Raw genomic sequence first — 55,058 nt, 5'->3', positions numbered from 1 at the left:
TGTTCTACCAGGGCAATCCCGAGCCGATCGCGCCCAACATGACGCTGTTCGCCCACATGATCATCATGGACTCCGAAACCGAGACGGCAATGACGCTTGGCCGCACTTACCTGACCACCGAATCCCAACCGAAGCCGCTTTCACGCCATGATCTCGACTTGATCGTACAGTGAATCCATAATGGCTGGTTCACGCGGGGGCGTTCACTACTAAGGAGTTTTCGGGCAGATGAGACGATCGCATGTGACGACCGTGTCATTGCTCGCAGCGCTTGTGCTCACCGCCTGCACCAACGCCAAGGACGTCCTCGAACCCTCCGCCATTACGCCGCCAGCAGCCTCGGCCCAGCCCGCTCAGCCCCTATCGGCAGACCCGGGCGGCGCCCCTGCCACACCGGCGCCATCGTCGCCGGCTGCACCTGCACCACCCGCCAGTCCAGCGCAAAGCGCCGCCGCCCTGTCGAAGACGCGGCTGCAGATCGCGCCGATCGTCGGCGCCTCGGTGGAAGCGGCGACACCGCTGACGGCCGAATTGCAGACGCGCGCCAGGCAGCGCGGCATCACCCTTGCCGGCAGCGCCGATCAGGCCGCCACGCATGTGCTGAAGGGCTATTTCTCGACCATGACGGAGGGTAAGGACACCACCGTCATCTATGTCTGGGACATCTATGATCCCGCCGGCAACCGGCTGCATCGCATCAACGGCCAGCAGAAGGCACCCTCGGTCGGCGCCACCGAAGGCTGGCCCGCAGTCGCGCCGGCTACAATGCAGGCGATCGCCGACCAGACGATCGACCAGTTCGCGGCCTGGCTCGGCGGCAGTGCCGGCTGATCTGCCTGTTGCAGACTTTCGTCACTGTTGACGTTTTTGAGATTAGCCGGCGGATTCCCGTCAACGGGCTTGCAATACCGGCACGGCTCGCTAAAAGCCCGGGTTAAGAGGACCCCTCCCATCCTTCGCCAGGAACGGTGCATGAAGCTTTTCGCGGGCAATTCCAACCGGGTGCTGGCCGAAGCGGTCGCCCGCTATCTCAACATCCCGCTGGGCAAAGCCAGCGTCAGGCGCTTCGCCGATCAGGAAATCTTCGTCGAAATCCAGGAAAACGTGCGCGGCGAGGATGTCTTCATCCTGCAGTCGACCTCGTTCCCGACCAACGATCATCTGATGGAACTGCTCATCATGATCGACGCCTTCATGCGCTCCTCGGCCAAGCGCATCACCGCGGTCATCCCTTATTTCGGCTATGCCAGGCAGGATCGCCGCGCATCGGGCCGTACGCCCATTTCGGCCAAGCTGGTCGCCAACATGATCACCCGTGCCGGCGTCGACCGCGTTTTGACGCTCGATCTGCATGCCGGACAGATCCAGGGCTTTTTCGACATTCCGACCGACAATCTGTTCTCGGTTCCGGTGATGGCTCGCGACGTGAAGGCGAAATACAAGCAGCTCGGTAACGTGGTTGTCGTATCACCCGACATCGGCGGCGTGGTCCGCGCCCGTGCGCTCGCCAAGCGCTTCGACGCGCAACTGGCCATCGTCGACAAGCGCCGCGAACGCCCCGGTGAATCCGAGGTGATGAACATCATCGGCGCGGTTGCCGGCAAGGATTGCTTGCTGATTGACGACATCGTCGATTCCGGTGGCACGCTGTGCAACGCCGCCGACGCGCTGCTTGCCAACGGCGCCACCAGCGTCACCGCCTACATCACCCATGGCGTGCTGTCGGGCGGCGCGGTTGCCCGCATCAGCGGCTCGAAGCTGCAGGAACTGGTGATCACCGATTCGATCCAGCCGACGCAGGGCGTGCTCGACGCGCCGAACATCCGCGTCATCTCCATCGCCGATCTGATGGGCGAGGCGATTTCGCGCACGGCGACCGAAGAGTCGGTGTCGAGCCTGTTCGACTAGAGCAATTCCAGGACGTGTGAAGCGGCTTCCCGGCAAAGCGCGTAGCGTTTTCCCTCGGGCACTGCGTCAAACAAAGATAGAGCGGACGCTAACATTAGCGGCGCGTAATCTGCATTGTTGCCCGAAGCAGACGTTTCTTCTGACGCGCCTACCATGGCATACTGCCTCTCCAAACAATGGAGGAGTAACAGATGCCAATGCGGCGAAGGACTTTGCTCGGGCTTGCGGTTTTTATCGCGGCCGCCTTTTCGGCGCCGGTGGCCTCGGCCGCCGATTTTCCGGACCGGACCATCACAATGGTCGTCCCCTTTTCCGCCGGCGGCTCGACGGATCTGGTCGCCCGCCTTGTCGCCAACAAGATGTCCGAGAAGCTGGGCCAGCAGATTGTCGTCGAAAATGTCGGCGGCGCCGGCGGCAGCATTGGTGCTGCACAGGTCGCCCGGGCCGAACCGGACGGCTACACAATCCTCATGGGCACGGTTGCCACTCACGCGCTCAACCCTCTGATCTTGAAGACAAAGCCCTATGATGCGGAGAAGGATTTTGCACCGATATCGCTGCTTGTCCTGGTGCCGAACGTCCTGGTCGTGAACCCTGAATTCCCCGCCAAGGACGTCAAGGAACTGATCGAGATGCTGAAGAAGGATCCGGACAAATACGCCTACGCCTCGTCGGGCAATGGCACCCCGCTGCATCTCTCCGGCGAACTTTTCAAGACGATGGCCGGCGTCAGCATGCAGCACATTCCCTACAAGGGCGCCGGCCCGGCTTTAAACGACGTCATCGGCAACCAGGTGCCGATGATGTTCGACAACCTTCCGTCTTCGTCGGGCCATATCAAGAGCGGGACGCTGAGAGCGCTCGGCGTTACCACCAAGGAGCGCGTTCCCTCCTTCCCCGATGTGCCGGCCATTGCCGAAACCATTCCCGGCTATGAAACCTACAGCTGGAACGCTCTGTTCGCGCCGGCGGGCACTCCGCCCGAGGCGATCGCCGTTCTTCAGAAGGCGGCAGTTGAATCCCTTAGGGATCCCGACGTGATTGCCCGCATGGCGCAGTTCAGCGCCTCGATCGTGGCCTCCACCCCGGAAGAGCTTGGCGCGCATGTGAAGGCCGAGCTCGCCAAATGGGAGCCGATCGTCAAGGCCAGCGGCGTCCAGATGGACTAAGCACGTCGATGCGGGCTCCGGCGCTACTTATGGCGCCGGGCCCTCCAGGCGAGGCAGAGCCCGCCGCATGCCCTCATCGCGGGCGCCCCGCATATAACCGCGCGGCGAAGCGCCCAGCATGCGCTTGAACATGGTGATGAAGGCCGGCACGCTGTCATAGCCGAGATCGAGCGCCACCCTGGTGATCGGTTCGCCGTCGGCCAGGCGCGGCAGGGCCGCGAACAGACAGGCCTGCTGGCGCCATGTCGACAGTGACAGCCCGGTCTGGCGATGGAAGGCGCGGGTGAACGAACGGCGGCTCATGCCTGCGGCATCGGCCCATTCGTCGATCGTGGCATGCGGCGACGGTGCCGCGACGAAGCGCCGGCATAGCGCTGCGAGCTTCGAATCGGTCGGGAACGGCAGCCCGAGCGGCCGTTCCGGCAAGATCGGGATTTCGTGCAACAGCAGGTTCATGATCAGCCCGCCGCGCCCTTCCAGTTCACCGCCTTGCGGCAGCTTTTCCGATTCCACGATCAGGCTGTGCATCAGCTCGGTGACGCCGACGACGCGCAAGCCTTCCGGCAGCCCGGGGATCGCGCCCGGCATGACATAGACCGAGCGCATCGAGACATCGCCCAGCATTTCGACCGAATGCTCGGTGCCGGCCGGTATCCACATGGCGTGGTCGGGCGGCACCATCCAGCGCCCGTACCTGGTGGTCACCAGCACGACGCCGACCAGCGCATGCAAGAGCTGGCTGCGGCTGTGGCGGTGTTGCGGCACATGGTAGCCATCGGGATATTCGGTCGGCAAAGCCACCGCCGGCCCGGAAACCTCCTCCAGCCACTGCCAGCGGCTTTCGTGCAATTGCCCGAGGTCGGCATTGCCGGTGCGGAAGACGTCCTTGCCATGTGGCATCGGCTATGGCCCACTTGCGAAACTATTGGACCAAACCACGAAAGAAGTCGCCTCGCAAGCAGCTTATAAGGCGACCATCCCCCAAGGCGCTTCAGACGAGCGTCCTCAAGGCGGTCCGCAGGAGCGGCCGCCAAGCCTGCCCGCGGGCAAACACCCGCCAAAAAGACCTCGGAGCCTGTCTTGACCGATACCACAGTCACCAGCATTGCACCGCCGGCGTCCGCCAGCCTCCCATCAGCCCAGGCAACCGCCTTCACCGTCATTCTGGCGGTGAGCTTTTGCCACGGCATCAACGACATCATGCAGTCGCTATTGCCGGCGATCTATCCGCTGCTGAAAGAGAATTACGGTCTCGATTTCTGGCAGATCGGTCTTTTGACCTTCACCTTCCAGGTCACGGCTTCGCTGCTGCAGCCGATCATCGGCATGATCACCGACAAGCGGCCAATGCCCTATTCCCTGCCCTACGGCATGGCCTCCTCGCTGATCGGCCTGATTGTGCTGGCCTATGCCGGCCACTACGCGCTGCTTCTGGTCGGCGCCTCGCTGATCGGCATCGGCTCGGCGATCTTCCATCCGGAATCCTCGCGCATTGCCCGCTTCGCCTCGGGCGGCCGCTTTGGTCTGGCGCAATCGCTGTTCCAGGTCGGCGGCAATTTCGGCCAGTCGATGGGGCCGCTGCTTGCCGCCTTCATCGTCGTGCCCTTCGGCCAGACCAGCATTTCCTGGTTCGCCGTCGGCTCGCTGATCGGCATTATCGTTCTGTCGCGGGTCGGCGGCTGGTACAGCCGCATGCGCACAGCGCAAGGCAATCGCAAGGCGACTAGCTTCGTCTCGCCCTTCCCGCGCCGCAAGGTGATGGGAGCGCTGGCGGTGCTGACGCTGCTGGTGCTGACCAAGAACGCCTACATCGCCTCGCTCTCCAGCTACTACACCTTCTACTCCATCCATAAGTTCGGCGTGTCGGTGCAGATGAGCCAGGTGATGCTGTTCCTGTTCCTCGGCGCCTCGGCGCTGGGCATCCTGCTCGGCGGCCCGTTCGGCGACCGCTATGGCCAGAAGGCGATGATCTGGTTCTCGATCGTCGGCGTGCTGCCCTTCACGCTGGCCCTGCCCTACGCCAATTTCGAATGGACGATGGTGCTCACCGTGCTGATCGGCCTGATCCTGTCCTCGGCCTTCTCCAACATCGTCGTCTTCGCGCAGGAACTGGTGCCGGGGCGTGTCGGCACGATCGCCGGCATCTTCTTCGGCTTCGCCTTCGGCATGGGTGGCATCGCCGCTGCCGTACTCGGCGTCATCGCCGACATGAAGGGCATCGATTTCGTCTTCCAGATCTGCTCGTATCTGCCGCTGCTTGGCCTGCTGACGGTCTTCCTGCCCAACATGAAGGAAGCCAGGAAGGCGCAGGCGGCGACCAGTTAAAAACCCTCGATCTTCAGCACTCGAATAAGGGCGTGGCAGCTGCCACGCCCTTATTGATTCTTTCCCCAGGTGAAAAGCCTGTTAGTGTCCGAAACGTGTGCGCGGGGCAACGCTGCCACAGATCCTCAACGTCTCTGGAGAATGATATGCGCAAGATCGTGTTGGCCGTGTTGGGTGTGCTTTTTGTTATCGTGCCGGCTATGGCACGCATCGTTCCTTTTCCGCCGGGTTTCAAGACGCAGTCCGTCGAAACCAACGGCACCAAACTCTATGTGCGCGTCGGCGGGAAGGGTCCCGCCGTCGTGCTGCTGCACGGCTTTGCCGATACAGGAGACATGTGGGGCGCCGCGGCGGTGGCACTTGCGAAGGATCACACCGTCATCGTGCCGGATCTGCGCGGTATGGGTCTGTCCGCTCACCCGGACGCGGGCTACACCAAGAAGAACCAGGCCGTCGACATCGCCGGCGTGATGGACGCGCTGAAGATCGACAAGGCCGACCTGGTCACGCACGACATCGGCAACATGGTCGGCTATGCGCTTGCCGCGCAATATCCCAAGCGCATCACTAAATGGGTCATCATCGATGCGCCGCTGCCCGGCATCGGCGACTGGGAAAAGATCAAGCAAAGCCCGCTGCTTTGGCACTTCAACTTCCGCGGCCCGGATATGGAGCGGCTGGTCGCGGGGCGCGAGCGCATCTATCTCGACCGCTTCTACAATGAGCTGTCGGCCGAACCCAAGAAGATCGACGAGGCAACGCGCAGGCACTACGCCAAACTCTATGCCCGCCCGCATGCGATGCATGACGCTTTCGAGCAGTTCAAGGCCTTCGACCAGGACGCGATCGACAACCAGGCGATGCTCGCCGCCGGCGGCAAACTGACCATGCCGGTGCTGGCAGTTGGTGGGGAAAAATCCGCCGGCACCACGCAGGCCGATACACTGCGGCTTGTTGCGACCGATGTCACGGGCGGCATCGTGCCCGCCTCCGGTCACTGGATCATGGAGGAAAATCCCGACGCCACCGTCAAGCTGATCGCGGGTTTTCTCGCCAAATAGACCCCGCGGACATTTCGATGAAAGCACAAGGCACCCGCCTCACGGCGGGTGCCTTGTTTGTTCCAGCTGGACGGTATCAGGCCTTGATGAAGGCCAAGAGGTCGGCATTGATGACATCGGCGTGGGTCGTCGCCATGCCATGCGGGAAGCCCTTGTAGACCTTGAGCTCGCCCTTCTTGAGCAGCTTGACCGACAGCAGCGCCGAGTCGGCGATCGGAACGATCTGGTCGTCGTCGCCATGCATGACCAGCACCGGCACGTCGATGGCCTTCAGGTCTTCGGTGAAGTCGGTTTCCGAGAAGGCCTTGATGCAATCATAATGCGCCTTGGTGCCGCCCATCATGCCCTGGCGCCACCAATTCTCGACGACCGCCTGCGACACCTGGGCGCCGGGACGGTTGAAACCGTAGAACGGACCGGCTGCAACGTCGTGGAAGAACTGGGCGCGGTTGGCGGCCTGGGCGGCGCGGAAGCCGTCGAACACCTCGATCGGCAGGCCGCCGGGATTTGCCGCCGTCTTCAGCATGATCGGCGGCACGGCGCCGAGCAGCGCCGCCTTGGCGACGCGACCGCCTGAACCATACTTCGCGACATAGCGGGCCACTTCACCGCCGCCTGTGGAATGGCCGACATGGATGGCGCCCTTGAGGTCGAGATGCGCCACAAGCTCCGCGACATCGGCGGCATAAGTGTCCATCTCGTTGCCGGTATCGGTCTGGGTCGAGCGGCCATGGCCGCGCCGGTCATGGGCAATGACGCGGTAGCCCTTCGACAGGAAGAACAGCATCTGTGCGTCCCAGTCGTCGCTGCTCAGCGGCCAGCCATGATGGAAAACGATGGGCTGGCCGGTTCCCCAATCCTTGTAGAAAATCTCGGTGCCGTCCTTGGTAGTGATCGTGCTGCTGCCGGGCTTGGTCATCTCAATCTCCATTGATTGTCTTTCGCGATAATCAATATCGCGATAACGATATGACTAGCGCAGATCGAAATCCTTGTCTACAGAAAATATGTATCGCGATATTATTTTTCGTGGTACACATCAAACGCTCAGTCGGCAAAGGAATGTGTCGTGCCTCTCCCGTTGGACAACCAGATCTGTTTCACGCTTTACGCCACCAGCATGGCGATCAACCGCACGTACAAACCGATGCTGGACGAGATGGGGATCACCTATCCGCAGTACCTCGTGCTGAACGCGCTTGCAGAGGCCGACGGCATGTCGGTCGGTGCGGTCGCGCACAGGCTCGCTCTGGAATCGAGCACGATCACGCCATTGGTGAAGCGCATGGAACAGGCGGGCCTGGTCACCCGTCAGCGCAGCCAGACCGACGAGCGCCAGGTGCAGGTCGACCTGACCCCAGCCGGCCGCGCCCTGCTCGTCCAGTGCAACTGCCTCAACGAAACCCTGATCGAGCGCTCGGGCATGACGCTGTCTCAGCTCGATGCCCTGAACCGGCAGATCCAGACGCTGCGCGATGCGCTAAGCGGCGACCGGTAGGTCGGCAGCGAAATCACTACAGCCCCAGAGCGGCCTTGAAAGTGGACAGTTCCGTGTCGGTGATAGGGACCACGTGCTGCGGTTCGGGATACGCGCCCGTCTGCACGTCGGAGATGAACTCGCGATAGGCGGCGACGCGCTCGCGCTGCAGCCGTTCATACTCGGCGGCGAAGTTGCGGTAGGTCTTGGCGTGGCGCGGTCTGTGGCCAGCCGTGTGGCCGAGAACGTCCTCGCTGAACAGGTACTGCGCGTCGGCATGCGGCCCGGCGCCCATGCCAAGCATGATCATCGGCGTATTCCTGGTGATCAGTTCGCCGATCCGGTCGGGCACCACCTCCAGCTCCGCGCCGAAGCAGCCAATGGCCTCCAGGCGCTTGACGTGATCCCACACCGCACGCGCGCTCTCGGCTGTCCTGCCGACGGCCTTGAAGCCGCCGGTCCAGGTGCATTGCGACGGGATCAGGCCGACATGGGCGACTACAGGCACGGCATTGTCACAAAGCGTCTTCTGGATATCGAGCGAGGCGGCGCAATAGAAACAGTCGCCGCCGATGCGCATGAAGTGGTAGGCGGTTTTGAGATAATCCTCTGCGGTGACCAGATTGCCGGCGGGGCCGTAGGGTAGTCCGACCTGCACGAAACACCGGCCGGCTGCCTCGCGCATTTCGGGTGAGAAGAAGCGGCCCTCGATCGAAAGCATGTCGACGCCGGCCGCATCCGCTGCCGCAGCCTCTTCGAGCGTGGTGACGTAAAGCATGGAGATCTTCTGCCCGCGGCCCTTCATGGCGCGGATGTCGGCGACGGTGGGGCGGCTGTTCCTGGTGACCATTGGTGTTCCCTCAGATAGTGAAAGCGTCGCGGAAGGCCAGTAGCGCCGCCTCGGGATCGCCGGAGGCAAACGCCTCCATGCCGACCGGCCCGCGATAACCCATGGCCTTCAGCGCACGGGCAATGCCTCGATAATTGATCTCGCCGCTGCCTGGCTCCATGCGTCCTGGCACGTCGGCGACCTGCACCTCGCCGATCCACGGCAGGCAGGCGCGGCAGAGCTCGATCAGATTCCCCTCGCCGATCTGCGCATGGTAGAGGTCCAGATTGAGGCGCAGCCCCGACCGGTTCACGCTCGACACCAGCGCCAGCGTATCCTCGGCCCGCCCGAACGGCACGCCGGGATGGTCGACCGGCAGGTTCAAATTCTCCAGCGTGAAGGTCACGCCCTCGGCGTCTGCGAGGTCGACGATGCGGTTGAGCGTGTCGCGCGCCTTGAGCCACATCGCGCCGGTAACGGTCTCGCAAGGCGTGACCGGCAGGCCGCCCTCGCCCAATCCGGTGCCGTGCAGATTGAGCCGTGCGACGCCGAGGCGCTTGCCGACCGCCGCCGTCTCCTTTGCCGTCTTCAACAGTTCGGCGGCGCCCTCGTCATCGGCCAGCCGGCCGCGCAGATAGCCGTTCATGATCGAGAAGGTGGCGCCGGATTTCTCCAGCATTGCGAGGTCGTGCTCGGGCCAGTTCCACAGCCCGACCTGGAAGCCCATTTCGGTGAGGCGCTTGACGCGGAATTCCATCGGCCGGTCGCGCCAAAGCATTTCGGCGCAAGCCGCAAGCGTAAAACTATTGGACATGTCAGACCTCGACGTACACGCGGCCGTCCTCGACCTTCGTGATGTAGGTTTTAAGGTTCACGCAGACCGGCGCGCGCACGGCTTCGCCGGTCCGGTAATCGAACACGCCGTTATGCTTCGGGCATTCGATCCTGTATTCCATAACCAGCCCGTCGCAGAGATGCACCTTCTCATGCGTGCACAGCCCGTCGGTACAAAAGAAGGTATCGTCCGGACTGCGGAAGATGGCGAAGGTCCGGCCTTCGTGATCGAAGCGGATGACATCCTCTTCCTCGATATCGTCCGTCGCACACGCATCAATCCACTTTGCCATTGCCGGTTCCTGCAAGCTTATCTCTGGTTGGTTGAAAAGGCGGCCGGCGGAATTCCGCCGGCCGCACAGGAAGATGCCCGGGAGGAGGAGATGGGCGTCTTCACTGTGTCGCGCTGAAGCTCTCGATCTCGGCTTCGAGCTCAGCCATCTGCTCGCCGCCGGCCATCAGATCGGTGATCGCTTCGCGGCTTTTCTCGCCCTTGCGGAAATCGGCGGCCTTGGAGCCTCTGATCAGCACGGCGAAATGGTCGCCGACGGTCAGCGCATGGACGACATTGTGGGTGATGAAGATGACCGCGATGCCCTTGCGGCGCGCCTGCAGCACGATGCGCAGCACATGCGCCGCCTCCTTGACGCCAAGGGCCGCGGTCGGCTCGTCGAGGATCAGCACGCTGGCGCCGAAATGTACGGCGCGCGCGATGGCCAGCACCTGGCGTTCGCCGCCTGACAGTCCGCCGACGAGGCGGTCGCCATCGTCGATACGGGTGATGCCGAGCTGGCGCATCTCGGTGACGGCGATCTCGTTGGCCCGCTTGCGATCGTAGATGGTGAGCGGCCCCCAGCGCCTTGTCGGCTCGGCACCGACGAAGAAGGAGCGGCCGATGCTCATCAGCGCGAACGTCCCGCCAAACTGGTGGACGGTGGCGATGCCATGGTCGCTGGCGTCGCGCGGGCTGGCGAATTCGACTGCCTTGCCGTCCATTTCCATTGTCCCCGATGTCGGCTTGTGGACGCCGGAAAGGATCTTGATCAGCGTCGATTTGCCGGCACCATTGTCGCCGAGCAGGCACAGCACCTCGCCTGCGTTAACCTCCAGCGAAATGTCATGGAGGACGTCGATCGGACCGAACGACTTGTTGATTGCGGTCAGCCTGAGCAGGGGCGTGGTCATCAGCGGACCCTCGACTTGGCACGCGGCGCGTAGGTCAGCGCCATGGTGCGAAAAGTGTTGTTCATCAGCACGGCGGCGAGCAGCAGGACGCCGATGATCAGGCTCGCCCAGTTGGCGTCGAAACCGGTGTAAAAGATGCCCTGGTTGACGATCGAGAAGGTCAGCGTGCCCAAGACGATGCCGACCACCGAGCCGTAGCCGCCAGTCAGCAGCACGCCGCCGATGACCACCGCGATGATCGAGTTGAAGATGAACGACTGTCCCGCCGCCACCTGGGCGCTGTTGTAGAGGATCGCCTGCGACATGCCGACGAATGCAGCGCACAGGCCACTGCTCATGAACAGCGCGATGGTGACCCGGTCGGTCGGAATACCGGCATTGCGGGCGCTGACCGCATCGCCGCCCATGGCCAGGATCCAGTTGCCGAAGCGCGAGAAATTCAGGATGAAGCCGACGATCAGGATGATGGCGATCCACCAGAACAGGGTGACCTGGAACTTGCCGCCAAGATAGTCGCCGAACAAAAGCTTGGCGGTCGGCCCGCTCTTCAGCGCCACACTCGTGCTGCCGGACAGGATGACCGAGAGGCCGAGCGTCAGGCCGGCCAGCGCGAACAGCGTTGCGAGCGTGACGACGAAGGACGGCACCTTGGTGCGGATCACCAGGACGCCGTTGATGAAGCCTACGGCCAGCCCGAGGCCGAGCGCCGCGAGGATGCCGACGATGATCGGCAACCCGAAGTGGCCCGAGAGAATGGCAATGGTCATTGAGCTGGCCGGGATCATCGACCCGATGGACAGATCGAGGTGCCCGGCGATCATCAGCAACCCCACCGGCAGCGCAATGATGCCAAGTTCCGAAGCGACGTTGAGCCAGCTGGCGGACCCGCCGGCCGACAGGAAATTGGCGCCGCCGAAGATCGAGAAGAAGACGAGAACAGCGATCATGCCGATCAGCGAGCCCACCTCCGGGCGCCGCACGAGGCTGCCGATCGAGGGCATCGAAGAGTGCGGGGGCGCTGTCACCGCCACCGCGGGTTGGTGATGGGCTTGGGATGTCATCGATGTGCTCCCTGGCTTGAACGATGGATGGGGGCTGGGCGGAGTGAGGCGTTGGCGTTTCCTCCAACACCCCTCATCCGTCTCGGCGCTGCGCGCCGATCCACCTTCTCCCACAAGGGGAGAAGGCAACTGCGCAGCGCTACCGGGCGCCGGCCGCCGCGCCACCCATCGTCGCCTCGACATTGGCCGCGTCGACGATCCCCGGCCCGGTCAGCACCGGTTTCGTCGGCAGGTCCAGCCCATAGTTGACGAAGCCGTTGAGCAGCGACACCGCGAGGTAGCCCTGCAAATAGGGCTGCTGGTCGACAGCGAACAATTGTGTGCCGTCCTTGATGCGCTGCAGGCCGGTTTCATCCATGTCGAACGACGCAAGCTTGACCTTGTCGCCGACACTGGCCTGGCTGATGGCGTTGGCCGCGCTGTTGGCGTCGCCGGCGCTGATGGTGATGACACCGTCGAGCGTATTGTCTTTCAACACGGCGGCCTTGATCGCCTCGGCGACCGCGGTCGGGTTGCCGAAGCTGGATGAAGGCAGCGGCAGCTGGCTCGATTTGCCGCCGGTCTTGGCGATGGCGTCGGCAATGCCCTTGCAGCGGTCTTCGGTGTTGGTGGAGCCCGGCAAGGTGTTGACGCACAGCACGTTCTTGGCGCCGTGGTTGCCGAAATAGGCGCCGCCGCCCAGACCGGCCGTGTATTCTTCGTTACCGACATAGTTCATGGCGCCGAGCCGCTTGGCTGCATCCATGCCGCCGGAATTGTAGATGATGAGCGGCACGCCCGCGGCAACGACTTCCTTGAAGGCGTCATCCATGGCCTCCGGCACCCAGTCGGGGCCGACGATGGCGCTGGGCTTCTGGCTGAGCGCGGTGCGGATCAGCTTGGCCGCGTCAGGGCCGAGATTGTCGTAGTTCTGCGGACCGAGCCAGGTGACCGAGCCGCCGGTCAGTTCGGCAACCTTGCCGGCGTCGTCGGCGCCCTTCTTGACCTTCGACCAGAACGGGTCGTCCGCCTTGCCGCCGATGACGAAGATCTTCGCCCCGTCGGCCATCGCGGCTGTAGCTGATGTCGCCAGCACGGCCGCCGTCATCATCGCCGTCAAGAGTTTCGTGGTGCGTTTCATTTCATTTCCTCCCGGTTGCCGTCCTTGGACGGATTTAGAAAAACGTTGAATTCATCTGCGCGCGCACCTCTCCCGTTGCGCGTGGGGTCAATTGATCAATGGTTCGCCGCAGCCTTGGCGTTCATGCGTTCCTTCTTTTTCTGGAACCGGGCGTCCATCATGGCGTCGCCCTCCCTGGTGCCGTCGTGCCAGGTGCCGAACCAGCGATCGAGCGGGATCAGCCCGTCGCCGCCGTAGTTCACCTCGAAATATTTGTGGTGCAGGTAATGCGCGTAGGCATGGCTATCGACGGCCGTGTCGTCGGTCACTTCCAGCTTGTCGAAACCGAGATGACCGTTGACGGCGCCGAAGCCCGCGACATGCAGCTGGAACAGCGCGACGATCGGATTGGACGGGATGACAAGGTGCCAGAAGGCAACCGCGTGATAGAGGAACCCTTCCACCGGATGCATCGACAGCGACGACCACGGCGAGGGGTTGATCGAATTGTGGTGGACCGAGTGGATCCAGCGATACAGCGGTCCCCAGTGGATCAGGCGGTGGATAAAGAAGAAATGCACCTCGTGGATGGCCGGCGCGATCAGCACCAGTGCGGCGAGGTAGACTGGATGATCCGACCAGCTGACCCACGGTGCGTAGCCATTGGCAAAGCACCACAGGAAAATGACTTCGACCACGGTCCACAACGGGATGGTGATGAAGAACGAGCGCAGGAAGTTGTCGAGGTTCTGGCTCTGGAACCAGAACACATCCGAGGGCGCATCGCCTGGAAATTTGTGGTTGTATTTGAACCGCGTCGCCTGGGCGCGCCTGATGTAATAGCGCAGCTCGAAGATGCCGTAGAACACCAGGATCGCCGCGGCGTTGACGGCGTAGAGCCACAACGCCCAGCCCCAGCTGAGGGTTTTCATCGTCTCGACACCGGGGACGACATAGAACCAGTAGATCAGCGCCGTGGCCATGTGGAACGCATTCCACGGCCAGATATAGCCGGGCAGCCATGCCAGGATCTTCGGCAGCCTGGGCGGCCAGTTCAACAACGGCGCGCCCTCGATGCGCCCGTTCGGCTTCCAGTCACCGCGCTTGTCGCGCGCGCCGTATTTGAGATCGTCCACGCCAATCCTCCACCCGCAATGCCGCACCGCAACGCCTTGGGATGGGCCGCACGCGCACGCTGCCTGACACCGCCGGGGCGGTGGGCGAACACTCGTCTGCGCTGTGCTGCTGCTATCCCTGGGCTGGCGGTGCGTCCGCCTTGCTTGCTTTTGTTGAGATAAACATCTTGATCCAAAATGAATCAAGAATAGAATGTTTATTCCAAATTGATTGTGTCATTCATATCAATCGTGCATGGCAAATGATATCTTTGTATCAATTGCTACAGACGGATGAGACGAAATGGATCAGAGCAAGCGGCCGACGATCAGGGATGTCGCCTCCGAGGCCAAGGTTTCGGTGGCCACCGTCAACCGGGTGCTGAGCGGCGCAGGCGCCGTCCGCCAAGACACGCGCGAGCGCGTCAGGCTGGCGGCCGAACAGATCGGCTTCTACGGCATGGGCGCACTGCGCAGCCGCATAGCGGCCGCCCGGCCGCGCTACCGCTTCGGCTTCCTGCTGCACCAGCCCGGCCGCGCCTTCTATCGCAACATCGCCGAGGCACTGCGCGCGGTGGCGCCGACCATGCCTGACTGCGAGATTGAACTGCGCACCGAGTTTCTAGACGATCTGTCACCGCAGCAGGTCGCCGCCCGCCTGCTGGCGCTCGGCGCCGAATGCGACGCCGTCGGCGTTGTCGCCGCAGTCCATCCTCTCGTCACCCAGGCGGTCGATGCGCTGCATGCCCGCAACGTCCCGGTCTTCGCGCTGATCTCACAGATCTCGGCGACAGGCCATGTCAACTATATCGGCCTCGACAATTGGAAGGTCGGGCGCACCGCAGCCTGGGTTTTCGAGCATGTCTGCAAGGCGCCCGGCAAGCTCGGCATCCTCGTCGGCAATCATCGCTATCGCTGCCAGGAGATGAACGAAAGCGGTTTCCGCTCCTATTTCCGCGAGCACGCGCCTGATTTCACGCTGCTGGAGCCGCTGCTGACCTTCGAATCCAGCGCGATCGCGCAGGAGATGACCGAAAAGCTGCTCAACGAAAATCCGGATCTGTCCGGCCTTTATGTCGCCGGCGGCGGTATCACCGGCGCCATCGCCGCGCTCCGCTCCACCGGCCGCGCCGGCAGCATCGTCGTAGTCGGTTATGAACTGATGGACTCGACCCGCCCGGCACTGCTCGACGGCACGCTGACCTTCGTCATCTCGCACCCGCTCGCCCGCATCGCGCAGGAAGCGCTGGCCGGCATGGTCCGCGCCGTCTCAGCCCCGAACGAAAGCGGCAATGTCACGACGATTTTGCCGTTCGAGATCTACACGCGGGAGAATATCTAGGCGGTGGAATATCTCCGGCGAGGAATGGCCTACCTCTGGGTGCCAACAGCAGGTTTGGACTTGGAAATGTCCGATCATGGACAAAGCAGAAATTCAAAGCGCAATACCGACCATTGCCACCGACTTGCACCCTTTCCCGCCTTCCGCTATAGAGCCGCCACCCGCGTAGACACCCTTGGAGGCAACGCGGCGGAAGGCTGCCTTCCCCTTGGTGATCCCGAACAAAGCTCCGTGTCAAAGCGGCCGCGTTCTCTGGGACATCCAGGCCTGGCGGCTTTCGACGTTTACGGTCCAGGCACATTGCCCGCCGCAAACGCTCCATAACACGCGAAAGGAAATGCCATGAGCCACGATACTTACGAGCTCAAGGCCGAAGCGCGCGAACAGGTCGGTAAGGGGTCCGCCCGTGCAGTTCGCCGTAACGGTAAAGTGCCTGCAGTCATTTATGGCGACAAGCAGCCTCCCCTGGCTATTGCGCTGAACTACAAGGACGTCTTCTACAAAATCCATGGCGGCGGGTTTTTGACCACGATCGCCACGATCGATGTCGACGGCAAGAAAATCCAGGTTCTGCCCAAGGATTTCCAGCTCGACCCGGTCAAGGATTTCCCGGTCCATGTCGACTTCCTGCGCATCGGCAAGGACACCGAGGTCAATGTCGACGTGCCTGTCCACTTCATCAATGAAGACAAGTCGCCCGGCATCAAGCGCGGCGGCGTGCTCAACATCGTGCGTCACGAAGTCGAGTTCCACTGCCCGGCCAATGCGATCCCGGAATTCATCACCGTCGATCTCACCGGTTCCGACATTGGCGATTCGATCCACATCTCGGCGGTTACCCTGCCGGCCGGCGTCAAGCCGGTGATCTCCGACCGCGACTTCACCATCGCGACCATTGCCGGCTCCTCGGCGATGAAGCCGGAGGCGGAAGAGACGGCGGAAGCGGCAGCTCCCGAAGCGGCGGCCCCTGCCGCCGAAGAGAAGTAATTTTCGGGTCCGGAGCGCACGATGCTTGTCTTTGCAGGCCTCGGCAATCCGGGCGCGAAATACGCTGATAACCGGCACAATGTCGGCTTCATGGCGGCGGACGCAATTGCCCGCCGCCATTCCTTTTCGCCCTGGTCGAAGAAGTTCCAGGGCCTGATCGCCGAAGGCACGATTGCCGGCGAAAAGATCCTGCTGGTCAAACCACAGACCTTCATGAACCTGTCTGGACAGACGGTTGGCGAAGCCTTGCGCTTCTACAAGCTTGGCCCCGAGGCGCTGACTGTCTTTTACGACGAGATCGACCTGCCGGCCGGCAAGTTGCGGGTCAAGGTCGGCGGCGGCGCCGGCGGCCATAACGGCATCCGCTCGCTCGACCAGCACGTCGGCAAGAATTATCGCCGTGTACGCATCGGCGTCGGCCATCCCGGCGTCAGGGAAATGGTGCAGGGCCATGTGCTGGGCGACTTCGCCAAAGCCGACCGCGAATGGCTGAACGTTCTGCTCGACACCATCGCCGACGATGCCGGGCTGCTGGCCAGGGGCGACGACAGTTCCTTCATGAACCGGGTGACGCTGGCCTTGCGCGACAAGCTCGTGCCGACCGGCGACGACGACCGCCCGCCGCCCAAGGCGCCGAAGACCCAAAGCCACATTCGCCAGGCACGGCCCCAGCAGGTCCCGGCCAGGCTGCCGGAGAGCGGCCCGATGGCGGCGATGTTGAAGAAGCTGTTCGGCAAGAAAGACTGAGCGTCGACACGATCAGGGTTCCAGGGCTTGACGTTGCTCACCCCTATCGCCCATAGCCCTCATCAAATTTCTAGTTTCCCGATAGGACCGGACACATGGGTTTCAAATGCGGCATCGTTGGCTTGCCCAACGTCGGCAAGTCAACGCTTTTCAACGCGTTGACGAGGACGGCGGCGGCGCAGGCCGCCAATTATCCGTTCTGCACCATCGAACCGAACACCGGCGAAGTCGCGGTGCCCGATCCGCGCCTGCAGAAGATCGCGGCGATCGCCAAGTCGAAGGAGATCATCCCGACCCGCATCTCCTTCGTCGACATTGCCGGCCTGGTGCGCGGCGCCTCCAAGGGCGAAGGGCTGGGCAACCAGTTCCTCGCCAACATCCGCGAGGTCGACGCCATCGTGCACGTGCTGCGCTGCTTCGAGGATGACGACATCACCCATGTCGAGGGTCGCATCGACCCTGTCGCCGACGCCGAGACGGTCGAGACCGAGCTGATGCTCGCCGACCTCGACAGCCTCGAGCGCCGCATCGTGCAGATACGCAAGCGCGCCGGCTCGAAGGACAAGGAAGCCACCACCGTGCTGCCGATGATGGAGGCAGCGCTCGAATTGCTGCAGGCCGGCAAGCCGACCCGCATCCTGCTCAAGGGCATTTCAGCGGAAGATTTGCGCATTCTGCAGGGACTGAATCTCTTGACGTCACACCCCGTGCTCTATGTCTGCAACGTCGCCGAGGCCGACGCTGCCACGGGCAACGAGCATACCAAGGCCGTGGAAAAGATGGCCACCGCGCAGGGTGCCGGCACGGTGGTGATCTCAGCTGCGATCGAGGCGGAAGTCGCCCAGCTCTCGGACGAAGAAGAGATGGAGTTTCTGTCCTCGCTCGGGCTCGAAGAACCTGGCCTCAACAAGGTCATCCGCGCCGGCTACGACCTGTTGCATCTCATCACCTATTTCACCGCCGGTCCGAAGGAGACGCGCGCCTGGACCATCCACAAGGGCGACAAGGCCCCGCAGGCGGCCGGCGTCATCCACACCGATTTCGAACGCGGCTTCATCCGCGCCCAGACCATCGCCTATAATGACTACATCACGCTGGGCGGCGAAGTGGCGGCCAAGGAAGCCGGCAAGGCGCGCGACGAAGGCAAGGAATATGTCGTCCAGGACGGCGACGTCCTGCTGTTCAAGTTCAACACTTAAGAGTGCCATGTCCATGAGGTGGGCCCGGCTTGACCTTGCCAGTCGCCGGGTCTAAGCGCAGCAAACATCCTCCGGCAGCGCCTGTCTCGATCGTTGAGCCGGTCATAGTCCTGAAACAGGCGTCGTCCATGACACGCCTGCCCCAACCAACGGAGAGCGGCGATGATCAAGGCCTTCGTCGTCGACAATGACCGCCTGCGCGTCACTGACGATCTCGCGACCGACAGCGACCACGTCGTCTGGGCCGACCTTCTGAACCCGACCAAGGAAGAGGAAACGACGATCGAGACCTGGCTCGGCGTCGCCATCCCGACGCGTGAGGAGATGGAAGAGATCGAGATTTCGAGCCGGCTCTACATCGAGGACGGCGCCTATTTCATGACCGCCACTTTGCCGGCGCAGACCGAGATCGACGATCCCTTGATGTCGCCGGTCACCTTCGTGCTTGCCGGCCCGAGACTGGTCACCATCCGCTATCATGAGCCGAAGGCGTTCAAGACCTTTCCGCTGCGGGCCGAGAAGGTGGCGACCGGCTGCACCACGGGAAACACCATCCTGATCGGCCTGCTGGAGGCGATCGTCGATCGGCTCGCCGACATTCTCGAACGCGCCGGCCGCGACATCGAGACGATCTCGCGCGATATCTTCGAAGCGCGCTCGACCAAGGTGAACAAGCGCAACCGCGATTTCCAGGAACTGCTCAAGGCCATCGGCCGCAAGGAGGACATCGCCTCCTCGATCCGCGACAGCCTGATCTCGCTGCAGCGCCTCTCAGGCTTCCTCGCCCATGTCGCGACCCAGATCAAGATGAGCAAGGACGTCCGCGCCCGCATCAAGACCGTATCGCGCGACGTGCTGTCGCTCGCCGACCACGCCACCTTCCTGTCGCAGAAAATCTCGTTCCTGCTCGACGCGACGCTCGGCATGATCTCGATCGAACAGAACGCCATTATCAAGATCTTCTCGGTCGCCGCCGTCATCTTCCTGCCGCCGACGCTGGTGGCTTCGATCTACGGCATGAATTTCGACGTCATCCCGGAGCTCAAATGGCAGCTCGGCTATCCCTTCGCGATCGGCCTGATGATCCTGTCGGCGATCCTGCCCTTCTGGTATTTCCGCCGCCGCGGCTGGCTCTGACAGGCCTGGATCAGTGAAAATTGCTTGACCAAACGCCGCCCGGACGGCATCCGGATGCCCGGTGATCGTACAACCTTGAACCGGATTAGGATCATGACCGCAAAGACCTGGGCCTATGAGGACTTCGTCGAGGGCGGCTCGTTCGACCTCGGCGTCAAGCAGGTGAGTGCTGCAGAGATCATCGAGTTCGCCAGCGAATTCGATGCCCAGCCGATGCATCTCGACGAGGAAGCCGGCAAGGCCAGCATTCTCGGCGGCCTGTCGGCTTCGGGCTGGCACACCTGCGCCATGTTCATGCGCATGCTGTGCGATGCCTTCCTGCTCGACTCGACCTCGCAAGGTTCGCCCGGCATCGACCATGTCAAATGGAAGAAGCCGGTCCTGGCCGGCGACCGGCTTACCGGCACCCTCACCGTGCTTGCCAAGCGCCAGTCCAAATCGCGGCCTCAGCTCGGCCTCGTCATCATGCGCAGCGAATTGTTCAACCAGCGCGGCGAAAGCGTCTTCGAGCTCGAGAACACCGGCATGTTCCTGACCCGCGAGGCCGCCGCATGACGCTCGACGAGTTCTTCCTGATCGGCGTCACCGTGACGCTGGGCTCACACAGATTCGAGCCCGACGAGATCAAGGCCTTCGCCCGCAAATACGATCCGCAAATCTTCCATGTCGACGAGGAGGCGGCGAAGAAGAGCGTGCTCGGCGGGCTCTGCGCCTCGGGCTGGCACACCGCCGCCACCTGGATGAAATACAACCTCGAAAAGCGCATGGAGACCGAGGGCGTGCGCTGGACCGGCCCGGGCCCGCAGCCGGAATTCGGCCCCTCGCCCGGCTTCCGGAACCTGAAATGGCTGAAGCCGGTCTATGCCGGCGAGACCGTCACCTTCACGCGCACGGCGCTGGCACACCGCCCGCTTCCCGCGCGTCCCGGCTGGAGCCTGCTGACGCTGCTCTGCGAGGCCTCCGATTCGACCGGCGACAAGGTCATCGCATTCGACAGCGCGGTGCTGGTGAAGGTGGAGTAGCAGCGCCCTCTTCCTTCTCCCCTTGTGGGGTGAACAGCCGGTTCGCCCAGGCGAATTCATCGTGCCAGTGGCACGATGAAAGGCCGGCGAACGCCGGGACGCTGCGAAGCAGCGGGGACCCGGCAGGTGGATCGGCCCCCGGCCCTTCGCAAGGCTCAGGGCGTTCGAAGCTCGAAAAGCCAAGCAATTGGCTTTTCGTCCGCTCAAGCGGACCGCTTCTCACCCCACAAGGGGAGAAGGGAAAAAGTTCCCTACTCTAATGTCCCTCAAACCCGATCAGCGTCCGCACCGGCACACCCAGCGCCTCAAGCTTGGCTCGCCCACCGAGGTCCGGCAGATCGATCACAAAGCATGCCGCCAGGATGTCTGCGCCGATCTGCCTGAGCAGCTTGACCGCCGCTTCCGCCGTGCCGCCGGTGGCGATCAGGTCGTCGACCAGGATCACCTTCTCGCCCGGCGCAACGCCATCCTTGTGCATCTCCATCTCGTCCAGCCCGTATTCCAGGCTGTAGGCGACGCGCACCGTCTCGTAAGGCAGCTTGCCCTTCTTGCGGATCGGCACGAAGCCGGCCGAAAGCTGGTGCGCGACAGCGCCGCCGAGGATGAAGCCACGCGCCTCGATGCCGGCGATCTTGTCGATCTTCTGGCCGGCATAGGGATGCACCAGCTCGTCAATGGCGCGGCGGAACGCACGCGCATTGCCGAGCAGCGTGGTGATGTCGCGAAACAGGATGCCGGGCTTGGGATAGTCCGGAATGGTGCGGATCGCGGCGAGCAGCGTGTCTTCGAGCGAGGATTTCATGAGCCGAGATTACCTGAAACGGAGATTGTTGCGCGACAATTGTTCGATCGAACTGCAGCCCATCAGCTTCATGCCGCGCTCGATCTCGACCCGCATCTGCTCGAGCGCCCGTTCGACGCCCGGCTGGCCCGCAGCCGCCAGCGGGAACAGATAGTAGCGGCCGACGCCGACAGCCTTGGCGCCGAGCGACAGCGCCTTCAGCACATGCGTGCCGCGCTGCACGCCGCCATCCATGATGACGTCTATCCTGTCGCCAACGGCATCGACGATCTCCGCCAACTGGTCGAACGCAGCGCGTGAGCCGTCCAGCTGCCGGCCGCCATGGTTCGACAGCACAATACCGCTGCAGCCGATCTCGACGGCGCGCCTGGCGTCCTCCACCGACATGACGCCCTTGAGGCAGAACGGACCTCCCCACAGTCTGACCATCTCGGCGACATCGTCCCAGGTCATCGACGGATCGAGCATCTCTGTAAAATAGCGGCTGATCGACATCGTGCCGCCGCCCATGTCGACATGCTCGTCGAGCTGCGGCAGCTTGAATCCCTCATGGGTAAAATAGTTGATCGCCCAGCCGGGCTTCAGCGCGAACTGCAGCATTCCGGCAAGGCTGAGCTTGAAGGGAATGGCAAAGCCGGTGCGCTTGTCGCGCTCTCGATTGCCGCCGGTGATGCTGTCGACGGTCAGCATCATCACCTCGACGCCTACCGCCTTGGCCCGCTGCATCATCGCCCGGTTGAGGCCGCGATCACGGTGGAAATAGAACTGGTAGACCTGCGGGCTGCTGCTGATCTTGCGCGCTTCCTCGAGGCTGACCGTGCCCAGCGAGGAGACGCCGAACATAGTGCCGAATTTGGCCGAAGCCTTGGCCACCGCGCGCTCGCCCTGATGGTGGAACAGCCGCTGCAAGGCGGTCGGCGAGCAATAGACGGGCATTGCCAGCTTCTGGCCCATCACGGTCACCGACATGTCGATCTCGCTGACACCGCGCAGCACATTGGGAACGAGGTCGCAGTGCTCGAAACTCTCGGTGTTGCGGCGATAGGTGACCTCGTCGTCCGCCGCGCCGTCGATGTAGTTGAAGATCGGCCCGGGCAGCCGCTGCTGCGCCATGCGGCGGAAATCGGAAAAGTTGTGACAGTCGCGTAGCCGCATCATCGATTTCCATTGCCATGGCAAGACAAGCTCGCTGCGTCGAATATCAATCGGATGCCGCCATGCCAACGGGCGAATTGCCGAACTGCCTCTTGGCCACAGGCATAAACGAAAAAGGGGCGCCTCTGGCGCCCCTTCCCGTCGAAAACCGATTGTTGGGAATAGCTTACATACCGAGGTCGGAACGCAGCTCGGCCTTGGCCACGTCATACTCGGCCTTGAAGTCGTCGCGGTTGAGCAAGACGGCGGCGATGACGCTGCCGGAAATCTTGCCCATCTCGACATCGGACGGATAGTGGATGCCGCCGACCACGCGGTTGTGGGCGTATTCGGCCGCACGGGCCATAATCTCGGCGCGCTTTTCCGGAACCATATCGGCGAGAATGATGCCCATCATGGTGCCGACCGTGGCATGACCCGAAGGCCAGGAGCCGGAGCTCGACAGCTTGACCACCGGCTTGACGAGGCCGCTAAGCTGGTGCGGACGCGGCCGCTTCCAGACATCCTTGGCCGGATCGACGACGGCGCCTTCAGTGGCCACCACACGATCGAAGAAGGCAGCGAATTTCGGCAGCTTTTCCTTGTTGAAGTTCGGCCCCATGACATTGGTGAAGCGCCAGACGTCTTCCTCGGCGTCGGCAACGGCGCTGGCCTCCATTTCGGGCGTGCGCGTCACCTGCAGCGTCAGCACCGCGCCGAGCTCAGCCTTGGTCTCGGCCGAATCGTTGGCCGGCGGCGGCGGCAGGATCATCGTCAGGTCGACATCCTTGTTGGTGACGAAGGGTTTTGCGTCTTCGGCCTGGGCGGCCGAGCCGGCGATGAGCAGCAGCAGTCCTGCCGCGAGCGATGCATATCTTTTCATGGGTGCGATCCTTTGATGAGGGCGTCACAGGATCGCCAGCTGCAGTGACCGCCATGTGACAAGCCGCCTCCGCAAAAGCAAAAGGGCGCCTCTCGGCGCCCTTTTTTTGACTTGGCTGGTGGCGCTTAGTGCGCCACGCCTTCCCATACCTTGCGCTTGGTCAGATACATCAGCGTCCCGAACAGAAGCAGGAACACCAGCACGCGAAAGCCGGTCTTCTTGCGGTCTTCCATATGCGGCTCGGCGGCCCACATCAGGAAGGCGGAGACGTCGCGCGAATACTGGTCGACCGTCTGCGGCGAGCCGTCATCATAGGTGACCTGGCCGTCGGAGAGCGGCTTGGGCATCTTCAGCGACACGCCGGACATGAAGTACGGATTGTAGTGCGTGCCTTCCGGGATCACCATGCCGGCCGGAGGCGTCTGGTCGTAGCCGGTGAGCAGCGAGTGAATGTAATCCGGGCCGCCTTGAGCATACTGGGTGAAGATGTCGAAGACGAAGCGCGGAAAGCCGCGCTCGACGCCGCGTGCCTTGGCCAGCAGCGACATATCGGGCGGAGCAGCGCCACCGTTGGAGGCAGCGGCCGCCGCCTCATTGGCGAACGGCGCCGGGAAATAGTCGGATGGCTTGCCCGGGCGGTCGAACATGTCGCCGGCATCGTTGGGACCGTCGTGGATGGTGTATTCGGCGGCAAAGGACTTCACCTGCGCCTCCGAATAACCAAGACCTTCCAGCGTGCGGAACGACACCAAATTCATCGAATGGCAGGCCGAGCAGACCTCCTTGTAGACCTTCAGGCCACGCTGCAACTGCGCCTTGTCATAGGTGCCGAACGGACCGGCGAAGCTCCAGTCCATTTCCTTCGGCTCGTCGATCGGAAAATGCGTCGGCGCTGCCGGGTTGTGTGCCTCTTCGGCGGCAATAGCCACGCTGCCGACGGACCCGATGCCGCCGGCAAACAGGCCGAGCAGGGCGAGCGAGGTGAGAATCTTTTTCATGCCAAATCCCCTTAGATTCTCGCTCAGCCCTTGGTTTCCGGCGCGGAGGTCGCACCCGCCGGATGTCCCCCACCGGCACCCTTGTTCTTCTCCAGCACCGCCTCGGTGATCGAATTCGGCAGTCTGCGCGGCGTCTCGATCAGGCCGAGCACCGGCAGGATGACGAGGAAGAAGGCAAAGTAGAACAGCGTCGCCGCTTGAGCGTAGCCAACGTAGTTGCCCGAGACCTCACCTATCACGAGGGTCAGCAGACCGCCGCCTTCCGCCGGCTGCGAGCCCAGCCAGCCAAGCAGGACGGCATCGGCCACGAACAGCCAGAAGAACAGCTTGTACCAGGGCCGGTAAACCGCCGAGCGTACCTTGGAGGTGTCGAGCCACGGCACCAGGAACAGCATGACGATAGCGCCGAACATGCACAGAACGCCGCCGAGCTTAGAGTTGATCGGCCCGATGTTGAAGGTGATGGCGCGCAGGATCGCGTAGAACGGCAGGAAGTACCATTCGGGCACGATATGGGCCGGCGTCTTCAACGGGTTGGCGACCGTGTAGTTGTCCGGATGGCCGAGGAAATTCGGCAGGTAGAAGACGAAATAGGCGAAGAAGAACAGGAACACGATCATGCCGAACGCGTCCTTGATGGTCGCGTAAGGGGTGAAGGCGACGGTGTCGGTCTTCGACTTGACCTCGATGCCGGTCGGGTTCGACTGGCCGACCACATGCAGCGCCCAGACGTGCAGCACAACGACGCCAGCTATCATGAACGGCAGCAGATAGTGCAGCGCAAAGAAGCGGTTGAGCGTCGGATTGTCGACGGCGAAACCGCCGAGCAGCAGCTGCTGGATCCAGTCGCCGACAAGCGGAATGGCGCTGAAGAAGCCGGTGATAACGGTAGCGCCCCAGAAGCTCATCTGACCCCAGGGCAGCACATAGCCCATGAAGCCGGTTGCCATCATCAAGAGGTAGATGATGCAGCCGAGGATCCACAGCAGCTCGCGCGGCGCCTTGTAGGAGCCGTAATAGAGCCCGCGGAAGATGTGGATGTAGACGGCGACGAAGAAGAACGAGGCGCCGTTGGAGTGCATGTAGCGTAACAGCCAGCCCGAATTCACATCGCGCATGATCTTCTCGACCGAATTGAAGGCGAGATTGGTGTCGGCCGTATAGTGCATGGCCAGCACGATGCCGGTCAGGATCTGCGCCACCAGCATGATCGCCAGGATACCGCCGAAGGTCCAGGCATAGTTGAGGTTGCGCGGCACCGGATAGGCGATGAAGCTGTCATAGACCATGCGCGGCAGCGGCATGCGGGCGTCGAACCAGCGTTCGATACCGGTCTTGGGCGTATAGGTCGAGTGTCCCTCGCTCATCGAAATATCCCCTGCCTCAACCGATAAGGATTTTGGTATCGGAAATGAACTTGAATACCGGCACAGCCATGTTTTCCGGCGCCGGGCCTTTGCGGATGCGGCCGGCGGTGTCGTATTGCGACCCGTGGCACGGGCAGAACCAGCCGCCGAAATCGCCTTCCTGGCCGAGCGGAATGCAGCCCAGATGCGTGCAGACCTGCACCATCACCATCCAGGCTTCCTTGCCGGGCGTGGTGCGGTTGGCGTCGGTCGCCGGCGCATCGGCCGGCAGATTGGCGTTGCGGGCGATCGGATCCTTGAGATCGGCAAGGTTGACGGCCTCGCCGTCCTTCATCTCCTGCTCGGTGCGGTTGCGCACCACGACCGGCTTGCCGCGCCATTTGACGATCAGCGACGTGCCAGGGGTCAGCGAGGAAACATCGACCTCGACCGAGGCCAGCGCCAGCGTCGAGGCATCGGGGCGCATCTGGTCGATGAACGGCCAGGCGACGGCCCCTGCGCCGACCACTGCGGCCATGCCGGTGGCGACGTAGAGAAAATCACGACGGTTGGGATCCTGGGTGTCGGTTGCGCTCACGGGTGCCTGATCCTTTCGCCTCTTCCGAGCCGGCGGCCGAGCTTTGTCCCCGCTCCATCGCGCCGGCCCGACAGCGCATGGCGAACAAGCTAGCGAATTCCTCCGGCATTTGGATTTCGGTTTATGCGTGAAGCCCGTTTTTGTCCAGCGGGGTGAGGCCACAAGGGCAGATTGTCGCGGGGACGAAACACCGTGTCAGCCGGCCAGACGCCCAACGGCCGGAAAAGGCGGCTAAACAACCGGGAAATCTCAGCAAATCCTGGGCATCCCGCCTGTCTCGACAGGACAGCTTGCCGTGATCTAGTCTCGCCGACATGGCACACATCATCGACCTCGAGACCTGGACCAGGACGCCCGGCCGCTGGCAGGGCGAATTGCAACTCGCCGCCCATGGCTCCAACTCTTGCCTGATCTTCAATTACCAGGCGGAGATCGGCGGCGGCCCGCGGCTGCACAGCCACCCCTATAGCGAGATCTTCATCATCCGCCAGGGCACCGGCCTGTTCACGATCGGCGACCAGCAGATCGAGGCCACGGCTGGCCAGATCCTGATCGTGCCGCCGAACACGCCACACAAATTCACCAATCTCGGACCCGGCCCGCTCGAATCGACCGACATCCACGAAAACGGCAGTTTCATCACCGAATGGCTGGAATGATCGTTTGCCGGCCGGCGACCTCTAGCTGGCGCCGAGCCTGACCAGCACGGCCCTTGGGATGTCATATTCACGGATCACCGACTCATGCCGGCGCAAACCGCAGAGTTCGCGCTGAATGAAATAGGCGTGCACCGCCGCGGCGGCTTCTTTCAGCAGCCGGGGGCGATGGTCGTCGTCGCTGTTCTCGCGCAGCTTCTTCAGTGCCTCCTCGACACGCTGGCCGGCGCGGCCGAGCGCGGCTGCCTTTTCAGCCAGTATCTCGTGGCCAAGCAGGTCGAGCGCGCTCTCCTGCGCGCTGCTTTGTCCAAAATTCGAGGGCATCCGGACCGACATTCCAGCGTTCTACTCCGCCGGCCGGGTCTCTTCCAGCACGCTTTCCTCGTGATAGAGGAAGCCGCCAGATTGCCGTTTCCACAGCCGTGCATAGAGCCCGTCCCTGGCCACCAGTTCGTCATGCGTGCCCTGTTCGACGATGCGGCCGCCGTCCAGCACCACCAGCCGGTCGAGCGCTGCAATGGTCGACAGCCTGTGCGCGATGGCGATCACCGTCTTGTTCTCCATCAGCTTTGCCAGGTTCTCCTGGATCGCCGCCTCGATGTCGGAATCAAGCGCCGAAGTCGCCTCGTCGAGGATCAGGATTGGCGCATCCTTGAGGAAGACGCGGGCGATCGCCACGCGCTGGCGCTGGCCGCCTGACAGTTTCACGCCACGCTCGCCGACAAAGGCCTCGTAGCCGGCACGGTCCCGGTTGTCGCGCAGGCCCAATATGAAGTCGTGCGCTTCGGCCTTCGTCGCCGCCGCGATCACCTCGGCGTCGGTCGCATCCGGCATGCCGAGCTTGATGTTGTCGCGCAGCGAACGGTGGAAGAGCGCGGTGTCCTGGCTGACGACACCGATATTGGCGCGCAGCGAGTTCTGCGTCACATTGGCAACGTTCTGGCCGTCGATGGTGATCGACCCGCCTTCGAGGTCGTAGAGGCGCAAGATGAGGTTGGCGAGTGTCGTCTTGCCGGCGCCAGACGGCCCGACCAGCCCAACCTTCTCGCCCGGCCGCACGACAAGGTTGATGCCGTTCAGCACGCCGAACCCTTTGCCGTAGTGGAACTCGACATTCTTCACGTCGATGCGACCGCCGGCGACGACAAGCTCTTTGGCATCCGGCGCATCGATCAGTCCCAGCGGTTGCGAGATCAGCGCCTTGGAGTTTTCCAGCACGCCGAGATTTCGCAATATGCCGTTAAGCTGCATCATCACTCGCCCAAGCAGCATGTTGAGCCGCAGGACCAGCGAAAGCGTGAAAGCGACGGCGCCGACGGTGATCGACCCTTCGACCCAGAGATAGACGGCAAAGCAGCCGATCGCGGTGATCATGATCCCCGACAGGGTGGTCAGCGCCATGCGAACGCCGGTCAACCGCCGGGTGAAAGGCCGCAGTGCGTCAAGATAAATGTCGAAGCCGTTCCTGATGTAGCGGTCGTCGCCATCGGCCGAGAACAGTTTTAGCGTCTGCACATTGGAATAGGAATCGATGATACGCCCATTGATCATCGAGCCGGCTTCAGCCGTGGCCTCGGCATTCCTGCGGATCGAGGGCAGATAGAGCTTGGCCAGCCAGGCGAAAGCGAGGATCCAGACCACCACCAGCACGGCCAGGCGCAGATCGAGCCCGGCGACCAGCGCCAGCGTCGTCACCGTATAGATGAGCATGAACCAGATGACCTCGATGAAGCTCTCCATCAGGTCGCCGGTCGCTTGCCCCGCCTGCCAGACTTTTGTCGCGATGCGGCCGGCGAAATCGTTCTGGAAGAAGGTGTAGGACTGGCGCGACACATGCCGGTGCGCCTGCCAGCGCACCAGATTGTAGAAGCCCGGCGTAATCGTCTGTTCGTTGACCAGCGCCGCCATGCCGACGACCACGGTGCGGATGACCAGCACCACCGCGATCATGAAGACAAGCTCAGGCCCGGCAGCGGCCCACAGCGCGTGCCAGCTGCGTTCACCAGGAAGCTGGTCGAGAATATCGACCAGCCGCCCGACGAAGTAGAACAGCCCGGCCTCGATCAGCGGCGCGAAGCCGCCGATGACCAGCATGGCGAAGAAGGCGAACTTCGCCTGGCCGACATAGTGCCAGAGGAAGCCGCCAACGCTTGACGGTGGCCGAAGATTCGCTGGCTCCCTGAACGGATAGACCCAGTTCTCGAACCAGCGATAGACGGCTGTCATCATGCTGACGTCATCACTCCGCGGCTTCTCCTTTGGCCATGGCGTCATTGGCGGCATCGACTGGACCGTCGTCGAACAGGAATCCGCCCGACTGACGCTGCCAGAGCTGCGCGTAGAGCCCGCCGCTGGCGACGAGTTCCTCGTGCGATCCTTCCTCGATGACACGGCCCTTGTCGAGCACGACAAGCCTGTCCATCGCCGCGATGGTCGACAGCCGGTGCGCAATGGCGATGACGGTCTTGCCTTGCATGATCTTGTAGAGATTCTCCTGGATGGCGGCCTCGGCTTCGGAATCCAGTGCCGACGTCGCTTCGTCAAGGATAAGTATCGGCGCGTCCTTCAACATAACGCGAGCAATGGCGATGCGTTGCCGCTGGCCGCCGGACAATTTGACGCCGCGGTCGCCGACATGAGCGTCGAGCCCTTTGCGGCCAGTGTGGTCGGAAAGCCCGCCGATGAACTCCAGCGCCTCGGCCCGCCCGGCTGCCTCGACAAGCATGTCTTCCGTGGCGTCCGGCCGGCCATAAAGGATGTTGTCGCGCACCGAACGGTGCAGCAGCGAGGTGTCCTGCGTCACCATGCCGATCTGCGCGCGCAGCGAATCCTGCGTCACCGAAGCGATCTCCTGACCGTCAATCAGGATCCGGCCGTTCTCGAGGTCGTAGAAGCGCAACAGCAGGTTGACCAGCGTCGACTTGCCCGCACCCGAGCGGCCGACAATGCCGACCTTCTCGCCGGGCTTCACCGTCAGCGACAGGCTCTCGATGACGCCCTTCTGCTTGCCGTAGTGGAAGCGGATATCGTCGAACTGAATCTCACCCTTGGTGACGGCAATGTCCTTCGCCCCCGGCTGGTCCTCGACCAGGCGCGGCAGCGAGATCGAGGCTATGCCGTCCTGCACCGTGCCGATGTTCTCGAACAGGCCAGACATTTCCCACATGATCCACTGCGACATGCCCCACATACGGAGCACCAGGCCGATGACCACGGCAACCGCACCGATCGTCACCGCCTGGCCGAGCCACAGCCACAGCGCCAGCGCCGTCACCGAAAACAAGAGCAGCGCATTGAGGATGTAGAGCAGGCCGTACAGCACCGTCACCAGCCGCATCGACTGGTAAACCGTGTCGAGGAAGCCGGCCATCCCCTCTTTGGCGAACGTTGCTTCGCGGCGCGCATGGGAAAACAGCTTGACCGTCTGGATGTTGGTGTAGCTGTCGACGACGCGGCCGGTCATGGTCGAACGCGCATTGGCCTGCGCCTCGCCGACCTTGCCGAGCTTCGGGATGAAGTAGCGCAACAGCCCGATATAGCCGAGCAGCCAGACGCCAAGTGGTGCCGCCAGCCGCAAGTCGGCCGAACCGACGATGAACAGCATGCCGAGGAAATAGACGATGACGTAGTTGAGCACGTCGATCACCTTGATGACGCATTCGCGCACGGCGAGCGCGGTCTGCATCAGCTTGGTGGCGATGCGGCCGGCGAACTCGTCCTGGTAGAAGCTCATCGACTGCTTCAAGAGATAGCGATGCACCTGCCAGCGGATGCGCATGGGATAGTTGCCCATCAGCGTCTGCTGGTTGAGCAGCGAATGCAGCCATACCGTGCCCGGCAGCGCGAACAGCACGACGAAGGCCATGCCGGCGAGCTTCCAGCTCTCGGTCTGCAGGAAGGTTTCGCGATTCTGGCCGGACAGCCAGTCGACGATACGACCCATGAAGCCGAACATCCACACTTCGGCCACCGCGATCGCCGTCACCAGCACCGCATCGACGATGATGTAGGGCCAGGCGCCGCGCGTATAATGCACGCAGAAGGCAACCAGCGTCTTCGGCGGCTCGACCGGTTCCGCTGCGGGGAACGGATCGAGCCTTTTTTCAAACCAGCTAAACATAGTGATGCTCACAAAATTGTTGTCCGCTCACGCGGCGCGGGAAAGATCCCCGGAGCGTACGAATCGGGGACCGACGGCCCGGAATCACCTGGGCCATCGGTCCTGCTTCGCGCAATATAGGGACTTGCGGGCTTTTCGCCGACAGACGCGTTAGACTGACCTGACGGCACGCCGCTGCCGGCTCGATTTTTCGCGCCCGGCCGGATCAGCCGGATGATCCGGCGCACCAGCGACGGCCGGCTGTGATCGGGAACCGCGCGCGAGAAATCGACATCCGGCAGCATGCCGCGATGCGGACGCCGGCGGGTCTCCGCGTGGACCGCCGACGAGTAGGTCTCGCCGATCAGCAACGCCCAGGTCGCCGTCTTGCGCTCGTGCAGGCTTCTTGAACCAGGTATTTTGTAGGGATCGAACATCGGTCCATCCTCCGTGTGCAAATAGAGATAGAAAGGCGAAGCAACATGGTGCGCCGGCATTCGGCCGGAGGCACGGATTGCGTCGGTCGGGACGCGAGGGGACACCTCGGTCGGGACACGCTCAGCTGGGGCGGTCAGCCCCTTTAACAGTTTGAAAAACATCGCAAGATTCCTTCAACGGCCGAAAACTGGGTTCGGCGGGAATCGGTGCGATCAGATCTAAGAAGTCAGGTAAATCGTCGTACCGAAACCGCCGGCAGGCAGGTAAGCCCACGGGAGGGGCGCTGGATGTGCATGGTCATCATGAAATACCCCTCCATCGGTTCGGGTTGACAATGCGTGCGGTATAATCGACTTCGCAGAAAATGACCACCCGCAGGGCCAGCAATTTCCGAAACCAGGAGACCGCTGTGGCCGATCTGCCACTTATTAGAAAGACGCGGAAATGAACCACCGTCTCCGCATCGCCCTCTATCAGCCTGACATTGCCGGCAACACCGGGACAATCCTGCGCTTCGCCGCCTGCCTCGGCCTCGGCGTCGATATCATCGAACCGGCCGGCTTCCCGCTCTCCGACAAAGCGCTCAAACGCGCCGGCATGGACTATCTCGAAATGGCTGCCCTGACCCGGCATGTCGACTGGAACGCCTTCGAGGATTGGCGCAAGCGAGAATCGCGCCGTTTGGTGCTGCTCACCACCAAAGGCGCGACCGCCTACACCGGCTTTGCCTTTGCCGATGGCGACATCCTGCTGTTCGGCCGCGAATCGGCCGGCGTGCCGGATTCTGTCCACCAGGCGGCGGATGCGCGGCTGACGATCCCAATGCAGCCGGGCACGCGCAGCATCAACGTCGCGCTGTCCGTCGCCGTGGTTGCCGGCGAAGCCATCCGGCAGCTCGGCTAGGATCTTAAACGCGCCGTCGCGAACGGCTGCTGCTTCTTGCGTCATTCTCACCCAGGCGCACATCGCCTTCTCCTCAATTGCCCTATCGACATTTCCTGGCTACAAGCTCAACTTAACTTGAGGTCAAGCGGAAAGATCGAGATGGCTCCGGTAAAGGAATTGACGGTTGGCCAAGTGGCCATGCGCAGCGGTGTGGCGGTGTCGGCGCTGCATTTCTACGAGGCGCGCGGGCTGATCCGCAGCCACCGCACATCGGGCAACCAGCGGCGCTATGGCCGCGACGTGCTGCGGCGGGTGGCGATCATCAAGGTGGCGCAGGAGGTCGGCATTTCGCTGGCCGAGATCGGCGCCGCACTTGAATCACTCCCGGAAGGCCGCACGCCGACGCGCGAAGACTGGAACCTTTTGTCGACCGGCTGGCGCGACGACCTCGACCGCAAGATCAGCCAGTTGAAGAAGCTGCGCGACGGCCTGACCGACTGCATCGGCTGCGGCTGCATGTCGATCGACAAATGTCCGTTAAGGAACAGGGAAGACCGGCTGAGTGCCCAAGGGCCGGGCGCAAGGCGGCTGTTGGTGGAGTCCTAGTCCGCCGCGGGCAGCCGCCGGATCGTAAATTCGATCACATCCCCCGGCCGTTCGAACCAGCTTTCGATTTCGGTCCAGTAGGCCTGCTTGGGGAAGCGCTCGAACCATTCCTTGGCTTTGAGCCGCGCATCCGAACGCGGCAGGACGAAAGTCTCGCGCAGAAAACCGTCGCGCGGCATGCGCTCGCGCTCGGCGCGCGAACGATCGAGCCTTTTCTTCAAGCCGTGCAGCGGCGGTCTTGCCGGGGCGCGCATGAAAGAACTCCTGGGCCTGAACCAGATGACACTTGACCCTTGCCCCTAAGAGATTAGGGATCGCGCCCGGAAAAGACGAGTCCTTTGTCGGCTGCGACCGGAGACCTGATTTTGGAACGACCAGAAATACCGGCAGGCCTGCCGGCCGACATCGAACAGAAGAAGATGAAGGCCAGGCTCTGGTTCGAGACGCTGCGCGAGCGCATCTGCGCGACCTTCGAGCAGATCGAGCAGGAATTGCAGGGGCCGATGGCCGCCTGGTCGCCCGGCCGCTTCGACAAGACGCCGTGGGAGCGCGACCATGGCAAGGGCGGCGGCGGCACCATGTCGATGATGCATGGCCGCGTCTTCGAGAAGGTCGGCGTCCACACCTCGACCGTCTATGGCGAATTCTCGCCCGAATTCAGGAAGCAGATGCCTGGTGCCGAGGAAGACCCGAGCTTCTGGGCCTCAGGCATTTCGCTGATCGCGCATCCCTGGAGCCCCAATGTGCCGGCCGTGCACATGAACACCCGCATGGTGGTGACGTCGCGCCACTGGTTCGGCGGCGGCGCCGATCTGACCCCGCTGCTCGACCGCAACCGCACTGAAGATCACCCCGACACGGTCGCCTTCCACCGCGCCATGCAGTTCGCCTGCGAGAAGAACGCTGCGGTCGCCGACCACCCGAAATTCAAGGCCTGGTGCGACGAGTATTTCTATCTGCCGCACCGCAACGAACCGCGCGGCGTCGGTGGCATTTTTTTCGACTGGCTGCATTCGGGCGAGGACAGAGGCGGCTGGAATGCCGATTTGAACTTCGTGCAGGATGTCGGGCGTTCTTTTCTGGTCGTCTACGGTCATTTGGTTCGGGCCCATTTCAACGAAAACTGGACCGACGACGACCGCGACGAACAGCTCATTCGCCGCGGCCGTTACGTCGAATTCAACCTTCTTCACGATCGCGGCACCATCTTCGGCCTGAAGACCGGCGGCAATGTCGCCTCGATCCTGTCCAGCCTGCCGCCGGAGGTCAGGTGGCCGTAACAAATCGGTGATCGAGACCAGCGCCGCATTGACGTCCCATTCGCTGAATCTGGGCATGGAATGTGGCGCGAAAACTATCTTTTTCGTCTAATAGGCAATTGAAATAAAACGACTATTTGTCGTTTCCGGGCCGGGAAGCGCCGGCGGTTCAGTCCCGAACCGCGACACGACGCTACCGGACGGCCCTGAACAAGGCGGAGCATTCTCAAGAAACGGATGCCCGCATTTTCCAGGAGTACTTACCATGCGAAAGCTCATTGTAACGGCAGCCGCCGCTGCCCTTCTCGCTTCCGGTTCGGTCGCCTTTGCCGCGGTCAAGCACACCACCGGCACGGTCAAAACCTATGATGGAACGGCCATGAGCCTTGTTCTGGACGATGGATCCACCTTTACGCTGCCCAAGACCTTCAAGGATCCTGGCCTGAAGGCCGGCGAAAAGGTCCGCGTTTCATGGGACATGAGCGGCAAGAACAAAGTTGCCGAGTCCGTCAAGATCGTGAAGTGACGGCCCTGTCGGGACAAGACCAACTTGGTCTTGCCCGAGGCGTAAGGAGGCGGAGCAGCGCTGCTCCGCCTTTTTCGTCTCTGCATGTCACCCAAAAGTGACCTCGGTTTTGGGAGAATGACATGCATGAAATCAAAGGCGGCAACCAAAACCGCCGAACCGTGTTATGTTTGTTCCCCCGTACGTGCCCTCAAAACCGACTGCTACGACAGGGCGCGGAACAAAGGTGGCGGAGCGTCGTGCCCATGAGAGGCACAGGCTCCCAGGAGGAAAGGAGAAAATCCCATGAAGGAATTCCATTGCGGCTCGCTGGTGCCCGGCTGTGAGTGGCACACCCGTGCCGACGAGGAAGCCGAGGTGATGCGCCGCGCCGTCGACCATATGCGTGAGACGCACGGCGAAACGGTCATCCGCGAGACGATGATCGAGGCAATCCGTTCGCGCATCGAGAAGGTTCGCGACGCGGCCTAATGACGCTTATCGGGCCTTCAGGGCCTCCGCGGCGCGCTCAAGCAGCGCGTCGCGATCAAGCGCAAAGCCGGAGCCGATCCATTCCTTTTCGAGGTTTTTCAGGATCGCGCCGAGTTTCGGCCCCGGCGACGCGCCGAGCGCGGTCAGATCGGCGCCCTTGATCGGAAACACCGGTTTTTCCCATTTTCCGGCGAAAGCCAGCAGGCGCGAAAAGCCGCCCGCCTGGATCATTGCATCATTGTCCTCGACGGCGCGCGCCCGTGCCGAGGCGAGCGACAGCCGCAGGCGATCGACAAAACCCTGGCGGTCGCCGGAATAAAGCTTTTTTGCCAGTTCCGCTTCGCTCGTCTTGGGCTCGACGGCAGCCGTCAGCGCCCAGTGTCGCAGGCGCTCCGCCTCATTGGTGGACAGTTTCAGCCGCTCCGCCAACACCTTCATCCGCGCCGCATCGGGCGGCACGATGGCCTCCAGCCTGAGCAGCGGATCCGCCGCCCAGCCCAGATCCTTCTCGGTCTTGGTCAGCCCGTGAATGGCATCGATGCCCCATTTCTCGCTTTCCGGCAGGGCGCTGGTCAGCACGCCGGCCTGGCGCATCCACAGCAGCGCGCGCGACGGATCGGGGGCCGCCAGCAACTTCTTCAGTTCGGACCAGATGCGCTCGGCCGAGAGTTTTTCGAGCCCATCCTTGAGCCGGGCGCAGGCCTTCAGCCCCTCGGCATCGGGCCGGCCTTCGCCATACCAGGCGAAGAAGCGGAAGAAGCGCAGGATGCGCAAATAGTCCTCGCGGATGCGCTGCTCGGCATCGCCGATGAAGCGCAGCCGGCGCGCTTCGATATCGCCGACACCGCCGACCAGGTCGATGACGGTGCCGTCGGCCTCGGCATAGAGCGCGTTGATGGTGAAATCGCGCCGCTCGGCGTCAGCCTTCCAGTCGCGGCCGAACGACACTTTGGCGCGGCGGCCGTCGGTCTCGATATCGGCGCGCAGCGTGGTGATCTCATAGGGCGCGCCGCCGGCAATCACCGTGACCGTGCCGTGCTCGATGCCGGTCGGCACCGCCTTGAAGCCCGCCGCCTCGGCACGGCGGATGGTTTCCTGCGGCAGGCAAGTGGTGGCGATGTCGATATCGGCGACCGGCTGGCCGATCAGCGTATTGCGCACCGCACCACCGGCGACACGCGCCGCCTCGCTGCCATCCGACAGCACGGCGAGCAGGCGCTGCAGATGTTTTTCACCGAGCCAGTCTGCTTTGCCCGCGATCGAAACCTTCACGCATAAAGCCTTTCATAGAGCGTGCGGATGATGCCCGCGGTGACGCCCCAGATACGCTGGCCGCCATAGGGCATCTCGTAGAAGAACCATTCGAGCTCGTTCCACATGCGGCTGTCCCTGGTGTGATTGGCCGGATCCATCAGGAACGAGAGCGGCACTTCGAAGGCGGCATCGACCTCGTCGGCATTGAGCGAGAGCGCAAATCCAGGTCGCACGATCGCCAGCACCGGGGCGATGCGATAGCCGCTGCCGGCGACGTAGTCGGGCATGCGGCCGATGATCTCGATGCGGTCCGGGCCAAGCCCGATTTCCTCGAAAGTCTCGCGCAGCGCTGCTGCTTCCGGGGTTGGATCGGTCGGATCGATGGTGCCGCCGGGGAATGCCACCTGCCCGGAATGGCTGCGCAGCTTTTCCGCCCGCTTGGTCAAGAGCACGGTCGCATCGCTCCCGTGATCGACAACCGGGATCAGCACGGCGGCATCGCGCAGCGCTTTCAGCTGCTTCAACCGGGGATGGCCGGGGTTGAAGCGATGGTCGCCATAATCGTCGCCGGCATGGGCGTCAGCCTGCGCTGCGACGCGCGCGCGAAAATCAGCTGTGGAAAACGGCGGCGGCGTCACCTGGTCCATCATGCGCTCAGCCGCTTCAGTTTTTCCGCCGGCATGATCGGATAGACCTCGCCTTTAGAGCGCACGGCAAACATCGCCTTGCCGTCGATGTCGATTTCCTCGCCATGCTCGACCAGTTCGTACATCACCGGCCGCGCCACCAGCGCTTCCAGCCGTCCGCGCACCAGCACATAGGGTTTCAGCCCGCCGGTCTCGTCTTCGTCGACGAAGCGCAGCGGATGGCCGGGGCCGGCCTCGACGACATCGCCGACATTGGTGCGGAAAGTGATGATTTGCTCGGCGCCGGCGCCGGAAACGTCCATTTCGACGGCAACGAACGGCGCATCGACGACCCGGATGCCGACCCGTTCGACCGGTGTCACCAGATAAGTCCTGCCGTCCTCGTCCTTGCGCAACACCGTGGAAAACAGCTGCACCAGCGGCATGCGGCCGATCGGCGTGCCGAGATAAAACCAGGTTCCGTCCTGCTTGATCTCCATGTCGAGATCGCCGCAAAAGTCGGGATTCCAGCGCTCCACCGGCGCCGCACCCTTGCCGGCACGGGTGGCGCGCGAGATCAGCGCCTCGAGACCCCGCGCCTCTGTGGCACCGGTAAGGCCCTGTTCGCTATGTTCGGAGCGGTCCGTCATGGTCACGAAATAGTCACTGTTGTTCCGCTTGTCAGCCTAAGTCTGTGATTTAAGTTGAAATGCAGGCGCCAGGCGAGGCCGAATCGCGGCATTCTGCGGCACTGCTACAGTGCAAGCCGGTACTTCCAACACAAGGATCGATGCGGCATGAGCGTAATGGTCAAGGAAAGCCCGATCAACGAAAAGGACATGATCGCCCAGGCCGAGGCGGCACTGGCCGATATTTCCAGGGTCCGCGACGGTGTCGGCCGCGTCATCTTCGGCCAGGAAGCGGTGGTCGAGCGTACGCTGGTGGCGCTGCTTGCCGGTGGCCATGCGCTGCTGGTCGGTGTGCCCGGCCTGGCCAAGACCAAGCTGGTCGAAACGCTCGGCGTCGTGCTCGGCCTCGATTCGCGCCGCATCCAGTTCACCCCCGACCTGATGCCGTCGGACATTCTCGGCTCCGAAGTGATGGAGCAGGACGAGGCCGGCAAGCGCTCCTTCCGCTTCATCTCCGGCCCGATCTTCGCGCAATTGCTGATGGCCGACGAGATCAACCGCGCCTCGCCGCGCACCCAGTCGGCGCTGTTGCAGGCAATGCAGGAATATCACGTCACCATCGCCGGCATTCGCCACGACCTGCCCGCACCCTTCCATGTGCTGGCGACGCAGAACCCGCTGGAGCAGGAAGGCACCTATCCCCTGCCCGAGGCGCAGCTCGACCGCTTCCTGATGCAGGTCGACATCCTCTATCCCGAAATCGAGGCCGAGCGCCGCATCCTCTTGGAAACCACCGGCATCGAGGACGCCAAGGCGCAAAACGTCCTGCAGCCCGTGCGGCTGAAAGAGATTCAGACGCTGATCCGCCGCATGCCGGTGCCCGAAAGCGTCGTCGACGCCATCCTCAAGCTGGTGCGCTCGGCGCGCCCCGGCCAGGGCAATGCCGAGACCGACAAACACGTCGCCTGGGGGCCAGGCCCGCGCGCCAGCCAGGCGCTGACGCTCTGCGCCCGCGCGCGTGCCCTTTATGACGGACGGCTGGCGCCTTCCGTCGACGACATCCGCGCACTGGCCGAGCCTGTCCTGCAGCATCGCATGGCGCTGACCTTCGCCGCCCGCGCCGAGGGCACGACCGTGCGTGACGTGGTGGCGAAACTGGCCAAAGGTATCTGATGGCGCGTATCGGCGAAGTCCAGACACCGGCAGCGACGCGCGACGCGCTCGCCAGGGGCCGGTTGCGGGCATCGCTGGTTCCCGACCTGCTGGTCGAAGCGCGCCGTATCGTCAACACCGTGATTGCCGGCTGGCATGGCCGCCGCAAGCGCGGCATCGGCGAAAATTTCTGGCAATTCCGCCCCTATGTCGAAGGCGATTCCTCGCGCATCGACTGGCGCCGTTCGGCTCGCGACGACCACACCTATGTGCGCGACCGCGAATGGGAAGCGGCCCATACGGTGTGGCTGTGGGCCGACCCCTCGCCTTCCATGCTCTACAAATCGACCGGCGCCAGCGTTTCCAAGGAATCGCGTGCGCTGGTGCTGGCACTGGCCATGGCTGAATTGCTGTCGCGCAGCGGCGAGCGCATCGCGTGGCCGGGCCTGACCGATCCGTTCACCGCCCGCAACGGCGCCGAGCGCATCGCAGCGCAATTGATGCACGCCGCCGATCCACCGGCAAAGCCTGACCTGTCCGCCATTCGCCGCTTCTGCGACATCGTCATCGTCAGCGACTTCCTCGATCCGGTCGAAGAGACCATGGCCTGGCTCGACGTGCTGGCCCGCCACGGCGTGCGTGCCCACCTGATCGAGGTTGCCGATCCGGCCGAGGAAACCTTTCCCTACGCCGGACGCACCGAATTCACCGATCCCGAGACCGGCGACAAGCTGACCGCCGGCCGCGCCGAAATGCTCGGCGACGAATACCGCCTGCTCTACACCGCTCGCCGCCAGGAACTGGCCGGCTGGTGCAAGCGCCTCGGCTGGAGCTATACGGTCAACCACACGGATCGCCTCGCCTCCGAGGCGCTGGTACGCATCCACATGGCGATGACCGCCGATGGCTTTGCCGGGCCGGCCGCCAGCGGCCGTGCCGGAAAGGCCGGCGCATGAGCTGGCTGCCGCTCTCCTTTGGCGCTCCCATGGTGTTGTGGGGCCTGCTGGCGCTGCCCGTGATCTGGTGGCTGCTGCGGCTCACTCCACCCAAGCCGCAGACCGAAGTGTTTCCGCCGCTGAAAATCCTCGCCCGCGTGCTGAAGCGCGAGGAGACGCCGCAGCAGAGCCCGTGGTGGCTGACGCTGCTGCGGCTGCTGATGGCCGCCCTGATCGTCGCCGCCTTGGCCGAACCCGTCTTCAACCCGCGCGAAAAACTGCCGGCCGAGGGTGCCGCCCTGGCGCTGGTCATCGACAACGACTGGGCAAGCTCCGCCGATTGGGGCAAGCGCGTCGCCACCGCCCAGCGGCTGATCGCCGACGCCGGCTCGAACGGCGTGCCGGTCGTCATCGCCTTCACCGCCGAAAAACCCAATGCCGAGATCGGCCCCTTCGACGCCGCGGCCGCCCTCGACCGGTTGCGCGCGGCAAAACCGCGGCCGATCCCGACCGACCGTCCCGCCGTCTATGCCCGCGTCGCCAGCGTGCTGGAGACCTTGCCCGGCGCCAGCGTTGCGGTTCTGGCAGACGGCCTTGCCGCAAAAGGCGACGAGGCCGCCTTCAACACGCTGCTGTCGAAAAATGCCGCCCGTGTCGTCTGGGCCAGCTCCGACCGGTTGGCGCTGACCGGGCTGACCGGCGCCGAGAACCAGGTCGACGGTTTCGCGCTGACCGCCATTCGCGCACCCGGCGATCCGGCGCCGGCGCAGGTCACCGCCGGCGCCTTCGACGACAAGGGCCGCCGCATCGCCGATGCGACGCTGACTTTCGCGCCCGGCGAGACCACCGCCACCGGCACGATGGCGGTGCCGTTCGAACTGCGCAACGACTTCGCCTCGATCGCGCTTGATGGCGAGCGCCAGGCGGGTGCGGTGCGCGTGCTCGACGAAAGCTCGAAGCGCCGCCGCGTCGGGCTGTTGTCGCAGGCCGAGGCCGACCAGGCGCAGCCGCTTCTGTCGCCGCTCTACTACATCAGGCGCGCGCTGCAGCCCTTCGCCGATCTGGTCGAACCGTCGAGCGCCGACCTCGCCGACGCCATCCCGCAGCTCCTCGACCAAAAGCCGGCGATGATCGTCATGGCCGATATCGGCACTATTCCGCCGCAGGTCCATCAGCGATTGGTCGACTGGGTCGACAATGGCGGCACGCTGGTGCGCTTCGCCGGGTCGCGGCTGGCCGCCGCCGGCAATGACGATGATCTTCTGCCGGTCAGGCTGCGCACCGGCGAGCGTTCGCTCGGTGGCTCCCTGTCATGGACGACGCCGCAGCCGGTGACCGAATTCCCGAAGAACGGCCCCTTTGCCGACCTCGCGCCGCCGGCCGAAGTCACGGTGAGCCGGCAGGTCTTGGCCGAGCCGACGCCCGACATCGTCGAGCGCACCTGGGCAACGCTCGCCGACGGCACGCCGCTGGTGACCGGGCTGAAAAAGGGCAAGGGCACCCTCGTCCTCTTCCACGTCACGCCGGAAGCGACATGGTCGACCCTGCCGATCTCCGGCAGCTTCGTCGAGATGCTGCGGCGCATCGTGCAGCTGTCGCGCAACCAGGGTGCGGCGGTCGCCAACGCTGAAGCCGCCGCGACGTCGCTGGCGCCCTACCGCATGATCGCGGCCGACGGAACGCTGGTGCCGCCGACGCCTGATGCACGGCCGCTGGTGCCCGTCGCCGGCCCGCTGCCGGTGACGTTCGAGAACCCGCCCGGCCTCTACGGCTCCGAAACCGGCGTCTTCGCCCACAATCTGCTCGATCCGGCCACCGCCTTCGCGCCGCTGGTGCGGCCGCAGTTCACCGTGCCGGTGACCAACATCCAATATGCTTTCGATGAATCGCGCGACCTCAAGGGCCCGCTGGTGACCGCAGCACTTGTGCTGATGCTGCTCGACACGCTGGCGGTGTTCTGGATGGGCGGGCTGTTGTCGCGCCGGCCGCGCCGCGCCCGCACGGCTGCGGCAACGACGGCTGCGCTGCTGCTCGGCCTCGGCATGCTGTTTGGCCATGCCGACCTCGCCCGCGCCGACGATGCCAAACCGGGCGACGCCGCCGCCATCGAGGACATTGCCAAGACCCGCATCGCCTATGTGCTGACCGGTGTGCCCGGTGACGATTCGATCAGCCGCGCCGGTCTTGAAGGCCTGACCCGCTTCCTGATCGAAAAGACCGCGCTCGAGCCGGGCGCCCCGGCGGGCGTCGACATCTCGAAGGACGAGCTGTCCTTCTATCCGCTGATCTATTGGCCGATCGACCCTTCCGCGCCAATGCCGAGCGAGGCCGCGATCGCCCGCATCGACGCCTATATGCAGCAGGGCGGCACGGTGCTGTTCGACACGCGCGACCAGTTTGCCAACGGCATCGGCGCCGATTCGGCGAGCCCGGCGACCGAGCGGCTGCGCGACATCCTCGGCAATCTCAACGTGCCGCCGCTGGAGCCGGTGCCTGCCGACCATGTGCTGACCAAATCCTTCTTCATTCTGCCCGAATTTCCCGGCCGCTTCGCCGGCAGCCCGCTCTGGGTGGAAGCCTCGCTCGACGCCAGCAATGCCGAGAACCGGCCGGTGCGCGTCGGCGACGGCGTCTCGCCGATCCTCATCACCGCCAATGATTTTGCCGGCGCCTGGGCCGTCGACGAGAATGGCGATCCGCTGCTGCCGACCGTGCCGTCGGACCCGATGCAGCGCATCTACGCGCTGCGCGCGGGCGTCAACATCATGATGTACATGCTGACCGGCAACTACAAATCCGACCAGGTGCACGTGCCCATCCTGCTCGAACGGTTGGGGCAGTAAGATCATGAACTGGTCGATCTCCTTCGAACCGCTGCTGTCCTGGCCCTTGCTGGCTTTGGTGCTGGTGCCGTTGCTGTTGCTCGCAGCCGTTGGCCTTTGGTTTCGCCAGCGCGGCGCGATCTTCCGCTTCGCCGCGCTGATTGCCCTGGGCGCCGCCTTGCTCAACCCGGTGTTTCTCGACGAGGAGCGTGAGGCGCTGAAAAGCGTCGTTGCCGTCATCGTCGACCGCAGCCAGAGCCAGGACATCGGCGACCGAACCAAACAGACAGACGAAGCGCTGGCCGGGCTGCAGCAGCGCCTTGGCCGCTTCAAGCAGTTCGATGTGCGTGTCGTCGAGGCCGGCAAGTCCGAAGCCGCCGAAGAGCGCACCGAGACCAAGCTTTTTGCAGCCCTTGAAGGCGCCTTCCGCGATGTGCCACCCTCGCGCATCGGCGGCGCGATAATGATCACCGATGGCGAGGTGCATGACGCGCCGCCCGCCGCCTCCGACTTCAACGCCCCGCTGCACGCGCTGATCACCGGCAATGAGCACGAGAAGGACCGCCGCATCCGCTTCGAGAACGCGCCGCGCTTCGGCCTCGTCGGCAAGCCGCTCGACATGACTTACCGCGTCATCGCCACCAACGGCGAAACCGGACCGGTCGATGTCCGCGTCTCGGTCAATGGCGAGCAGGTCGCGGTCGAAGAGGCCACCATCGGCCAGGCGATGCCGCTGCAAGTGACCATTCCCGGCGCCGGCCGCAACATCGTCGAACTTTCCATCGACCGCGAGCCGGGCGAACTGACCGAGGCCAACAACCGCGCCATAGCGCTGATCGACGGCATCCGCGAAAACCTGCGCGTGCTGCTGGTCTCCGGAGAGCCGCATGCCGGCGAGCGCACCTGGCGCAATCTGCTGAAGTCAGACGCTTCGGTCGATCTCGTCCATTTCACCATTTTGCGGCCGCCGGAAAAGCAGGACGGCACGCCGATCAACGAACTGTCGCTGATCGCCTTCCCGACACGCGAACTGTTCGTCGAGAAGATCAAGGATTTCGACCTCATCATCTTCGACCGCTACCAGCACCGCGACGTGCTGCCGATCCTGTATTACGACTACATCTCCGAATATGTCGAAAAGGGCGGCGCGCTGTTGATCGCCGCCGGGCCGGAATATGCCGGCGATGCCTCGATCGCGCGCACGCCGCTGATGTCGTCGCTGCCGGCGATGCCGACCGGCGAAGTCATCGACAAGGCCTTCTATCCGCGCCTCACCGATGTCGGCCAGCGCCATCCTGTGACGCGCGGGCTCGACGGCTCGGCGACGGAGCCGCCACACTGGAGCCGCTGGTTCCGCACCATCGGCGTGCAGAATCCCGAAGGCGAAGTGGTGATGAAGGGCGCAGACAACCGTCCCCTGCTTTTGCTCGACCACAAGGGCGAAGGCCGCGTCGGCATGCTGCTGTCGGATCAGGGCTGGCTGTGGGCGCGCGGCTTCGAGGGCGGCGGCCCGCATGTCCAGCTCTATCGCCGCATCGCCCACTGGCTGATGAAGGAGCCCGAGCTCGAGGAAGAGCGGCTGACCGCCGACGGACGCGGCATGGTGCTGGAAATCCGCCGCCAGACGATGAGCGACGACCCCGGCTCGGCCCAAGTCATCACCCCGTCGGGCAAGGCGCTGATCGTCAAGCTGGAAAAATCCGAGCCCGGCGTGTTTCTCGGCAGCATCGAGACCAAGGAGATCGGCCTCTACCAGATCGGCAATGGCGACCTGACCACCCTTGCGCATGTCGGCCCGGTCAACGCGCCGGAATTCTCCGACGTCATCTCCACTGAAGACCGGTTGAAGGCGCCGGCCGAAGCCACCGGCGGCAGCGTGCGCCGGCTGGCGGCGTCCTCCACCCTTGGCCAGCTTAGCGGCAGTGTCGCCCTGCCCTCCATCGTCCCGGTCCGCGCCTCGGGTGCGGCTTCGGGCGCCGACTGGATCGGACTGCGCACCACCGACGACAGCGTACTCAAAGCCGTTTCGCGCGTGCCGCTGTTCGGCGGCTTCCTCGGCCTCGGCCTGCTGCTGCTGGCGATGGGCGCTATGTGGTTCAGAGAGGGACGGTGAGAGCTTCTTCCTTCTCCCCCTGTGGGAGAAGGTGGATCGGCGCAAGCGCCGAGACGGATGAGGGGTGTTCCAGGGAACGCCAACGCCTCACTCCGCTGGAACACCCCTCATCCGTCGCCTTCGGCGACACCTTCTCCCACAAGGGGAGAAGGAAGAACGCGCGCACGGCCCTGCCCTCCGCTATGGCTCCGGGCGTTCGTCGTTTCAATCGACAAATCGTTGTCGATTGATCGCCCTACGGGCGACCACTCCTCACTCCTCCGGCTCTGTCGTAAACAGCAGCGGATAGCCTTTCGCCTTGCCGGCATCTGTGGCTCGCGTCGCCTTGGTCTCGGCGACGTCCCGCGTGAACACGGCGACAACGCAGACGCCGCGCTGGTGGGCGGTGATCATCACCCGGCGCGCCTGGTCTTCGCTGAGCTTGAATTCGCCCTTCAGGACCGTCACCACGAATTCGCGCGGCGTGAAATCGTCATTGACCAGGATGACCTTGTAGAGCTTCGGCCGCTCGGTCTGCGGCTTGGTCTTGGTCCGGGGCTTGGAGGTGATCTCAGGCATAGGGAACCGTCATCGCGCCAGGGTCGCTCTCACTTTGTCATGGGGGAAAGCGGTCGTCCATTTTGATCGGTGCGCAAAACCGGCTTCCCGGGAGTGCTGCCGTTCACAAATTTAGGAACAGTTTGGTGCCGTTCAACGGCCCTGACGATCGATGGCGCGACGTCCTTGGAATTCGCGCGCGGCGTGCGGGCCGAAGCCCGAGGCCTTGCGCTCCATCCATGCTCTCGCAAGCCATCCGGCGAGACAGATGACCGTAAAGGCGCTGAGCAGGGAAAGCAGCAGGCTTTGCAATGGCGTGACATATTGCCAGCCGGCGGAGATCAACGGCGCAAACGAGGACGGCTCGGTGCGGCCGCTTTCCGGGTCGGGCACCGGGCTCGCTGTGAACTGAACCAGGAGTCTCACCACGGCCGAGGCCAGGAGACCGCCAATGGTCATCGAACGCAATATATACGAAAGCCGCTTCTTCATGCGAGCTGTCCTAGCGGACCGGCATTGCAAACGGGTTAAAGTCCTGGGTGGCCGGCACCCATCAACGGGTCATCATGAAAACATGCGACAAGGCCGCTCCAGCCCGGGGGTGCTGGAGCGGCCCTGTACCAGACGAGCCAGTTGGCTTGTCTGAAATCAGGCCTTCGGCGCGTCCTTCTTGACGACCTTCTTGTGCTTCTTGTGCTTCTTGACGGGCGTCTTGGCGGCGACCTTCTTCACCGGCGGCTTGGCGGTCGTGCTCGCCGGAGCGGTCGTCGTGGCAGCCGGAGCAGCGGTCGTGGTGGCAGCAGCGTTGCCCAGAGCCGGCATCGCGAAAGCGAGAGCGACGGCGAGACCGGTGGCGGAGAGGATGGACTTTTTCATGGCTTCATTTCCTTTTTGGTGCGGGTCGGTTTGAGTGTCACTGAACCGGGTCGATCGGTGTCACTCCAAGCAGCTTCAAAGCGTTCGCGAGCATCCGGATACCCTGTGCCTGTTTCTTGTTGGCGCAGAACCGGTTTCCCTTTCTTTGCAGTGCTTTCGCCGCGGTGACCTGCGTTGCCGCGGCATGGGTTTCGAGGGCTTCGTCTACCTGGCGATTGAGATCGATGCAGCGCTCGCTCCTTGTGATCGGCGTCACCTTTGCGCTGGAGGCTGCGACCGCGGCCGTGACGAGCGAAATGCTGAACAGCGCACCCATCAAGCTGATCGTGAACCTGTGCATCGGTAATGTCCGTTACTCCGGAGACTAGCGTCGCAGCCGATGTCCTGACCGCCACGGCACCCTTTATGCCTTTGATTTTTTTCGTGAGTTTTTCCGAACTATAGAATTTTGTTTCTGGATTGTTTCTGGCGAAAGCCGCTGCCGGCCGATCATCGCCGCTGGCCAACATCTGGCCAGAATTCTATCGTGTGGGTGACGCCACAGAAGCAGACTCAAGAAGGCAGCCACAGACCGGCCGCCAACAAAGATAGGATCGCCGTGAAATCCGATGCGCACATACTGATCGTCGATGACGACAAGGGCATTCGCGACCTGCTTCAGGAATTCTTCCAGAAGCGTGGCCTGCGCACGACTGTTGCCGCCGACGGCATCGAGATGGAGGACATCTTGCGCCGCACGCAGGTCGACCTGATCGTTCTCGATGTGATGCTGCCGGGAAAGAGCGGGCTGGAACTCTGCCGCGACCTGCGCGCCAGCTACTCGACGCCAATCATCATGCTGACGGCGGTCACCGAAACCACCGACCGCGTGGTCGGCCTCGAAATGGGCGCCGACGACTATGTGCCGAAGCCTTTCGATCCGCGCGAACTGCTGGCCCGCATTCGTGCGGTGCTGAGGCGCAATGGTGCTGCCGAGCCGAAGCGCGCCAGCACCAAGCAGATCTACCACTTCGCCGGCTGGACGATGGACTGTTCACGCCGCCGGCTGATGGCGCCCGGCGACGTCAGGGTCGAGCTGACCATGGCGGAGTTCAACCTGTTGCAGACCTTCGTCAAAAGTGCGCAGCGCGTGCTTACGCGAGACCAGCTCATCGAGCTTTCCGGCGGCGACAGCGACTATTCCTTCGATCGCAGCATCGACATTCTGGTCAGCCGTCTCAGGCGCAAGATGGAAGACGACCCCAAGACGCCGAAACTGATCCTGACCGTGCGCAGCGGCGGCTACCAGTTCCTGCCCGAGACCACCTCCGAATGAGACGCTTCCTGCCGCAAACACTGCCGGTCTGGGTTTTGCTCATCGTCATTGCCGGCCTGCTGATCAGCCAGGTTGCCACCCTCTACATCGTCTCGCGCGATCGTGCCGTCGCCAATGACGAGGTCGATCTCTACCGGCTCAACGACCGCGCCTATTCGCTGGTGCAGCTGATGCATGACGACACGCCCGAACAGCGCAAGCTGACAGCGTCCGGCCTGTTCAACGCCACCTATGCGCTCACCGTTTCGGACACGCCCGCCGTCACCTCGTCGATCGCCGGCGACGACGAACTGGCAGAGCTCGAGGACATTCTGGTCGGACGGCTGTCGAAATTCGGCATCACCGACGCACGCGTCCGGCGCGATCCGGCATCGCAAGCAACCAACGCGCCTGGCGGCGTGGTGCTCACCAAGGATGTCGGCGCGGTGGAGCGCGACCTCCTGGGATTGGCGGCGAGCTTCGCCCAGAGCGACAAGCTCACAGCATCCGTCCGCTTTGCCGACGGCCAATGGCTGAACTTCACCGAACCCAACACGCCGGTCGGGCCGATATTGAGCTTCGACAGCCTGCCGCTCTATTCGCTGATCGCCGGCCTGGTGGTGATCATGTCGATCTGGTCGCTGCGCCGGCTGACGGCGCCCTACCGGATGATGGAAACGGCGGTCAACCGGATCGGCACGGATCTGAAGAGCCCGCCGATCGCCGAGACAGGCAGCCGCGAGATCCGCGCCGCGGCGAAAGCCGTCAACGCCATGCAGGTCCGGTTGCGCGACTATGTCGAAGATCGCGAACATTTGGCCGCCGCACTCGCCCACGATCTGCGCACGCCGCTGACCCGTATGCGGCTGCGCCTCGAACTGTTGCGCAAATCGACGGCGCGCGAGGCGCTCGCCCACGACCTCGCCGACATCGAGAGCATCGCCAGTTCCGTCATCGACTTCGCCACCTTCGAAGTCACCGAGGAAAAGAGCGAGCGGATCGATTTCTGGTCGCTGGTGGAATCGATCGCCGACGGTTTCGAAGACGTCACGTTCGACCATGACGGCGCCAGGCCACGCGGCATGATCTGCATGGCGCGGCCGGTGGCGCTGAAGCGCTGCGTCAACAATCTGGTTCAGAATGCGGTGACCTACGGCAAGAAGGCGCATCTGAGCCTGCGCCAGTCCGACGGCACCATCACGCTGGTCATCCGCGACGAAGGACCGGGCATTCCGCAGGCGCAGCTCGACCAGGTGTTCGGTTCCTTCGTGCGGCTGGAGCAGTCGCGCAACCGCCAGACCGGCGGTCTCGGCCTCGGCCTGACCATTGCCCGCAACATCGCGCGCGCCGCCGGCGGCGAGGTCCATCTGTCCAACCATCCCGGCGGCGGCCTGCAGACGGAACTGCGCCTGCCACTGGCAGCATAAGGCAGCAGGCTACCCGTCTCGATAAGCGACGGGCTGGATCGGGCCGCCCTACCTTGCAATAGTGCGGCCGCTCGAACGCGAGGAGATCGCCGCATGTTCTACGCCATCCTGGCCTATCACGTCGAACAGACCATCCAGGCCCTGACGCCGCAGCAGGATGCGGCGCTGATGCACGACCTGCTCGAGGTCAATGCCAGGCTGACCCGTGAGGGCAAGCTTGGGCCGGCGGCAAGGCTGGGCGCGACCGCCGACGCTGTCACGCTGCGCGGCCCGGGAGACGGCATCGTCATCGACGGGCCGTTTGCCGAGACCAAGGAGCAATTGCTGGGCTTGTATGTCCTCGACTGCGCGACCCAGGAGGAGGCCATCGCGGCCGCGCGCGACTTGCGCCGCGTGAACCCTTCGGCCGTCTACGAGATCCGGCCGATCACATTCTACCTGCCCGGCCTGGCGTTCCCCGTCACGGAAGGGGCCGAGTGAGGGCAGCAAAGCCGCCTCCGGCAAGGCAGCGGTAGCGAGCAGCTGAGGACATCCAGCAACGGCCCCGACCGCGGCAAGATCAGGCAGCCGCGATCTCGTTACCCAGACGAATCGTTTCGGCGACCAGAAGGTCGAGGTCCTCGCGCCGGGTGCGGTGGTTGTTGATTGCCACCCGCAGGCAATGCCGGCCTTGCACCGTCGTGTCGGAAATGGCGGCGATGCCCTCTTCCTGCAGCCTCAGCATGATCTCGGTGTTGAGCGCCTTCGAGCGCTCGCCATCGAGCCCTTCCGCGCGATAGCGGAAGCAGACTATGTTGATGCTGGTCGGCGCTGTCAGCTCAAGCGCCGGTTCGGCCTCGATCAAGCCCGCGAGATAATGCCCCTGAGCGATGTTCTGGTCGATCAGGCGGCCGAATTTTTCGACACCATGTTCCCGCAGCGCCATCCACACTTTGAGCGCGCGAAAGCCGCGTGACGTCTGCAGGCCGTAATCGTGCAGCCATTGCCCCGAGGCGAGGCCCCGCGGCGTCGATTCGAGATATTCCGGCGTCACCGCGAAGGTCTTGCGATGCGCCGAGGCATCCCTGACCAGAGCACAGCCCGCCTCGAACGGCGCATGCAGCCATTTGTGCGGATCGAGCGCGATGGAATCGGCCCATTCGATGCCGGCAACGCGATGCGCATTCTCAGGCGCGATCGCAATCAACGCGCCGATGCAGCCGTCGACATGGAACCACATGTCTTCCTCATGCGCGAGCTTGGCCAGCGCCTGCAGATCGTCGATGGCGCCGGTGTTGACGGTGCCGGCATTGCCGATAATGCAGGCCGGCTTGAACCCGGCCGCGCGATCCTCGGCAATCGCCGCCCGCAAAGCCTGGATGTCGATGCGCAGGCTGGCGTCGCTGGGAATCCGCCGCAGCGCCCTGTTGCCGAGGCCGAGTGCTTCCATCCCCTTGCGATGGCAGGAATGAATCTGATCCGAGCCGTAGAATCGCAGCGGCTTCTCAATGGCGGCAGCGCCGTGCTCGCGCACGTCGATGCCGGCCTTGGTGTTGCGCGCCACGGTCAGCCCGATGATGTTGGCCATCGAGCCGCCGCTGACCAGCGTGCCGCTGGCCGAAGCCGGCATGCCCATCATCTGCTTGCACCAGTCGACTACCTGGCCGTCCATCAGGGCGGCGGCATGGTTGCCGCCGCCGAGATTGGAGCCTTGGATGGCCGCCAGGAAATCGCCGAGCGCACCCGTAAAGTTGCTCGACCCCATATACCAGGACCAGAAGCGCGGATGAATGTTGCCCATCGGATAGGGCATCACATTGTCGACGACATCGCCATAGATTTGGGCAAGCGGCGTCGGCGATTGCGGCAGGGACGCGGTGAAGAAATCCCTCACATCTCCAGGCATCTCCTGCCACACCGGCCGTTGCCTGACGTCGCGCAAATAGGCAACGGCATCGTCAACGATCCGATGCGACAGGACCTGCACATCGGCCCAGTCCGAGGGGTCAAGCGTTTCCTCGGTACTGGTAGCCGAGTGTCCAGACATCGCGTCCATGCAGATTGCTCCCGCGCCATCAGGCCGGGAACTGGCAGCCGGGCGTCGAGCGCGAGAGAGCAAGCTCTTCCGCATTCATCTCGGCCTCGATGCCATCGAACAGCGGCGTCGACATATAGCGTTCGCCGGTGTCGGGAAGCATGCACAGGATCACCGAACCGGCCGGCGCCGTGCCGGCGATCTGGCGTGCAACGGCAAAGGCCGAACCGCCGGAAATACCGGTGAAGATGCCTTCCTGCTGCGCCAGCGCCTTGGCCCATTTCATGCCCTCCGGCCCCGCGATCGGCATCACCTCGTCATAGAAGTTGCCATCGATCGCTTCCTGCAGGACGTTCGGGATGAAGTCCGGCGTCCAGCCTTGGATCGGGTGCGGCTCGAAGGCCGGATGGCTGGCGGCCGGCGCGCCACCGGCGCCGCGCTCCTGCGGCTTGCCGCTGCCGACAAGCTGTGCGTTGGCTGGCTCGGTCAGCACGATCCTGGTCTCCGGCCGCTCGCGGCGCAGCACACGCGCCACGCCAGCGACAGTGCCGCCGGTGCCGTAGCCGGTGACGAAATAGTCGAGCCGCGAGCCGGCAAAATCGTTGATGATCTCGCGCCCCGTCGTTGCTTCATGGATGGCGGCGTTTGCCTTGGTTTCGAACTGGCGGGCCAGGAACCAGCCATTGGCTTCGGCCAGTTCCACCGCCTTCTTGTACATTCCGAAGCCTTTTTCGGCGCGCGGCGTCAGCACCACCTTGGCGCCCAGCATGCGCATCAGCTTGCGGCGCTCGATCGAAAAACTGTCGGCCATCGTCACCACCAGCGGATAGCCCTTCTGCGCGCAGACCATGGCAAGGCCGATGCCGGTGTTGCCGCTGGTCGCCTCGACGACGGTCTGACCCGGCTTGAGCGCCCCGGTGCGCTCGCCTTCCTCGATGATGTTGAGCGCCAGCCGGTCCTTGACCGACGCCGCCGGATTGAAGAACTCGGCCTTGACGTAGATGGTCGCGTGCGCAGGGCCGAGGTTGTTGACACGGATGACCGGCGTGTCGCCGACTGTGTCGAGAATGCTGTCGAACAGACGGCCACGGCCGGCCGTGGTTCTGATTTTCTGCTGATGCAACATGGATGAACTCCTGGTTTTGCTCACGGGTCGGTTACACACCGGCGGTTTGGGCGACGAGATTTCGACACCTTGCCGCACTACAGGTCCTTGACGTGCAGCAATGTGGTAAACACCACATTCAGCGCGCATATTTTGCGAGCCGGTGCACTTTGTCGCGTTCGGTGATAAAGCAATTGCTGGAGGGCCAGCGTGGGAGCAGGCGTGGAAACGGGCGTGGAATCCAGCCGGGCCAACGGCCAGAAAGGCCTTGTCTTGCGGCTTTTCGGGCCGCTGGCAATTGTGCGCGATGGCTTCCCGGTTGCTTTGCCGGCATCGCGCAAGCTGCGTGCGCTGCTCGCCTATCTGGCGCTGGCGCCCCACCCGGTCGGACGTGGCAAGCTGTGCGAACTGCTGTGGGATGTTCCAAATGATCCCCGTGGCGAGCTTCGCTGGTGCCTGAGCAAATTGCGGGCCGCTCTCGACGAACCGGGCCGCCGCAGGGTCCAAACCGCCGATGATACGATCACGCTTGACCTCGAAGGCATCTCTGTCGATGCGCTGGATGTCGCGTCAGCGGCTGCTGCGGGAATCGAAAAGCTTGATACCGAGCGGCTGCAGGCCCTGTCGAAGCTGTTCGTCGGCGGTTTCCTGGAGGGGCTGGAGATCGACCGCAACCCACTCTTCAACAATTGGTTGACCGCACAGCGCCGCCGTTTCGATTCTTGCCACGCGGCCATCCTGGAACATCTGGTCAAGACGCTCCCGCCCGATAGTGACGACACGTCGGACCATCTCGAAAAATGGCTGGAGCTGACCCCGTTCGACAGCTGCGCCCACATCGCGCTTCTCACAAGATTGGCGCGGCGCGGCCAGTTCGGCGCCTGCGAGGACCATCTTGCCGCCGCCGCAGCGCTCTTCCAGTCGGAGGAACTGGATTTCGGTCCTGTGCGCCAGGCGTGGCTGGCCATTCGCGCGGAACGCTACTGCGCGACTTTGCCGGCACAGCCGGCAGCCCCACCCACGCAGAACCAGAGCCCGATCATGCTTGCCGGTACCGAAACGGCAACGCCCCACAAGGCTTCGCTTGCCGTGATGCCGTTCGCCGAAGATGCCGGCGGCGTTCGCGGTGGGCTGGCCGATGGCTTGACCCACGACATCATCACCCGCCTCGCCAAGCTCAGGGACTTCTTCGTCATTGCCCGCGGCTCGGTCTTTGCGCTGGCTGAAAAGAACATTGCGCCTGAGGATGCCGGCCGCAGGCTCAATGTCGACTATGTCGCCACCGGCACCGTGCGTAGTCTGGCGGGCCGCCTCATCGTCACCGTCGAACTGGTCGAAGTGCGCACCGCCAGGATCGTCTGGGCCGAGACGTTCGAGCGCAAGCCCGACGACATCTTCTTCGTCCTCGACGACATCTGCAACAGCATCGTGGCCTCGATCTCATCCGAGATCGAGACGGTCGAGCGCAACCGCGCCATGCTGAAGGCGCCCAATTCACTCAATGCCTGGGAGGCCTACCATCGCGGCCTCTGGCATATGTATCGCTTCACCCGCAGCGAAAACGACCAGGCCAGGCATTTCTTCGGCATCGCCCTGAGCCAAGACCCGACGTTCACCCGCGCCTATGCCGGCCTGTCCTTCACCCATTGGCAGAGCGCCTTCCAGCGCTGGGGCGACCGCGACCATGACACCGCGCTCGCCTTTGAGGCGGCCGGCCAGAGCCTGCTGATCGACGATCACAATCCGGCCGCGCACTGGGCGATGGGCCGGGCGCTGTGGCTGCGCGGCGAAGCCAACGCGTCCCTGCTCGAGCTGGAGCAGGCCGTCGACCTCAGCCCCAATTTCGCGCTCGGCCACTATGCGCTGTCTTTCGTGCAGTCGCAGTCGGGCGACCCGCAGGCGGCGATCGGATCGTCGGATCATTCGCGCCATCTGTCGCCGTTCGACCCGATGTTGTTCGGCATGCTGGGGGCACGCGCCATGGCCCATGTCCGCCTCGGCCAGTTCGACGAGGCAGCCGAATGGGCGCTGAAGGCAGCCGCTCGCCCCAACGCCCACATCATCATCCTGTCGATCGCCGCCCACTGCCTGGCGCTGGCCGGCCGGCTGGACGAGGCGAAAACCTTCGCCGCCGCCATCCGCAAGACGCTTCCGGGCTACCGCGCCGACGACTTCATCGACACCTTCCGCTTCGACCCGGACGCCAGAGCCCTGTTCAAGCTCGGCGCCAGGCGCATCGGGCTGAACTGAAGTCCTACCGCCGCAACACCGCGCTCAGCACGTCGCGTATGCCGATGGCGCCGACAAAGCGCGATTGGTCATCGAACAGCGCCACCGGTGCCGTCTGCGAGCGGTGCATGGCCAGCATCACCGTCTTCAGCGACGTCCCGGGATTGGCCCAGAACACCTGGGCCGTCTCTTCCTTTTGGGCCTCGACATCGGCGCATGACACCCACACTGCCGGTTTGCCGTCGCGCTCGGCCGCCGCCACCAGCCCGTGCTCGTCGATCTTGAAGCGCGTCGTCCTGCGCCGGTCGAGCCACACCCAGCCGTTATCGCCGTGCTCGAGGTCGCGGCTGTCGCGCATGACGTTCCAGGCGGTCAGCACCGAGAGCGGGTTCACATTGGCGATAAAGTCGCGGACATAGTCGTTGGCGGGCCGCAGCACGATGTCTTCCGGCGCCCCGGTCTGCACGATGCGGCCACCTTCCATGATGGTGATGTGGCTGCCGATTTTCAGCGCCTCTTCGAGATCGTGGCTGACGAAGATGATGGTCTTCTTCAGCTCCGCCTGCAGCTGAAGCAACTCGTCCTGCAGCTTGGTGCGGATCAGCGGATCGAGCGCCGAGAACGGCTCGTCCATCAGCAGGATCGGCGCCTCGGTGGCGAAGGCGCGGGCCAGGCCGACACGCTGCTGCATGCCGCCGGACAGTTCATGCGCGTATTTCTTCGACCACTGGTCGAGGTGCACCAGTTCGAGCTGCTTTTTCACGCGCTCCTTGCGCTCCTGCTCCGGCACGCCGGCAAGCTCGAGGCCGAGGCCGACATTTTCCTCCACGGTGCGCCATGGCAGCAG

The 55,058-nt window shown here is 63.6% G+C and carries 58 protein-coding genes (2 of these 58 only partly in view); 28 read left to right on the top strand and 30 right to left on the bottom strand.

All coding sequences use genetic code 11. From position 1 onward, the window contains the following. The 4 genes from AC1DZ8_RS12160 to AC1DZ8_RS12145 all read left to right on the top strand — a co-directional run. Positions 1 to 173, top strand: the final stretch of a protein-coding gene (locus AC1DZ8_RS12160) for a M24 family metallopeptidase (RefSeq protein WP_142869245.1). 979 nt of this gene lie to the left of the window's left edge; the window shows 173 of its 1,152 coding nt (coding positions 980-1,152); its start codon lies off the left edge, out of view; the stop codon is at positions 171 to 173. 55 nt (positions 174 to 228) lie between these two features. Beyond that, positions 229 to 831 carry a hypothetical protein gene (locus AC1DZ8_RS12155; protein WP_477303125.1) on the top strand — a complete coding sequence of 201 codons (603 nt, stop codon included), beginning with the start codon at positions 229 to 231 and terminating at the stop codon, positions 829 to 831. A gap of 141 nt (positions 832 to 972) precedes the next feature. Beyond that, entirely contained in the window at positions 973 to 1,908 is a 936-nt protein-coding gene (locus AC1DZ8_RS12150) for a ribose-phosphate pyrophosphokinase (RefSeq protein ID WP_019860650.1), read from the top strand. Between the two features lie 191 nt (positions 1,909 to 2,099). After that, on the top strand, positions 2,100 to 3,077 hold the full coding sequence (locus tag AC1DZ8_RS12145; RefSeq protein ID WP_477303127.1) for a Bug family tripartite tricarboxylate transporter substrate binding protein: 978 nt from the start codon (positions 2,100 to 2,102) through the stop codon (positions 3,075 to 3,077). Positions 3,078 to 3,104: 27 nt separating this feature from the next. Here the strand turns inward: AC1DZ8_RS12145 and AC1DZ8_RS12140 are convergent, their stop codons facing one another. After that, positions 3,105 to 3,977, bottom strand: coding sequence for an AraC family transcriptional regulator (locus AC1DZ8_RS12140; RefSeq protein ID WP_477303129.1), 873 nt, complete (start codon positions 3,975 to 3,977; stop codon positions 3,105 to 3,107). A 180-nt stretch (positions 3,978 to 4,157) separates the two neighbouring features. Between AC1DZ8_RS12140 and AC1DZ8_RS12135 the strand changes: the two genes are divergently transcribed. Both AC1DZ8_RS12135 and AC1DZ8_RS12130 read left to right on the top strand, forming a co-directional pair. Further along, positions 4,158 to 5,402, top strand: coding sequence for an MFS transporter (locus AC1DZ8_RS12135; protein ID WP_477303131.1), 1,245 nt, complete (start codon positions 4,158 to 4,160; stop codon positions 5,400 to 5,402). Between the two features lie 146 nt (positions 5,403 to 5,548). Next, positions 5,549 to 6,463 carry an alpha/beta fold hydrolase gene (locus AC1DZ8_RS12130; RefSeq protein ID WP_477303133.1) on the top strand — a complete coding sequence of 305 codons (915 nt, stop codon included), beginning with the start codon at positions 5,549 to 5,551 and terminating at the stop codon, positions 6,461 to 6,463. A gap of 76 nt (positions 6,464 to 6,539) precedes the next feature. Here AC1DZ8_RS12130 and AC1DZ8_RS12125 read toward each other — a convergent pair whose 3' ends face one another. Then, the gene (locus AC1DZ8_RS12125; protein ID WP_477303135.1) at positions 6,540 to 7,382 is read right to left on the bottom strand and encodes an alpha/beta fold hydrolase; all 843 of its coding nucleotides are present in this window, start codon (positions 7,380 to 7,382) and stop codon (positions 6,540 to 6,542) included. Positions 7,383 to 7,532: 150 nt separating this feature from the next. On the opposite strand from AC1DZ8_RS12125, the gene AC1DZ8_RS12120 reads away from it, so the two are divergent. Then, on the top strand, positions 7,533 to 7,961 hold the full coding sequence (locus AC1DZ8_RS12120) for a MarR family winged helix-turn-helix transcriptional regulator (RefSeq protein WP_477303137.1): 429 nt from the start codon (positions 7,533 to 7,535) through the stop codon (positions 7,959 to 7,961). Positions 7,962 to 7,977: 16 nt separating this feature from the next. On the opposite strand, the gene AC1DZ8_RS12115 is transcribed toward AC1DZ8_RS12120, so the two are convergent. The 7 genes from AC1DZ8_RS12115 to AC1DZ8_RS12085 form a co-directional block, all read right to left on the bottom strand. Continuing rightward, on the bottom strand, positions 7,978 to 8,790 hold the full coding sequence (locus AC1DZ8_RS12115) for a 3-methyl-2-oxobutanoate hydroxymethyltransferase (protein WP_477303139.1): 813 nt from the start codon (positions 8,788 to 8,790) through the stop codon (positions 7,978 to 7,980). A 10-nt stretch (positions 8,791 to 8,800) separates the two neighbouring features. After that, positions 8,801 to 9,583: a TIM barrel protein gene (locus AC1DZ8_RS12110; RefSeq protein ID WP_477303141.1), complete on the bottom strand. Its 783-nt coding sequence runs from the start codon at positions 9,581 to 9,583 to the stop codon at positions 8,801 to 8,803. A 1-nt stretch (position 9,584) separates the two neighbouring features. Beyond that, positions 9,585 to 9,896, bottom strand: a complete 312-nt coding sequence (locus AC1DZ8_RS12105; protein ID WP_477303865.1) for a MocE family 2Fe-2S type ferredoxin — start codon at positions 9,894 to 9,896, stop codon at positions 9,585 to 9,587. Between the two features lie 100 nt (positions 9,897 to 9,996). After that, positions 9,997 to 10,788, bottom strand: coding sequence for an ATP-binding cassette domain-containing protein (locus tag AC1DZ8_RS12100; RefSeq protein ID WP_477400929.1), 792 nt, complete (start codon positions 10,786 to 10,788; stop codon positions 9,997 to 9,999). Further along, entirely contained in the window at positions 10,788 to 11,789 is a 1,002-nt protein-coding gene (locus AC1DZ8_RS12095) for an ABC transporter permease (RefSeq protein WP_477303867.1), read from the bottom strand. Before AC1DZ8_RS12095 ends, AC1DZ8_RS12100 begins: the two co-directional genes overlap by 1 nt. Before the next feature lie 199 nt (positions 11,790 to 11,988). Beyond that, complete coding sequence (locus tag AC1DZ8_RS12090) at positions 11,989 to 12,969, bottom strand: sugar ABC transporter substrate-binding protein (protein ID WP_477303143.1); 981 nt, start codon at positions 12,967 to 12,969, stop codon at positions 11,989 to 11,991. Positions 12,970 to 13,064: 95 nt separating this feature from the next. Beyond that, positions 13,065 to 14,084: a sterol desaturase family protein gene (locus AC1DZ8_RS12085; protein ID WP_477303144.1), complete on the bottom strand. Its 1,020-nt coding sequence runs from the start codon at positions 14,082 to 14,084 to the stop codon at positions 13,065 to 13,067. Positions 14,085 to 14,367: 283 nt separating this feature from the next. Between AC1DZ8_RS12085 and AC1DZ8_RS12080 the strand changes: the two genes are divergently transcribed. The 7 genes from AC1DZ8_RS12080 (at position 14,368) to AC1DZ8_RS12050 (ending at position 20,497) form a co-directional block, all read left to right on the top strand. Further along, positions 14,368 to 15,405, top strand: coding sequence for a LacI family DNA-binding transcriptional regulator (locus AC1DZ8_RS12080; RefSeq protein ID WP_477303146.1), 1,038 nt, complete (start codon positions 14,368 to 14,370; stop codon positions 15,403 to 15,405). Between the two features lie 342 nt (positions 15,406 to 15,747). After that, entirely contained in the window at positions 15,748 to 16,392 is a 645-nt protein-coding gene (locus AC1DZ8_RS12075; RefSeq protein WP_477303148.1) for a 50S ribosomal protein L25/general stress protein Ctc, read from the top strand. 21 nt (positions 16,393 to 16,413) lie between these two features. Continuing rightward, positions 16,414 to 17,139: an aminoacyl-tRNA hydrolase gene (gene pth, locus AC1DZ8_RS12070; RefSeq protein ID WP_477303150.1), complete on the top strand. Its 726-nt coding sequence runs from the start codon at positions 16,414 to 16,416 to the stop codon at positions 17,137 to 17,139. A 95-nt stretch (positions 17,140 to 17,234) separates the two neighbouring features. Continuing rightward, positions 17,235 to 18,338: a redox-regulated ATPase YchF gene (gene ychF / locus AC1DZ8_RS12065; RefSeq protein ID WP_477303152.1), complete on the top strand. Its 1,104-nt coding sequence runs from the start codon at positions 17,235 to 17,237 to the stop codon at positions 18,336 to 18,338. Positions 18,339 to 18,500: 162 nt separating this feature from the next. Then, positions 18,501 to 19,475: a magnesium/cobalt transporter CorA gene (corA, locus tag AC1DZ8_RS12060; protein WP_477303154.1), complete on the top strand. Its 975-nt coding sequence runs from the start codon at positions 18,501 to 18,503 to the stop codon at positions 19,473 to 19,475. Positions 19,476 to 19,568: 93 nt separating this feature from the next. Continuing rightward, positions 19,569 to 20,030 carry a MaoC family dehydratase gene (locus tag AC1DZ8_RS12055; protein ID WP_477303156.1) on the top strand — a complete coding sequence of 154 codons (462 nt, stop codon included), beginning with the start codon at positions 19,569 to 19,571 and terminating at the stop codon, positions 20,028 to 20,030. Beyond that, on the top strand, positions 20,027 to 20,497 hold the full coding sequence (locus tag AC1DZ8_RS12050; RefSeq protein ID WP_477303158.1) for a MaoC family dehydratase: 471 nt from the start codon (positions 20,027 to 20,029) through the stop codon (positions 20,495 to 20,497). The genes AC1DZ8_RS12055 and AC1DZ8_RS12050 overlap by 4 nt, the downstream gene beginning before the upstream one ends. Positions 20,498 to 20,753: 256 nt before the next feature. On the opposite strand, the gene AC1DZ8_RS12045 is transcribed toward AC1DZ8_RS12050, so the two are convergent. From AC1DZ8_RS12045 to petA, 6 genes are all read right to left on the bottom strand, one after another. Continuing rightward, on the bottom strand, positions 20,754 to 21,299 hold the full coding sequence (locus tag AC1DZ8_RS12045) for an adenine phosphoribosyltransferase (protein ID WP_013529989.1): 546 nt from the start codon (positions 21,297 to 21,299) through the stop codon (positions 20,754 to 20,756). Between the two features lie 9 nt (positions 21,300 to 21,308). Then, the gene (locus AC1DZ8_RS12040) at positions 21,309 to 22,454 is read right to left on the bottom strand and encodes an alpha-hydroxy acid oxidase (RefSeq protein WP_477303161.1); all 1,146 of its coding nucleotides are present in this window, start codon (positions 22,452 to 22,454) and stop codon (positions 21,309 to 21,311) included. Positions 22,455 to 22,620: 166 nt separating this feature from the next. Continuing rightward, positions 22,621 to 23,316, bottom strand: a complete 696-nt coding sequence (locus AC1DZ8_RS12035) for an acid phosphatase (RefSeq protein ID WP_477303163.1) — start codon at positions 23,314 to 23,316, stop codon at positions 22,621 to 22,623. Between the two features lie 125 nt (positions 23,317 to 23,441). Next, entirely contained in the window at positions 23,442 to 24,314 is an 873-nt protein-coding gene (locus AC1DZ8_RS12030; protein WP_477303165.1) for a cytochrome c1, read from the bottom strand. A 23-nt stretch (positions 24,315 to 24,337) separates the two neighbouring features. Continuing rightward, entirely contained in the window at positions 24,338 to 25,681 is a 1,344-nt protein-coding gene (locus AC1DZ8_RS12025) for a cytochrome b (RefSeq protein ID WP_477303167.1), read from the bottom strand. Between the two features lie 16 nt (positions 25,682 to 25,697). Further along, positions 25,698 to 26,258 (bottom strand): ubiquinol-cytochrome c reductase iron-sulfur subunit, encoded by a 561-nt coding sequence (gene petA / locus AC1DZ8_RS12020; RefSeq protein ID WP_477303169.1) that lies wholly within the window; start codon positions 26,256 to 26,258, stop codon positions 25,698 to 25,700. Positions 26,259 to 26,572: 314 nt separating this feature from the next. Here petA and AC1DZ8_RS12015 point away from each other — a divergent pair, with 314 nt between their 5' ends. After that, entirely contained in the window at positions 26,573 to 26,917 is a 345-nt protein-coding gene (locus tag AC1DZ8_RS12015) for a cupin domain-containing protein (protein WP_477303171.1), read from the top strand. A 21-nt stretch (positions 26,918 to 26,938) separates the two neighbouring features. On the opposite strand, the gene AC1DZ8_RS12010 is transcribed toward AC1DZ8_RS12015, so the two are convergent. From AC1DZ8_RS12010 to AC1DZ8_RS11995, 4 genes are read right to left on the bottom strand one after another with little or no spacing between them, the layout of a single operon-like run. Continuing rightward, the gene (locus AC1DZ8_RS12010) at positions 26,939 to 27,250 is read right to left on the bottom strand and encodes a DUF6665 family protein (RefSeq protein WP_477303173.1); all 312 of its coding nucleotides are present in this window, start codon (positions 27,248 to 27,250) and stop codon (positions 26,939 to 26,941) included. Between the two features lie 9 nt (positions 27,251 to 27,259). Beyond that, a complete protein-coding gene (locus tag AC1DZ8_RS12005) occupies positions 27,260 to 29,143 on the bottom strand; it encodes an ABC transporter ATP-binding protein (protein WP_477303175.1) in 1,884 nt (627 codons plus the stop codon). A gap of 10 nt (positions 29,144 to 29,153) precedes the next feature. Next, complete coding sequence (locus tag AC1DZ8_RS12000) at positions 29,154 to 31,034, bottom strand: ABC transporter ATP-binding protein (protein WP_477303177.1); 1,881 nt, start codon at positions 31,032 to 31,034, stop codon at positions 29,154 to 29,156. Positions 31,035 to 31,042: 8 nt separating this feature from the next. Continuing rightward, positions 31,043 to 31,450, bottom strand: coding sequence for a hypothetical protein (locus tag AC1DZ8_RS11995; RefSeq protein ID WP_477303179.1), 408 nt, complete (start codon positions 31,448 to 31,450; stop codon positions 31,043 to 31,045). Positions 31,451 to 31,895: 445 nt separating this feature from the next. Between AC1DZ8_RS11995 and AC1DZ8_RS11990 the strand changes: the two genes are divergently transcribed. Beyond that, the gene (locus AC1DZ8_RS11990; protein WP_477303181.1) at positions 31,896 to 32,354 is read left to right on the top strand and encodes a tRNA (cytidine(34)-2'-O)-methyltransferase; all 459 of its coding nucleotides are present in this window, start codon (positions 31,896 to 31,898) and stop codon (positions 32,352 to 32,354) included. A 141-nt stretch (positions 32,355 to 32,495) separates the two neighbouring features. Then, on the top strand, positions 32,496 to 32,942 hold the full coding sequence (gene soxR / locus AC1DZ8_RS11985; RefSeq protein ID WP_477400923.1) for a redox-sensitive transcriptional activator SoxR: 447 nt from the start codon (positions 32,496 to 32,498) through the stop codon (positions 32,940 to 32,942). Here the strand turns inward: soxR and AC1DZ8_RS11980 are convergent. After that, positions 32,939 to 33,196, bottom strand: coding sequence for a hypothetical protein (locus AC1DZ8_RS11980; protein ID WP_477285335.1), 258 nt, complete (start codon positions 33,194 to 33,196; stop codon positions 32,939 to 32,941). The two genes, soxR and AC1DZ8_RS11980, sit on opposite strands and share 4 nt — an antisense overlap. 111 nt (positions 33,197 to 33,307) lie before the next feature. On the opposite strand from AC1DZ8_RS11980, the gene hemF reads away from it, so the two are divergent. The 3 genes from hemF to AC1DZ8_RS11965 all read left to right on the top strand — a co-directional run bounded on the left by hemF (position 33,308) and on the right by AC1DZ8_RS11965 (position 35,198). Continuing rightward, on the top strand, positions 33,308 to 34,222 hold the full coding sequence (hemF, locus tag AC1DZ8_RS11975; RefSeq protein WP_477303185.1) for an oxygen-dependent coproporphyrinogen oxidase: 915 nt from the start codon (positions 33,308 to 33,310) through the stop codon (positions 34,220 to 34,222). Positions 34,223 to 34,466: 244 nt separating this feature from the next. After that, positions 34,467 to 34,727 carry a DUF1344 domain-containing protein gene (locus tag AC1DZ8_RS11970; RefSeq protein WP_192258836.1) on the top strand — a complete coding sequence of 87 codons (261 nt, stop codon included), beginning with the start codon at positions 34,467 to 34,469 and terminating at the stop codon, positions 34,725 to 34,727. Between the two features lie 285 nt (positions 34,728 to 35,012). Next, entirely contained in the window at positions 35,013 to 35,198 is a 186-nt protein-coding gene (locus AC1DZ8_RS11965; RefSeq protein ID WP_112561098.1) for a DUF1059 domain-containing protein, read from the top strand. A gap of 6 nt (positions 35,199 to 35,204) precedes the next feature. On the opposite strand, the gene AC1DZ8_RS11960 is transcribed toward AC1DZ8_RS11965, so the two are convergent. The 3 genes from AC1DZ8_RS11960 to AC1DZ8_RS11950 are packed head-to-tail and all read right to left on the bottom strand — an operon-like array spanning position 35,205 to position 37,728. Beyond that, the gene (locus AC1DZ8_RS11960) at positions 35,205 to 36,470 is read right to left on the bottom strand and encodes a CCA tRNA nucleotidyltransferase (RefSeq protein ID WP_477303190.1); all 1,266 of its coding nucleotides are present in this window, start codon (positions 36,468 to 36,470) and stop codon (positions 35,205 to 35,207) included. After that, positions 36,467 to 37,099, bottom strand: a complete 633-nt coding sequence (locus AC1DZ8_RS11955; protein WP_477303869.1) for a CoA pyrophosphatase — start codon at positions 37,097 to 37,099, stop codon at positions 36,467 to 36,469. Before AC1DZ8_RS11955 ends, AC1DZ8_RS11960 begins: the two co-directional genes overlap by 4 nt. After that, complete coding sequence (locus AC1DZ8_RS11950; protein WP_477303871.1) at positions 37,099 to 37,728, bottom strand: DUF1285 domain-containing protein; 630 nt, start codon at positions 37,726 to 37,728, stop codon at positions 37,099 to 37,101. Before AC1DZ8_RS11950 ends, AC1DZ8_RS11955 begins: the two co-directional genes overlap by 1 nt. 147 nt (positions 37,729 to 37,875) lie before the next feature. Here AC1DZ8_RS11950 and AC1DZ8_RS11945 point away from each other — a divergent pair, with 147 nt between their 5' ends. Genes AC1DZ8_RS11945 through AC1DZ8_RS11930 form a run of 4 tightly spaced genes read left to right on the top strand, consistent with a single transcriptional unit; the run spans position 37,876 to position 44,729 of the window. Beyond that, entirely contained in the window at positions 37,876 to 38,880 is a 1,005-nt protein-coding gene (locus AC1DZ8_RS11945) for an AAA family ATPase (protein WP_477285343.1), read from the top strand. Beyond that, positions 38,880 to 39,815 carry a DUF58 domain-containing protein gene (locus AC1DZ8_RS11940; RefSeq protein WP_477303194.1) on the top strand — a complete coding sequence of 312 codons (936 nt, stop codon included), beginning with the start codon at positions 38,880 to 38,882 and terminating at the stop codon, positions 39,813 to 39,815. The genes AC1DZ8_RS11945 and AC1DZ8_RS11940 overlap by 1 nt, the downstream gene beginning before the upstream one ends. Beyond that, positions 39,812 to 42,637 (top strand): DUF4159 domain-containing protein, encoded by a 2,826-nt coding sequence (locus AC1DZ8_RS11935; RefSeq protein ID WP_477303196.1) that lies wholly within the window; start codon positions 39,812 to 39,814, stop codon positions 42,635 to 42,637. The genes AC1DZ8_RS11940 and AC1DZ8_RS11935 overlap by 4 nt, the downstream gene beginning before the upstream one ends. 4 nt (positions 42,638 to 42,641) lie before the next feature. Next, positions 42,642 to 44,729, top strand: a complete 2,088-nt coding sequence (locus tag AC1DZ8_RS11930; protein ID WP_477303198.1) for a hypothetical protein — start codon at positions 42,642 to 42,644, stop codon at positions 44,727 to 44,729. 252 nt (positions 44,730 to 44,981) lie between these two features. Here AC1DZ8_RS11930 and clpS read toward each other — a convergent pair whose 3' ends face one another. From clpS to AC1DZ8_RS11910, 4 genes are all read right to left on the bottom strand, one after another. Then, a complete protein-coding gene (gene clpS, locus AC1DZ8_RS11925; protein WP_477285351.1) occupies positions 44,982 to 45,287 on the bottom strand; it encodes an ATP-dependent Clp protease adapter ClpS in 306 nt (101 codons plus the stop codon). Between the two features lie 132 nt (positions 45,288 to 45,419). Beyond that, positions 45,420 to 45,758: a hypothetical protein gene (locus AC1DZ8_RS11920; protein ID WP_477303200.1), complete on the bottom strand. Its 339-nt coding sequence runs from the start codon at positions 45,756 to 45,758 to the stop codon at positions 45,420 to 45,422. 156 nt (positions 45,759 to 45,914) lie between these two features. Beyond that, positions 45,915 to 46,142 carry a hypothetical protein gene (locus tag AC1DZ8_RS11915; protein ID WP_477303202.1) on the bottom strand — a complete coding sequence of 76 codons (228 nt, stop codon included), beginning with the start codon at positions 46,140 to 46,142 and terminating at the stop codon, positions 45,915 to 45,917. Positions 46,143 to 46,179: 37 nt separating this feature from the next. Continuing rightward, complete coding sequence (locus AC1DZ8_RS11910; RefSeq protein WP_112561109.1) at positions 46,180 to 46,482, bottom strand: hypothetical protein; 303 nt, start codon at positions 46,480 to 46,482, stop codon at positions 46,180 to 46,182. Positions 46,483 to 46,740: 258 nt separating this feature from the next. On the opposite strand from AC1DZ8_RS11910, the gene AC1DZ8_RS11905 reads away from it, so the two are divergent. The 3 genes from AC1DZ8_RS11905 to AC1DZ8_RS11895 all read left to right on the top strand — a co-directional run bounded on the left by AC1DZ8_RS11905 (position 46,741) and on the right by AC1DZ8_RS11895 (position 49,343). Further along, positions 46,741 to 47,457: a response regulator gene (locus AC1DZ8_RS11905; RefSeq protein WP_112561185.1), complete on the top strand. Its 717-nt coding sequence runs from the start codon at positions 46,741 to 46,743 to the stop codon at positions 47,455 to 47,457. Then, positions 47,454 to 48,863, top strand: a complete 1,410-nt coding sequence (locus tag AC1DZ8_RS11900) for an ATP-binding protein (RefSeq protein WP_477303205.1) — start codon at positions 47,454 to 47,456, stop codon at positions 48,861 to 48,863. The genes AC1DZ8_RS11905 and AC1DZ8_RS11900 overlap by 4 nt, the downstream gene beginning before the upstream one ends. 93 nt (positions 48,864 to 48,956) lie before the next feature. After that, entirely contained in the window at positions 48,957 to 49,343 is a 387-nt protein-coding gene (locus tag AC1DZ8_RS11895) for a YciI family protein (RefSeq protein WP_477303207.1), read from the top strand. Between the two features lie 79 nt (positions 49,344 to 49,422). On the opposite strand, the gene AC1DZ8_RS11890 is transcribed toward AC1DZ8_RS11895, so the two are convergent. Further along, the gene (locus AC1DZ8_RS11890) at positions 49,423 to 50,898 is read right to left on the bottom strand and encodes a pyridoxal phosphate-dependent decarboxylase family protein (RefSeq protein ID WP_477303209.1); all 1,476 of its coding nucleotides are present in this window, start codon (positions 50,896 to 50,898) and stop codon (positions 49,423 to 49,425) included. A gap of 19 nt (positions 50,899 to 50,917) precedes the next feature. Then, on the bottom strand, positions 50,918 to 52,003 hold the full coding sequence (locus tag AC1DZ8_RS11885) for a PLP-dependent cysteine synthase family protein (protein WP_477303211.1): 1,086 nt from the start codon (positions 52,001 to 52,003) through the stop codon (positions 50,918 to 50,920). 213 nt (positions 52,004 to 52,216) lie between these two features. Here AC1DZ8_RS11885 and AC1DZ8_RS11880 point away from each other — a divergent pair, with 213 nt between their 5' ends. Next, positions 52,217 to 54,232: a transcriptional regulator gene (locus AC1DZ8_RS11880; protein ID WP_477303213.1), complete on the top strand. Its 2,016-nt coding sequence runs from the start codon at positions 52,217 to 52,219 to the stop codon at positions 54,230 to 54,232. A gap of 4 nt (positions 54,233 to 54,236) precedes the next feature. On the opposite strand, the gene choV is transcribed toward AC1DZ8_RS11880, so the two are convergent. Then, positions 54,237 to 55,058, bottom strand: partial view of a choline ABC transporter ATP-binding protein gene (gene choV / locus AC1DZ8_RS11875; RefSeq protein ID WP_477303215.1) — the 3' portion only. It continues 360 nt past the right edge of the window; 822 of the gene's 1,182 nt are visible here — the last part of the coding sequence; its start codon lies beyond the right edge, outside the window; it ends in the stop codon at positions 54,237 to 54,239.

The organism is Mesorhizobium sp. P2_F7, from assembly GCF_056403695.1.
Note: the sequence above shows the minus strand (reverse complement) of the source record. Positions and strands in the feature narration are given on the sequence as shown.

Coding starts and splice junctions, on each gene's coding strand:
- AC1DZ8_RS11965 (WP_112561098.1), top strand. CDS start 35,013: ATGAAGGAATTCCATTGCGGCTCGCTGGTGCCCGGCTGTGAGTGGCAC.
- AC1DZ8_RS11915 (WP_477303202.1), bottom strand. CDS start 46,142: ATGAAAAAGTCCATCCTCTCCGCCACCGGTCTCGCCGTCGCTCTCGCT.
- AC1DZ8_RS12095 (WP_477303867.1), bottom strand. CDS start 11,789: ATGCCCTCGATCGGCAGCCTCGTGCGGCGCCCGGAGGTGGGCTCGCTG.
- AC1DZ8_RS12150 (WP_019860650.1), top strand. CDS start 973: ATGAAGCTTTTCGCGGGCAATTCCAACCGGGTGCTGGCCGAAGCGGTC.
- AC1DZ8_RS11930 (WP_477303198.1), top strand. CDS start 42,642: ATGAACTGGTCGATCTCCTTCGAACCGCTGCTGTCCTGGCCCTTGCTG.
- AC1DZ8_RS12130 (WP_477303133.1), top strand. CDS start 5,549: ATGCGCAAGATCGTGTTGGCCGTGTTGGGTGTGCTTTTTGTTATCGTG.
- AC1DZ8_RS11910 (WP_112561109.1), bottom strand. CDS start 46,482: ATGCACAGGTTCACGATCAGCTTGATGGGTGCGCTGTTCAGCATTTCG.
- AC1DZ8_RS12030 (WP_477303165.1), bottom strand. CDS start 24,314: ATGAAAAAGATTCTCACCTCGCTCGCCCTGCTCGGCCTGTTTGCCGGC.
- AC1DZ8_RS11955 (WP_477303869.1), bottom strand. CDS start 37,099: ATGGACCAGGTGACGCCGCCGCCGTTTTCCACAGCTGATTTTCGCGCG.
- AC1DZ8_RS11945 (WP_477285343.1), top strand. CDS start 37,876: ATGAGCGTAATGGTCAAGGAAAGCCCGATCAACGAAAAGGACATGATC.
- AC1DZ8_RS12010 (WP_477303173.1), bottom strand. CDS start 27,250: ATGTCGGTCCGGATGCCCTCGAATTTTGGACAAAGCAGCGCGCAGGAG.
- clpS (WP_477285351.1), bottom strand. CDS start 45,287: ATGCCTGAGATCACCTCCAAGCCCCGGACCAAGACCAAGCCGCAGACC.
- AC1DZ8_RS11935 (WP_477303196.1), top strand. CDS start 39,812: ATGAGCTGGCTGCCGCTCTCCTTTGGCGCTCCCATGGTGTTGTGGGGC.
- AC1DZ8_RS12050 (WP_477303158.1), top strand. CDS start 20,027: ATGACGCTCGACGAGTTCTTCCTGATCGGCGTCACCGTGACGCTGGGC.
- AC1DZ8_RS11970 (WP_192258836.1), top strand. CDS start 34,467: ATGCGAAAGCTCATTGTAACGGCAGCCGCCGCTGCCCTTCTCGCTTCC.
- AC1DZ8_RS11920 (WP_477303200.1), bottom strand. CDS start 45,758: ATGAAGAAGCGGCTTTCGTATATATTGCGTTCGATGACCATTGGCGGT.
- AC1DZ8_RS11990 (WP_477303181.1), top strand. CDS start 31,896: ATGAACCACCGTCTCCGCATCGCCCTCTATCAGCCTGACATTGCCGGC.
- ychF (WP_477303152.1), top strand. CDS start 17,235: ATGGGTTTCAAATGCGGCATCGTTGGCTTGCCCAACGTCGGCAAGTCA.
- pth (WP_477303150.1), top strand. CDS start 16,414: ATGCTTGTCTTTGCAGGCCTCGGCAATCCGGGCGCGAAATACGCTGAT.
- AC1DZ8_RS11940 (WP_477303194.1), top strand. CDS start 38,880: ATGGCGCGTATCGGCGAAGTCCAGACACCGGCAGCGACGCGCGACGCG.
- AC1DZ8_RS11885 (WP_477303211.1), bottom strand. CDS start 52,003: ATGTTGCATCAGCAGAAAATCAGAACCACGGCCGGCCGTGGCCGTCTG.
- AC1DZ8_RS12080 (WP_477303146.1), top strand. CDS start 14,368: ATGGATCAGAGCAAGCGGCCGACGATCAGGGATGTCGCCTCCGAGGCC.
- AC1DZ8_RS11950 (WP_477303871.1), bottom strand. CDS start 37,728: ATGACGGACCGCTCCGAACATAGCGAACAGGGCCTTACCGGTGCCACA.
- AC1DZ8_RS12025 (WP_477303167.1), bottom strand. CDS start 25,681: ATGAGCGAGGGACACTCGACCTATACGCCCAAGACCGGTATCGAACGC.
- corA (WP_477303154.1), top strand. CDS start 18,501: ATGATCAAGGCCTTCGTCGTCGACAATGACCGCCTGCGCGTCACTGAC.
- AC1DZ8_RS12005 (WP_477303175.1), bottom strand. CDS start 29,143: ATGATGACAGCCGTCTATCGCTGGTTCGAGAACTGGGTCTATCCGTTC.
- AC1DZ8_RS12145 (WP_477303127.1), top strand. CDS start 2,100: ATGCCAATGCGGCGAAGGACTTTGCTCGGGCTTGCGGTTTTTATCGCG.
- AC1DZ8_RS11980 (WP_477285335.1), bottom strand. CDS start 33,196: ATGCGCGCCCCGGCAAGACCGCCGCTGCACGGCTTGAAGAAAAGGCTC.
- AC1DZ8_RS12045 (WP_013529989.1), bottom strand. CDS start 21,299: ATGAAATCCTCGCTCGAAGACACGCTGCTCGCCGCGATCCGCACCATT.
- AC1DZ8_RS12155 (WP_477303125.1), top strand. CDS start 229: ATGAGACGATCGCATGTGACGACCGTGTCATTGCTCGCAGCGCTTGTG.
- AC1DZ8_RS11890 (WP_477303209.1), bottom strand. CDS start 50,898: ATGGACGCGATGTCTGGACACTCGGCTACCAGTACCGAGGAAACGCTT.
- AC1DZ8_RS11995 (WP_477303179.1), bottom strand. CDS start 31,450: ATGTTCGATCCCTACAAAATACCTGGTTCAAGAAGCCTGCACGAGCGC.
- soxR (WP_477400923.1), top strand. CDS start 32,496: ATGGCTCCGGTAAAGGAATTGACGGTTGGCCAAGTGGCCATGCGCAGC.
- AC1DZ8_RS12015 (WP_477303171.1), top strand. CDS start 26,573: ATGGCACACATCATCGACCTCGAGACCTGGACCAGGACGCCCGGCCGC.
- AC1DZ8_RS11895 (WP_477303207.1), top strand. CDS start 48,957: ATGTTCTACGCCATCCTGGCCTATCACGTCGAACAGACCATCCAGGCC.
- AC1DZ8_RS12125 (WP_477303135.1), bottom strand. CDS start 7,382: ATGACCAAGCCCGGCAGCAGCACGATCACTACCAAGGACGGCACCGAG.
- AC1DZ8_RS12000 (WP_477303177.1), bottom strand. CDS start 31,034: ATGTTTAGCTGGTTTGAAAAAAGGCTCGATCCGTTCCCCGCAGCGGAA.
- AC1DZ8_RS12075 (WP_477303148.1), top strand. CDS start 15,748: ATGAGCCACGATACTTACGAGCTCAAGGCCGAAGCGCGCGAACAGGTC.
- AC1DZ8_RS12140 (WP_477303129.1), bottom strand. CDS start 3,977: ATGCCACATGGCAAGGACGTCTTCCGCACCGGCAATGCCGACCTCGGG.
- AC1DZ8_RS12115 (WP_477303139.1), bottom strand. CDS start 8,790: ATGGTCACCAGGAACAGCCGCCCCACCGTCGCCGACATCCGCGCCATG.
- AC1DZ8_RS12055 (WP_477303156.1), top strand. CDS start 19,569: ATGACCGCAAAGACCTGGGCCTATGAGGACTTCGTCGAGGGCGGCTCG.
- AC1DZ8_RS12110 (WP_477303141.1), bottom strand. CDS start 9,583: ATGTCCAATAGTTTTACGCTTGCGGCTTGCGCCGAAATGCTTTGGCGC.
- AC1DZ8_RS12035 (WP_477303163.1), bottom strand. CDS start 23,316: ATGAAAAGATATGCATCGCTCGCGGCAGGACTGCTGCTGCTCATCGCC.
- AC1DZ8_RS12100 (WP_477400929.1), bottom strand. CDS start 10,788: ATGACCACGCCCCTGCTCAGGCTGACCGCAATCAACAAGTCGTTCGGT.
- AC1DZ8_RS11900 (WP_477303205.1), top strand. CDS start 47,454: ATGAGACGCTTCCTGCCGCAAACACTGCCGGTCTGGGTTTTGCTCATC.
- AC1DZ8_RS12105 (WP_477303865.1), bottom strand. CDS start 9,896: ATGGCAAAGTGGATTGATGCGTGTGCGACGGACGATATCGAGGAAGAG.
- AC1DZ8_RS12090 (WP_477303143.1), bottom strand. CDS start 12,969: ATGAAACGCACCACGAAACTCTTGACGGCGATGATGACGGCGGCCGTG.
- AC1DZ8_RS12040 (WP_477303161.1), bottom strand. CDS start 22,454: ATGCGGCTACGCGACTGTCACAACTTTTCCGATTTCCGCCGCATGGCG.